At 62.4% G+C, this 56,951-nt stretch carries 51 protein-coding genes (2 of these 51 running past the window's edge); 27 read left to right on the plus strand and 24 right to left on the minus strand.

Going from position 1 to position 56,951, the window contains the following annotated elements; translation table 11 throughout:
• A protein-coding gene (locus tag LNV07_RS18990) for a type II toxin-antitoxin system Phd/YefM family antitoxin (protein WP_263572741.1) crosses the window boundary here: on the plus strand, window positions 1–98 show its 3' portion. 154 nt of this gene lie to the left of the window's left edge; only the last 98 of its 252 coding nucleotides appear in the window; its start codon lies off the left edge, out of view; the stop codon is at window positions 96–98.
• Window positions 95–349, plus strand: a complete 255-nt coding sequence (locus tag LNV07_RS18995) for a Txe/YoeB family addiction module toxin (RefSeq protein ID WP_263572742.1) — start codon at window positions 95–97, stop codon at window positions 347–349. The genes LNV07_RS18990 and LNV07_RS18995 overlap by 4 nt, the downstream gene beginning before the upstream one ends.
• A gap of 108 nt (window positions 350–457) precedes the next feature.
• Here the strand turns inward: LNV07_RS18995 and wecB are convergent, their stop codons facing one another.
• Window positions 458–1,564: a non-hydrolyzing UDP-N-acetylglucosamine 2-epimerase gene (wecB, locus tag LNV07_RS19000; protein ID WP_263572743.1), complete on the minus strand. Its 1,107-nt coding sequence runs from the start codon at window positions 1,562–1,564 to the stop codon at window positions 458–460.
• A gap of 154 nt (window positions 1,565–1,718) precedes the next feature.
• Between wecB and LNV07_RS19005 the strand changes: the two genes are divergently transcribed.
• The 5 genes from LNV07_RS19005 to LNV07_RS19025 all read left to right on the plus strand — a co-directional run bounded on the left by LNV07_RS19005 (window position 1,719) and on the right by LNV07_RS19025 (window position 4,208).
• Window positions 1,719–1,970, plus strand: coding sequence for a type II toxin-antitoxin system Phd/YefM family antitoxin (locus LNV07_RS19005; RefSeq protein WP_263572744.1), 252 nt, complete (start codon window positions 1,719–1,721; stop codon window positions 1,968–1,970).
• Window positions 1,967–2,353, plus strand: coding sequence for a type II toxin-antitoxin system VapC family toxin (locus LNV07_RS19010; RefSeq protein ID WP_263572745.1), 387 nt, complete (start codon window positions 1,967–1,969; stop codon window positions 2,351–2,353). The genes LNV07_RS19005 and LNV07_RS19010 overlap by 4 nt, the downstream gene beginning before the upstream one ends.
• Window positions 2,354–2,425: 72 nt before the next feature.
• Window positions 2,426–2,716, plus strand: coding sequence for a nucleotidyltransferase family protein (locus tag LNV07_RS19015; protein WP_263572746.1), 291 nt, complete (start codon window positions 2,426–2,428; stop codon window positions 2,714–2,716).
• Window positions 2,713–3,066, plus strand: a complete 354-nt coding sequence (locus LNV07_RS19020) for a HepT-like ribonuclease domain-containing protein (RefSeq protein ID WP_263572747.1) — start codon at window positions 2,713–2,715, stop codon at window positions 3,064–3,066. Before LNV07_RS19015 ends, LNV07_RS19020 begins: the two co-directional genes overlap by 4 nt.
• A 134-nt stretch (window positions 3,067–3,200) precedes the next feature.
• Window positions 3,201–4,208: an NAD-dependent epimerase gene (locus LNV07_RS19025; protein WP_263572748.1), complete on the plus strand. Its 1,008-nt coding sequence runs from the start codon at window positions 3,201–3,203 to the stop codon at window positions 4,206–4,208.
• 7 nt (window positions 4,209–4,215) lie between these two features.
• Here LNV07_RS19025 and LNV07_RS19030 read toward each other — a convergent pair whose 3' ends face one another.
• The 3 genes from LNV07_RS19030 to LNV07_RS19040 all read right to left on the minus strand — a co-directional run bounded on the left by LNV07_RS19030 (window position 4,216) and on the right by LNV07_RS19040 (window position 5,854).
• Entirely contained in the window at window positions 4,216–4,545 is a 330-nt protein-coding gene (locus LNV07_RS19030) for a type II toxin-antitoxin system RelE/ParE family toxin (protein WP_263572749.1), read from the minus strand.
• A gap of 10 nt (window positions 4,546–4,555) precedes the next feature.
• A complete protein-coding gene (locus tag LNV07_RS19035) occupies window positions 4,556–4,828 on the minus strand; it encodes a type II toxin-antitoxin system Phd/YefM family antitoxin (protein ID WP_263572750.1) in 273 nt (90 codons plus the stop codon).
• Between the two features lie 63 nt (window positions 4,829–4,891).
• Window positions 4,892–5,854, minus strand: coding sequence for an MBL fold metallo-hydrolase (locus LNV07_RS19040; RefSeq protein WP_263572751.1), 963 nt, complete (start codon window positions 5,852–5,854; stop codon window positions 4,892–4,894).
• 63 nt (window positions 5,855–5,917) lie between these two features.
• On the opposite strand from LNV07_RS19040, the gene def reads away from it, so the two are divergent.
• A complete protein-coding gene (gene def / locus LNV07_RS19045) occupies window positions 5,918–6,454 on the plus strand; it encodes a peptide deformylase (RefSeq protein ID WP_263572752.1) in 537 nt (178 codons plus the stop codon).
• 86 nt (window positions 6,455–6,540) lie between these two features.
• Window positions 6,541–8,448, plus strand: a complete 1,908-nt coding sequence (locus tag LNV07_RS19050; protein WP_263572753.1) for a DUF6600 domain-containing protein — start codon at window positions 6,541–6,543, stop codon at window positions 8,446–8,448.
• A gap of 11 nt (window positions 8,449–8,459) precedes the next feature.
• On the opposite strand, the gene LNV07_RS19055 is transcribed toward LNV07_RS19050, so the two are convergent.
• Window positions 8,460–9,119, minus strand: a complete 660-nt coding sequence (locus LNV07_RS19055; RefSeq protein ID WP_263572754.1) for an arylesterase — start codon at window positions 9,117–9,119, stop codon at window positions 8,460–8,462.
• A gap of 18 nt (window positions 9,120–9,137) precedes the next feature.
• On the opposite strand from LNV07_RS19055, the gene LNV07_RS19060 reads away from it, so the two are divergent.
• Window positions 9,138–9,806 carry an ABC transporter ATP-binding protein gene (locus LNV07_RS19060; RefSeq protein WP_263572755.1) on the plus strand — a complete coding sequence of 223 codons (669 nt, stop codon included), beginning with the start codon at window positions 9,138–9,140 and terminating at the stop codon, window positions 9,804–9,806.
• Here LNV07_RS19060 and LNV07_RS19065 read toward each other — a convergent pair.
• The 6 genes from LNV07_RS19065 to LNV07_RS19090 all read right to left on the minus strand — a co-directional run bounded on the left by LNV07_RS19065 (window position 9,803) and on the right by LNV07_RS19090 (window position 14,429).
• A complete protein-coding gene (locus LNV07_RS19065; protein ID WP_263572756.1) occupies window positions 9,803–10,363 on the minus strand; it encodes a DUF2062 domain-containing protein in 561 nt (186 codons plus the stop codon). The genes LNV07_RS19060 and LNV07_RS19065 overlap by 4 nt on opposite strands.
• A gap of 136 nt (window positions 10,364–10,499) precedes the next feature.
• The gene (locus LNV07_RS19070) at window positions 10,500–11,309 is read right to left on the minus strand and encodes a peptidylprolyl isomerase (RefSeq protein ID WP_263572757.1); all 810 of its coding nucleotides are present in this window, start codon (window positions 11,307–11,309) and stop codon (window positions 10,500–10,502) included.
• Between the two features lie 197 nt (window positions 11,310–11,506).
• Window positions 11,507–11,785: a BolA family protein gene (locus LNV07_RS19075; protein WP_263572758.1), complete on the minus strand. Its 279-nt coding sequence runs from the start codon at window positions 11,783–11,785 to the stop codon at window positions 11,507–11,509.
• Entirely contained in the window at window positions 11,782–12,435 is a 654-nt protein-coding gene (locus tag LNV07_RS19080; RefSeq protein ID WP_263572759.1) for a septation protein A, read from the minus strand. The genes LNV07_RS19075 and LNV07_RS19080 overlap by 4 nt, the downstream gene beginning before the upstream one ends.
• Window positions 12,436–12,480: 45 nt before the next feature.
• Window positions 12,481–12,903 carry a peptide-methionine (R)-S-oxide reductase MsrB gene (msrB, locus tag LNV07_RS19085; RefSeq protein WP_263572760.1) on the minus strand — a complete coding sequence of 141 codons (423 nt, stop codon included), beginning with the start codon at window positions 12,901–12,903 and terminating at the stop codon, window positions 12,481–12,483.
• Entirely contained in the window at window positions 12,900–14,429 is a 1,530-nt protein-coding gene (locus tag LNV07_RS19090) for a protein adenylyltransferase SelO (protein WP_263572761.1), read from the minus strand. The genes msrB and LNV07_RS19090 overlap by 4 nt, the downstream gene beginning before the upstream one ends.
• A 192-nt stretch (window positions 14,430–14,621) precedes the next feature.
• Between LNV07_RS19090 and LNV07_RS19095 the strand changes: the two genes are divergently transcribed.
• Together LNV07_RS19095 and prsT are read left to right on the plus strand one after the other, a co-directional pair.
• Complete coding sequence (locus tag LNV07_RS19095) at window positions 14,622–16,268, plus strand: 3-(methylthio)propionyl-CoA ligase (protein WP_318013757.1); 1,647 nt, start codon at window positions 14,622–14,624, stop codon at window positions 16,266–16,268.
• A 201-nt stretch (window positions 16,269–16,469) separates the two neighbouring features.
• On the plus strand, window positions 16,470–19,286 hold the full coding sequence (prsT, locus tag LNV07_RS19100) for an XrtA/PEP-CTERM system TPR-repeat protein PrsT (protein WP_263572762.1): 2,817 nt from the start codon (window positions 16,470–16,472) through the stop codon (window positions 19,284–19,286).
• A 3-nt stretch (window positions 19,287–19,289) separates the two neighbouring features.
• Here the strand turns inward: prsT and LNV07_RS19105 are convergent, their stop codons facing one another.
• Both LNV07_RS19105 and LNV07_RS19110 read right to left on the minus strand, forming a co-directional pair.
• Window positions 19,290–20,561 (minus strand): esterase/lipase family protein, encoded by a 1,272-nt coding sequence (locus LNV07_RS19105; RefSeq protein ID WP_263572763.1) that lies wholly within the window; start codon window positions 20,559–20,561, stop codon window positions 19,290–19,292.
• Between the two features lie 74 nt (window positions 20,562–20,635).
• Window positions 20,636–21,562, minus strand: a complete 927-nt coding sequence (locus tag LNV07_RS19110; protein WP_263572764.1) for a DUF3667 domain-containing protein — start codon at window positions 21,560–21,562, stop codon at window positions 20,636–20,638.
• 147 nt (window positions 21,563–21,709) lie between these two features.
• Between LNV07_RS19110 and LNV07_RS19115 the strand changes: the two genes are divergently transcribed.
• Window positions 21,710–23,050 carry a UDP-glucose dehydrogenase family protein gene (locus tag LNV07_RS19115; RefSeq protein WP_263572765.1) on the plus strand — a complete coding sequence of 447 codons (1,341 nt, stop codon included), beginning with the start codon at window positions 21,710–21,712 and terminating at the stop codon, window positions 23,048–23,050.
• Here LNV07_RS19115 and rfbC read toward each other — a convergent pair.
• From rfbC to LNV07_RS19160, 9 genes are read right to left on the minus strand one after another with little or no spacing between them, the layout of a single operon-like run.
• Complete coding sequence (gene rfbC / locus LNV07_RS19120; RefSeq protein WP_263572766.1) at window positions 23,047–23,598, minus strand: dTDP-4-dehydrorhamnose 3,5-epimerase; 552 nt, start codon at window positions 23,596–23,598, stop codon at window positions 23,047–23,049. The two genes, LNV07_RS19115 and rfbC, sit on opposite strands and share 4 nt — an antisense overlap.
• On the minus strand, window positions 23,598–24,485 hold the full coding sequence (rfbA, locus tag LNV07_RS19125) for a glucose-1-phosphate thymidylyltransferase RfbA (protein WP_263572767.1): 888 nt from the start codon (window positions 24,483–24,485) through the stop codon (window positions 23,598–23,600). The genes rfbC and rfbA overlap by 1 nt, the downstream gene beginning before the upstream one ends.
• Window positions 24,486–24,495: 10 nt before the next feature.
• On the minus strand, window positions 24,496–25,377 hold the full coding sequence (rfbD, locus tag LNV07_RS19130) for a dTDP-4-dehydrorhamnose reductase (RefSeq protein WP_263572768.1): 882 nt from the start codon (window positions 25,375–25,377) through the stop codon (window positions 24,496–24,498).
• Window positions 25,374–26,432, minus strand: a complete 1,059-nt coding sequence (gene rfbB / locus LNV07_RS19135) for a dTDP-glucose 4,6-dehydratase (protein WP_263572769.1) — start codon at window positions 26,430–26,432, stop codon at window positions 25,374–25,376. Before rfbB ends, rfbD begins: the two co-directional genes overlap by 4 nt.
• A 12-nt stretch (window positions 26,433–26,444) precedes the next feature.
• Entirely contained in the window at window positions 26,445–27,722 is a 1,278-nt protein-coding gene (locus LNV07_RS19140; RefSeq protein ID WP_263572770.1) for a nucleotide sugar dehydrogenase, read from the minus strand.
• 40 nt (window positions 27,723–27,762) lie between these two features.
• Window positions 27,763–29,202 carry a mannose-1-phosphate guanylyltransferase/mannose-6-phosphate isomerase gene (locus tag LNV07_RS19145; RefSeq protein WP_263572771.1) on the minus strand — a complete coding sequence of 480 codons (1,440 nt, stop codon included), beginning with the start codon at window positions 29,200–29,202 and terminating at the stop codon, window positions 27,763–27,765.
• Between the two features lie 31 nt (window positions 29,203–29,233).
• Window positions 29,234–30,250 carry a UDP-glucose 4-epimerase GalE gene (gene galE, locus LNV07_RS19150; RefSeq protein WP_263572772.1) on the minus strand — a complete coding sequence of 339 codons (1,017 nt, stop codon included), beginning with the start codon at window positions 30,248–30,250 and terminating at the stop codon, window positions 29,234–29,236.
• A 12-nt stretch (window positions 30,251–30,262) separates the two neighbouring features.
• Window positions 30,263–31,498: a porin family protein gene (locus LNV07_RS19155; RefSeq protein ID WP_263572773.1), complete on the minus strand. Its 1,236-nt coding sequence runs from the start codon at window positions 31,496–31,498 to the stop codon at window positions 30,263–30,265.
• A 60-nt stretch (window positions 31,499–31,558) separates the two neighbouring features.
• On the minus strand, window positions 31,559–32,950 hold the full coding sequence (locus LNV07_RS19160; RefSeq protein ID WP_263572774.1) for an undecaprenyl-phosphate glucose phosphotransferase: 1,392 nt from the start codon (window positions 32,948–32,950) through the stop codon (window positions 31,559–31,561).
• 200 nt (window positions 32,951–33,150) lie between these two features.
• Between LNV07_RS19160 and LNV07_RS19165 the strand changes: the two genes are divergently transcribed.
• The 7 genes from LNV07_RS19165 (at window position 33,151) to aspS (ending at window position 43,737) form a co-directional block, all read left to right on the plus strand.
• Complete coding sequence (locus LNV07_RS19165) at window positions 33,151–33,675, plus strand: hypothetical protein (protein ID WP_263572775.1); 525 nt, start codon at window positions 33,151–33,153, stop codon at window positions 33,673–33,675.
• On the plus strand, window positions 33,672–35,228 hold the full coding sequence (ubiB, locus tag LNV07_RS19170; protein ID WP_263572776.1) for a ubiquinone biosynthesis regulatory protein kinase UbiB: 1,557 nt from the start codon (window positions 33,672–33,674) through the stop codon (window positions 35,226–35,228). Before LNV07_RS19165 ends, ubiB begins: the two co-directional genes overlap by 4 nt.
• 67 nt (window positions 35,229–35,295) lie before the next feature.
• A complete protein-coding gene (locus LNV07_RS19175) occupies window positions 35,296–39,198 on the plus strand; it encodes a two-component regulator propeller domain-containing protein (protein WP_263572777.1) in 3,903 nt (1,300 codons plus the stop codon).
• Window positions 39,199–39,257: 59 nt separating this feature from the next.
• On the plus strand, window positions 39,258–40,709 hold the full coding sequence (locus LNV07_RS19180; RefSeq protein WP_263572778.1) for a high affinity choline transporter 1: 1,452 nt from the start codon (window positions 39,258–39,260) through the stop codon (window positions 40,707–40,709).
• A gap of 67 nt (window positions 40,710–40,776) precedes the next feature.
• Window positions 40,777–41,115 carry an FmdB family zinc ribbon protein gene (locus LNV07_RS19185; protein ID WP_263572779.1) on the plus strand — a complete coding sequence of 113 codons (339 nt, stop codon included), beginning with the start codon at window positions 40,777–40,779 and terminating at the stop codon, window positions 41,113–41,115.
• 7 nt (window positions 41,116–41,122) lie between these two features.
• Window positions 41,123–41,818, plus strand: a complete 696-nt coding sequence (locus tag LNV07_RS19190) for a DUF502 domain-containing protein (RefSeq protein ID WP_263572780.1) — start codon at window positions 41,123–41,125, stop codon at window positions 41,816–41,818.
• A 122-nt stretch (window positions 41,819–41,940) separates the two neighbouring features.
• On the plus strand, window positions 41,941–43,737 hold the full coding sequence (gene aspS, locus LNV07_RS19195) for an aspartate--tRNA ligase (protein ID WP_263572781.1): 1,797 nt from the start codon (window positions 41,941–41,943) through the stop codon (window positions 43,735–43,737).
• 55 nt (window positions 43,738–43,792) lie between these two features.
• Here the strand turns inward: aspS and LNV07_RS19200 are convergent, their stop codons facing one another.
• Window positions 43,793–46,483, minus strand: coding sequence for a PAS domain S-box protein (locus tag LNV07_RS19200; protein WP_263572782.1), 2,691 nt, complete (start codon window positions 46,481–46,483; stop codon window positions 43,793–43,795).
• Window positions 46,484–46,627: 144 nt separating this feature from the next.
• Here LNV07_RS19200 and nudB point away from each other — a divergent pair, with 144 nt between their 5' ends.
• The 7 genes from nudB to LNV07_RS19235 all read left to right on the plus strand — a co-directional run bounded on the left by nudB (window position 46,628) and on the right by LNV07_RS19235 (window position 55,532).
• The gene (nudB, locus tag LNV07_RS19205) at window positions 46,628–47,086 is read left to right on the plus strand and encodes a dihydroneopterin triphosphate diphosphatase (protein ID WP_263572783.1); all 459 of its coding nucleotides are present in this window, start codon (window positions 46,628–46,630) and stop codon (window positions 47,084–47,086) included.
• Window positions 47,083–47,901, plus strand: coding sequence for an endonuclease/exonuclease/phosphatase family protein (locus LNV07_RS19210; RefSeq protein ID WP_397545584.1), 819 nt, complete (start codon window positions 47,083–47,085; stop codon window positions 47,899–47,901). Before nudB ends, LNV07_RS19210 begins: the two co-directional genes overlap by 4 nt.
• Window positions 47,901–49,211: a cardiolipin synthase ClsB gene (gene clsB / locus LNV07_RS19215; protein WP_263572784.1), complete on the plus strand. Its 1,311-nt coding sequence runs from the start codon at window positions 47,901–47,903 to the stop codon at window positions 49,209–49,211. Before LNV07_RS19210 ends, clsB begins: the two co-directional genes overlap by 1 nt.
• A 193-nt stretch (window positions 49,212–49,404) precedes the next feature.
• Window positions 49,405–51,747: a response regulator gene (locus LNV07_RS19220; protein WP_263572785.1), complete on the plus strand. Its 2,343-nt coding sequence runs from the start codon at window positions 49,405–49,407 to the stop codon at window positions 51,745–51,747.
• Between the two features lies 1 nt (window position 51,748).
• The gene (locus LNV07_RS19225; RefSeq protein ID WP_263572786.1) at window positions 51,749–54,112 is read left to right on the plus strand and encodes a response regulator; all 2,364 of its coding nucleotides are present in this window, start codon (window positions 51,749–51,751) and stop codon (window positions 54,110–54,112) included.
• Window positions 54,113–54,127: 15 nt separating this feature from the next.
• Window positions 54,128–54,502, plus strand: a complete 375-nt coding sequence (locus LNV07_RS19230; protein ID WP_263572787.1) for an Hpt domain-containing protein — start codon at window positions 54,128–54,130, stop codon at window positions 54,500–54,502.
• Window positions 54,492–55,532: an adenylate/guanylate cyclase domain-containing protein gene (locus LNV07_RS19235; protein WP_263572788.1), complete on the plus strand. Its 1,041-nt coding sequence runs from the start codon at window positions 54,492–54,494 to the stop codon at window positions 55,530–55,532. Before LNV07_RS19230 ends, LNV07_RS19235 begins: the two co-directional genes overlap by 11 nt.
• Here the strand turns inward: LNV07_RS19235 and hutH are convergent, their stop codons facing one another.
• Window positions 55,533–56,951 carry the 3' portion of a histidine ammonia-lyase gene (gene hutH, locus LNV07_RS19240; RefSeq protein ID WP_263572789.1) on the minus strand. The gene runs 132 nt beyond the window's last position, so 1,419 of the gene's 1,551 nt are visible here — the last part of the coding sequence; its start codon lies off the right edge, out of view; it ends in the stop codon at window positions 55,533–55,535.

Genomic DNA, 56,951 nt, shown 5'->3' on the forward strand with positions numbered 1-56,951 from the left:
CCTACCTGCTGCGCAACCCGGCAAATGCGAAACGTTTGATGTCGGCGGTGGCCCAGTTGGGTGCCGGCAAGGGGGTTGAGCGAGAACTGGCCAAGTGAGCTTGATCTTTGCCGAGGAGGCCTGGGAAGACTATCTCTATTGGCAAAAGCAAGATCGGAAAATGGTCGAGCGCATCAATAAGTTGATTCAAGAGATACAGCGTGACCCATTTGCTGGCATTGGCAAGCCCGAGCCGCTGAAGCATGCGCTTGCGGGATTTTGGTCGCGCCGCATCACGGATGAGCACCGGGTGGTCTACAAGGTCGACGGCGATGCGCTTCTGATTGCGCAGCTCCGCTATCACTATTGAGCCGCCCGGCGTGTTGTTTCTCATGTGCGGCGGCGGGCCACTTTTTTTGACTTCGCCCCCGCTCCGAGTGTGCTCTTGCAGCCTTAGGCCGCGCTCCAGTCAGACGACTTAAGCGCCCAGCTTCTCCGCCAGGATCGCCACAATCCGCTCGGCCGATTTGCCGTCCCACAGGGCCGGGCGGCGGCCGCGCTTGCCGCCGTTTTTGATCGCGTCCAGCGCCAGCGGGATGATCACAGCCGGGTCGGTGCCGGCCAGCACGTTGCTGCCTTCGTCGACGGTGATTGGCCGCTCGGTGTTCTCGCGCATGGTGATGCAGGCGACTCCCAGCGCGGTGGTTTCTTCTTGCAGGCCGCCGCTGTCTGTCAGCACGACGACGGCGTCTTTCCACAGATGCAGGAAGGACATGTACGCCTGCGGGCCCATCAGCGTGACGTTGGCGCCGAGGTTGACACCGAATTTCTCGATATTGGCGCGGGTGCGCGGGTGCACCGGGAAGACCAGCGGCAGCTCGGGCGAGACGGCGCGCAGCACGGTGGCGATGCGCTCCAGCGCCTCGGCGCTGTCCACATTGCTGGGGCGATGCAGGGTGACGACGCCGTATTTGGGGTGCTGGCGCTTGAAAGCATCGGTCTCGAAGTCGGAGGTGTCGGTGGTTTCCAACTTATGGGCCTGGAACAGCACGTTGTCGGCCATCACATGGCCGACGTCATAGACGACGCTCATGTCGCGGCCTTCGCGCTTGAGGTGTTCGGTGGCGCTGGGCTCGGTGACGAAGAACCAGTCGGTGATGGCGTCGGTGACGAGGCGGTTGATTTCCTCGGGCATGGACATGTCGCCGCTGCGCAGGCCGGCTTCAACGTGGGCCACGGGCACGCAGGCTTTTTTGGCGACGATGGAGCAGGCGGCGGTGGAGTTGACGTCGCCGACCACCAGGCAGGCGGCCGGTTTGTCGGCGGCGATCAGCGCTTCATAGGCGACCATGATCTTGCCGGTTTGCTCGGCATGGCTGCCGCCGCCGCAGCCCAGACGCACATCGGGCGCGGGGATGCCGAGCTCCTCGAAGAAGACCTCGTTCATGTCGCGGTCGTAATGCTGGCCGGTGTGAATGATCTTCCAGGCCAGACGGCCGTCGGCCTGCAGCGCCCGCACGATGGGGGCGATCTTCATGAAGTTGGGGCGTGCGCCGGCGATCAGGTGAATGCAAGGCTTGGTCATGGTCTGGTCTGCGTTGGAGGTGGGGCATTCTAAGAGGCGAATATGTCGCTTCTTGGGCCTGATGCCACGCGGCGGCGGGGCTTGTGACGCGTGTCACGGCGACAGAGTCAGTTTGTTTTGTTAAACTAGACGGACTTAGTCTATTGGATCTTCCATGCAAACCGTCAATATTCATGAGGCGAAAACGCATCTGTCCAAGCTGATTGAGCAGGCGGTGCAAGGCGAGCCTTTCGTCATCGCCAAGGCCGGTAAACCGCTGGTGAAAGTGGTGGCCTTGAATTCGCTTGAGCGCAGCCCGCCCAAACGCTTGGGCTTTCTGGCCGGGCAAATCGAGGTGCCGGCCGACTTTGACAGCCTGGGTGCTGCTGAGATCGAGCAGTTGTTTGGTGGGGGGGATCTGCCGTGAAGCTCTTGTTGGATACCCATGTGCTGTTGTGGGCGGCGGGGCAGCCCGAGCGCTTGCCAGAATTGGCGCGGTCGCTGCTGGAGGCTCCAGAGAATGAGTTGTTTTTCAGCGCGGCAAGCCTGTGGGAAATCGCGATCAAACGCGGCTTGGGGCGCAGCGACTTTCGCGTCGACGCGCGTGTACTGCGCCGGGGTTTGCTGGACGCGGGCTATAGCGAGTTGCCCATAAGCAGCGAACATGCGGTGGCTATCGACAGCCTGCCGCCGATTCACAAAGATCCCTTCGACCGCATGCTGGTGGCTCAAGCGACCGCAGAGGGCATCACCTTGCTGACGGCGGATGCCAGCGTCAGCCAGTATCCGGGGCCGATTTGTAAAATCTGACGGTGACCCGTCGTTCTGCAGGGCGATATCATGAAGGCCGGGCCGGGCATAGAGAGAAAGAACGGGGGATTTGTGAAACCATCCATCGCATTGAGTACCAAACGCCTGGCTGTCCGCGAGTTGGCGCGTCGATTCCCGGTTGAAAACCCGCGCGTGTTCGGATCTGCAGCGATGGGCACGGATGTCGATGGCAGTGACCTTGATTTGTTGGTCGACGCCTTGCCCGGAGCGACGCTATTTGATTTGGGCGGTTTGCAGGTGGAGTTGGAGGCTCTGCTTGGTGTGCGCGTGGATTTGCTGACGCCGACCGACCTGCCTTTGAAGTTTCGCGCGCAGGTATTGGCCCAAGCGCAGCCGATATGAAGCCGGAGCGACTGGCCGACTATTTGGCGCTTATCGAGCAGGCGGCTGCCGATGCCTGTGGTTTTGTCGCCGGCATGAGCAGGCAAGAGTTTCTGGCCGACAAGCGGACTCAGCAGGCTGTGGTCTTGAGTTTGATGGTAATCGGCGAGGCCGCGACAAAACTTCTGGCGCAACACGCAGAGTTTCTGGCTCAGCATCCCGGGCTGCCTTGGGCCAGCATGAAAGGCATGCGCAACCGCATTGCACACGGCTACTTTGATATCAATCTGGAGGTGGTTTGGGATACCGTCCAGAAAGCGTTGCCTGGCTTGCTGTTGCAACTGCCCGCCATTCGGGCTGCTGCCGAATAAGTAGCCCGCGCCAAACGTGAACAATGCCGGTTCGCTTCGCTGCTGTCACGGCGGGCTGGCGAGCATGAGCGAGAATGCCGGGCGCTGTGGGCTTCAAGCCCTTGAATTCCAAGCAACACCAGGAGATTGCATTCGTGAAAGTACTCGTCACCGGCGCGGCCGGATTTATCGGCATGCATGTCAGCCAACTGCTGTTGGCGCGCGGCGACCAAGTGGTCGGCCTGGACAACCTCAATGACTATTACGACCCGCAGCTCAAGCATGACCGCTTGGCTAGGCTGACGCCGCTGAAGGGTTTCAGCTTCGTCAAGATGGATGTGGCCGACAAGGACGGCATCGCTCAGTTGTTTGCGACCGAGAAGTTTGACCGCGTGGTGCACCTGGCCGCGCAAGCCGGCGTGCGTTATTCGATCGAGAACCCGCACGCTTATATCGAAAGCAATATCGTCGGCTTCACCAATATTCTGGAAGGCTGCCGGCACAACAAGGTGGAGCACCTTGCCTATGCGTCGAGCTCGAGCGTTTACGGCGGCAACACGCTGATGCCGTTCTCCGAGCATCACAGCGTCGACCATCCGGTCAGCCTGTACGCGGCGACCAAGAAAGCCAATGAGCTGATGGCGCACACCTATAGCCATTTGTTCCGCCTGCCGACCACCGGCCTGCGCTTCTTTACCGTCTACGGGCCTTGGGGCCGGCCGGATATGGCGCTGTTCTTGTTCACCAAGGCCATCATCGACGGCAAGCCGATCAATGTGTTCAACCACGGCAATATGGTGCGCGACTTCACCTATGTGGACGACATCGCCGAGGGCGTGGTGCGGGTGCTGGACCGGGTGGCCACGCCGGAGCCGGGCTATGACGCCATGAAGAGCGACCCGGCGCATTCGAACGCGCCTTACCGCGTCTTCAATATCGGCAACCATGCGCCGATCAAGCTGATGGAGTTCATCGAGGCGATTGAAACCGCCGTCGGCAAAGTGGCCGAGAAGAACTACATGCCGCTGCAAGACGGCGATGTGCCGGCCACGCATGCCGATGTGGAAGAGCTCGCCGCCTGGACCAACTTCCGCCCGGCCATGCCGGTGCCGGACGGGGTGGCCAAGTTTGTGGCTTGGTACCGGGATTACTACAAGGCTTGAGGCGAAATTAGGCTTCCAACAGCCGCCGCATCAGCAGTCGGCTCATCTCGCGGCGGCCGTCGGCAATCAGGTAGATGTAGACCTGCAAGCCCAACACGCGATAGATGATGCGGTAGGGCTTGTAGTTGCTTTGACGAAAGTCGCGGATGCCCAGGCTCAGCAGTTCCTTGGGGTAGCTGCCGCGCTCAGGCTCGGTCTGCAGTCGCTGGGCGGCGTCCAGCAGTTTGTCTTGTAGGCTGGCGGCCTTCGCAGCGCTATCGAACTCGGCAACGTAGTCGTGAATGTCTTGCAGGTCGCGCTCGGCGCCCGCCGTGAACAAAACTTCGTAGGTATGCACGGTGCGCAGCTTACTTTTCGCGTCTGGCGCGCAAGCGTTCGGCTACCTCCACAATCGGGCTTACCTGCCCCGACTCTAGCTCGCGGCTGCCCAGCGCCAGGATCTTTAGCAGCGCCAGTGTGTTCTGCGTTTCCTCATAGCTGGCTAGGTCTTGAATCACCGCTTTGGCTTCGCCGTTCTGAGTAATGATCATCGGCTCGCGCTCGGCTGCGAGCAAGGTGAGTACTTCGGCCGCATTGGCTTTCAGGTAACTGATCGGTTTGACTTGGGTGGAGTAGCGCATAGGGCGATCCGGCAATTTATTCGAAAGACTGAATATAGACTCTTTTTGGTCCGATTGCTCGACTTAGGCCTTCGGCTTGTCCAGCCACACCGCCAAGCCCTGCGCGTTCAACTCAATGTCCATGCTCAAGAGCGCGGTCAGCTGCTGCTCCGGCAACTGGCAGCCATGCTCCTGCAGGCTGCGCAAGTAGATCGCCCGCAGCCCGTCCATCAATTGCCGATGCCGTTCGGCTGCGTCACGCAGCTTGAGCCCCAAGGCAACCATCTCGTCCACCTGCGCCAGCAGCAGCGCGGCCAGGCGCGGCAGGTCTTGCTTGTTGAAGCCGATGCGGCCGAAATGCGTCAGATACATCGCCTGCGGATCAAAACTCATCAGCCGCTCCACCGAGGCGCGCAGCGATTGCGGGTCAAACTGCACCGGCGTGCTGGTGGGCAGCAACCATTCGCCGGCTGAAGTGTCGAACTCGCGGTAGCTCAGCCCAAAGGTGTCGCCGGTGAACCAGCCGCGGCTGCGTGCGTCCCAGATGCAATGGTGGTGGCGGGCATGACCAGGGGTGTCGATCAGCAGCAAAGGCCTTCCGGCCAGCTCAATCGTCTGCTCATCAACGCTGGCTTGCGCGCGCTCGGCCGGCACCGGCTGCAACTCGCCGTAGGAGCGCTGCATTTCCTCCTGCCCATAGACGGCCAACGCGCCTTGATACAAGGCCGAGGGGTCGATCATGTGGCGCAGGCCGCGCGGGTGCACCAGCAACTTGGCCTGCGGCAGTGACTGCATCAAGAGCCCCGCGCCGCCGGCATGGTCCAGATGCACATGGGTGGGGATGACCCAATCGACGGCAGAGGGCGCCAAGCCCAGTGCGTCGAGGGCCGCCAGCAGGCGCGGTACGGCATGGTTGGTGCCGGTGTCGATGAAAGCGGCGCGGCCGTTTTCCACCATCAAATAGGCGGCGTCAAAACGCGGGCGCTGGAAGCCGGTGTCGATGGCGTAAATACCCTGGCCCAGGGATTCGATGAAGTCAGGCTGCACAGGTGTCTCCTTAGAATGGCGCCAACGATAACGCAGAGATTTTTAGCAGCGAGGAAAACGCCCATGGCCGTGTATGAGATTTTGAAGATGGGTGACCCGCGTTTGCTGCGCGTGGCCCAGCCGGTGACCGAGTTCGGCACGCCGGAACTGAAGGCGCTGATCGCCGATATGTTCGAGACCATGAAGGCCGCCAACGGCGCCGGGCTGGCCGCGCCGCAAATCGGCGTGGATTTGCAGTTGGTGATCTTTGGCTTTCAGAGCAACGAGCGCTACCCGGAGGCGCCGCCGGTGCCGCCGACGGTGCTGATCAACCCGGTCATCACGCCCCTGTCCGACGCCTTGGTGGAAGGTTGGGAGGGCTGCTTGTCGGTGCCGGGCCTGCGCGGTGTGGTCGAGCGCTTTGAGCGCCTGCGCTACAGCGGTTTTGATGCCGACGGGCAGGCGATTGAGCGCGAGGCCGAGGGCTTTCATGCCCGGGTCGTTCAACATGAATGCGATCACCTGATCGGCGTGTTGTACCCGTCGCGGATCAAGGACTTCAGCCGTTTCGGTTTCACCTCGGTGCTGTTCCCTGAAATGGATCCGGCGGCGGATGACTGAAGGTTTGCAATAGTTTGTAAAGCCGCGAGTTCATGGTCGGCGCGAATGCGGTCTCAAACGTTGTGCGCCGACAGAAGGAGTTCCTCATGCTTGCCGCTACATTGAAAAAATTCTCTTTCCCCTCGCTGATCTTGGCATGCCTGCTGAGCGTCGGCGCTGGGCAGGTCATGGCCAATGAGGGTGATCCGCCGGCGCGTGCCGGGCGCGTTTCCGAGGTGATCGGGGATGCATGGCTGTTTGATGTCGACAGCAAGGAATGGGTCAGGGTCACGCGCAACCAGACCGTTGCCGAGGGCGACCGGCTGCGTACCGATGAGCGGGCCCGCGTCAGCCTGAGCGTCGGCTCCACCAGCTTGTGGCTGGATGAGCGCAGTGACCTTGAGTTCACTCAGCTTGATGAGGGTCGGGTCTTGCTCCTGCTGGCGAAAGGCGACCTGGGCCTGCGCCTGCGTTCGCAGGAGGCCGTCAGCGAGTACAAGGTGCGGACCCGCGAGGGCCAGTTCTTCGCGGAGCAGCAAGGGCTTTACCGGGTCGAGCAACTCGACCGCGGCAGCCGCGCCTATGCTTTTCAGGGACGCTATCGTTTTGAATTCGCGCGTGGTGAGGCCAGTCAGCCGGTTTGGTTGCAAGACGGTGATCAGGCCGAGTTTTGGTGGGCCGGTGGGCCGCGCACCGAGCGCCAGCGTTTGCACAATGATGGGTTTGCCGATTGGCTGCTGGCGCAAAGCCGAGCCGAGGGTGACCGCTTTGCTTCCGGCGTCAGTCAGCGTTATGTGTCGCCCGAGATGACCGGTGCCGATGAGCTCGATAGGCATGGCCGCTGGGAGTCGGCACCCGAGTACGGCAATGTCTGGATCCCAACGGCGGTGGCGGTGGACTGGGCGCCTTATCGGCATGGCCGCTGGGCATGGTCGCGCCATTGGGGCTGGACCTGGGTGGACGACGCGCCCTGGGGCTATGCGCCGTTTCACTATGGCCGCTGGGTCTCTTGGGGTGGGCGCTGGTGCTGGGCGCCGGGCAGTTATGTGGCGCGGCCGGTCTATGCGCCGGCCCTGGTGGCCTGGGTGGGTGGGCCATCGGTCAGCATAGGCATCAATATCGGCGGCCATTCGCCACGCCCGCATTACGGTTGGTATCCGCTGGGCCCGCGCGAAGTCTATGTGCCGCCCTATCGGCACAGCCCATCGCACAATCAGCGCATCAATGTCGACCCCGATCCGGTCACGGTGAAACGGCCGCATAGCAACCGCGATGTGGTCGGCGCGGTCAGCTATTTGCCGGGCCAGGGTGCTGCGGTTCGGCCCATGCCGGCCAGCGAAGTGAGGCCCGTGCGGCCCTTGCCGACGGCTCCGGCTCGCAATGAGCTGACGCCGGTGTTGCCCGCGCGCCCTGCGCTTGATGGCCAGGTCAAGCAAGCGCCGGCGGACATGCCTTGGCGCAGCGAAAATCTGGGGCGACGTGAACGTGAACGTGACCGCGAACGCGAGCGGGATCAGGTGCAGGTGCCGGAGCGCGAGCGGGCCCGGCCACCGTCGCCGGATGTGAGTGGCCCGCCGGCGCTTGCCAGGCCGGTGCCGGCGCCAGAGGTTCGCAGGGAAGTTCAAGTCCCGGCGCAGCGGGCGGAACGTTCAGAGCAAGCCGAACGCGCGGAGCGCATCGAGTGGCCGCAACGGCAACAGCGGCAACGCAGCGAAGCGGAGCAGGAGCCCTCACAGGTTCGCCAGGCGGCCGATCGCGCGATGGAACAAATGAGGGCGCGTCAAGCTGAGCGTCAACCGGAGCGCCAGCCAGAACGCCAAGTCGAGCGTCCGGTTGAACGGCAGCGTGCCATGGAGCCCCCGATGCAGCAGCAGGCACAAGCTCCGCGGCCTCAGCCCGAAGCGCAGCGGCCGGCGCAGCCGCAACGCCAGGATGATGCCGGCCCCAAGCGTAATCGCGCCGAAGATGGGCAAAAAGCTAACGGTGAGCGCCGTCGGGGTGAGGTCGAACGCTGATCAAAGCTGGCTTAAAGCAAGGGCTGCAAGCTAGGCCAGACCAGATCCAGCATGACCGGGTGTGCCTTGGCCAAGGGGTGAATGCGGTCGGGCTGAAACCAGTCCATCGCATCGGGCCGATCCGCCACGCCTTTCAGCAAGAACGGCGTCAAGGCGACCTTCTCTTCTTTGGCGATTCGCTCAAAGATGCCGGCGAATTCACGCCCATAGCTAGCACCGTAATTTGGCGGGACCTGCATGCCCAGCAGCAGTACGCGGGCACCGGCTGCTTTGGCCGCGCGAGTCATGGCCAGTAAATTCTCGTGGCTCGAAGCCAGCGGCAACCCGCGCAGGGCGTCGTTGCCGCCCAACTCGATGATCACAACGCTGGGCTTGTGCTGCTGCAAGAGCGCGCCAAAACGGGCTCGCCCGCCGGCCGTGGTGTCGCCGCTGATGCTGGCATTCAATACCTGCAGAGGCAGCTTCTTCTCTTTCAGTCGCTGCTCCAGCAAGGCGACCCAGCCTTGGCCGCGCGCCAATCCATATTCGGCGGAGAGGCTGTCGCCGACCACCAGCACCAGCGGCGCCGTCTTGCTTTGTGCGGCAGGGGCGGCTCCGGCAAGACCCGGCGCAGCCCAAGCCAAGGCTAAGGCGCTAAAGTACGCGCAGCAATCACGCCGTCTCGATGTCATCACTAGGGTTTCCGTTCAATGTCCGTCAATATTGTTGAAGTCGACCGGGTCAGCAAACGCGTGCAAGACGCCTCCGGCGAGCTGACTATTCTGCATGACATCTCGTTCACGCTCGCGGCACAGGAGTCGGTCGCCATCGTCGGCGCCTCCGGTTCGGGCAAGAGCACTTTGTTGGCGATTCTGGCCGGGCTGGATACACCCAGCAGCGGCACCGTGCGCCTGCGCGGGCAAGATCTGTTCGTGCTGAATGAGGATCAAAGAGCGGCGGTGCGTGGCGCCGAGCTGGGTTTTGTGTTCCAGAGTTTTCAGCTCTTGCCCAATTTGAATGCGCTCGAAAACGTGATGCTGCCGCTGGAATTGCGCGGCGACCGTGAGGCCAGAGCGATGGCGACGCATATGCTGGGGCGGGTCGGTTTGTCCCAGCGGCTAAGTCATTACCCGCGCGTGTTGTCGGGCGGCGAGCAGCAGCGGGTGGCGCTGGCGCGTGCCTTTGTGATGCGGCCGGCCTTGCTCTTGGCCGATGAGCCCACCGGCAGCCTTGACTTCGCCACCGGCGCGGCCGTGATGGAACTGATGTTCGAGTTGAACCGCGAGGCCGGCACGACCTTGGTGCTGGTCACGCATGACCCCGCGATCGCGCAGCGCTGTGAGCGCCAGTTGCGGATTGAGGCCGGTGCGCTGGTTTAACTTCTGCGGGCGCGCTGGCGCAGGCGCCGCCAGCGTTCGCCCTTGATGACCGCCCACCAGCCAAAGTAGACAACCAGATAGGCCAAGGCACCCAAGACCAGGCCGGCCAATGGCAGGCCAATCAACAAGGGCTCGCCCAAGGCCTGTACCCAGGTCCATAGCGATGCAGCCCAAGTTCCCGGCTGCTGCCATTCGATGGCCAGCATCTCCGGTGTCGCGATCGGGCCGTGGTGGCCCGATGCAAAACGGCCCAGTGCAATCGCCAAGCTCCAGATTGGCACCAAGGTGAGCGGATTGGTCAGCCAGGTGGCCGCGATGGCCGCAGCAACGTTCGCCCGGCAGGCAATCGCCAGGACGGCCGCCAGCACCATCTGGGTCGGCAGCGGGATCACACCGACCGCCAAGCCCACGGCCACGCCCAAGGCCACCCGTCGCCTATGTGCGACCCAAAGCCAAGGCCTGGGAGCCAGGTAATGGCCCAGCCATTTCAGGCCCTTGGTCTGAGCCAGGGTGTCGGGGTGGGGCAAGATTCGGCGGGCGAGGCGGGAAGCGGACACGCTGTTCCTTCGATCGGAAATAAAAAACCCGCGCCGCCCGAAAGGGCCTGCACGGGTCAGGGCAGTTCAAGTCAGGTGGGCGCTGAACCGGCAAATGCAAGCCGGTTTGTCATGCGCCGAGCCCCCGATCAATCAATCAGTTAGGTGCAGTACCTGCGAACTTGTAATCGGTCTTCGCCTTGCTCTTCAGCTCTTGCTGATAGGAGCCCAGCTTTTGCTGCTCCAGGCGTTTGACGATTTGTGGCTTGACGTCATCGAAGGCGGGGAACTGGGCTTCGCGGCTGTCTTCCAGCTTGATGATGTGGAAACCGAATTGCGATTTGACCGGCGTTTGCGTCATCTCGCCCTTTTGCAGCAGAGCCAAAGCCTCGGTGAATTCCTTCACATAGCTGTTGCCATTGGCCCAGTCCAGATCGCCACCGTTGGCGGCCGAGCCGGGGTCTTTGGAGTTCTTGGTGGCCAGCTCTTCAAACTTGGCGCCGGCCTTGATCTGGGCGATCAAGGCTTTTGCATCATCTTCCTTTTCAACCAGGATATGGCGAGCGCGGAATTCCTTGCCGCTGTTCTGGGCCTTGAACTTGTCGTACTCGGCTTGCGCTTCGGCGTCCGAGACCGGGTTCTTCTTGGCGTAGTCGGCAAACAGCTCGCGGATCAGAATGCTCTGGCGGGCCAATTCCATTTGGGCCTTGTAGTCGGCGCTGGCGGGCACGCCGCGCTTTTCGGCTTCCTGGATGAAGATCTCGCGCAGCACGACTTCGTCCTTGACCTGTGTCTCCAACTCGGGTGTGCGTTGCTGCTGGCCGGTCTTGGTGACTTGGGCGAGCAGCAGTTCGGCACGGGCCTTGGGCACCGGCTTGCCGTTGACGACGGCGAGGTTCTGTGCGCTGGCGGCCAGCGGCAACAAGGCAGCGGACAGGGCCACAGCGGCCAACAAATTTTTCTTCATGAGTCGATGATCACTTAGGCTAAAAAAATTGCGCCGGTAGGGCGCATCACGGTTAACACTGGCAGTTTGACTTAACTTTTGTAGCGAGCGGCTGTCAGGCTAGGCGGGCGGAGCGCAGAAACCGCAACGTACTTGCGGTACGCGAGGATTTTGAGCATCCGGCCAACGACGCATGGCAGTCGCGCAGTAAACAGTTCTCAAGCTTCATCCGGTGCGCGGGCATCAATCACCAGCGCGTGGATGCCTTGCTGCATCAACTCTGCCAGGCAATGATATACGAGCCGATGACGGGCCACCCGGCCCAGGCCTTCGAAGCGGCTGCTGACGATGCTCAGGCTGTAATGGCCGCCTTCCTTGGCGCCGGCATGGCCAGCATGCTGGTGGCTATCGTCTTGCAGAGTCAGAACGCTGGGAGCCAGCCCGGCGCGCAGCCGGGCTTCCATTTCCACCATGCTCGCCTTGGGTGTCGTGCTCATGGCTTCTTGCCTCCTTTTTCTTCTTCCTCGGCTTGTGGTTCGGGCAGGTGCCGGCTCAGGTAAATGCCTTGTGCCAAGGTGAATACCAGGATCAGCCCGGTGGTGCCGAAGGCCTTGAAATTGGCCCAGGCCGAGGTGGAAAAGTTATAGGCGACATAGATATTGAGCACCCCGAGTGCAGCAAAGAACAGCACCCAGGCCCGGTTCAAGGTCTTCCAGACCGGGTCGGGCAGCTCCAACTCGGCACCCAACATCGCCTTGATCAGGTTCTTGTCCCAAAACGCCTGCGAAGCCCAGAACACGGTGGCCATCGCCCAGTACAGGCCGGTGGGTTTCCATTTGATGAAGGTCGCGTTGTGGAACCAGATCGTGGCGCCGCCCAAGGTGACAACCAGCCCCAGGCTGATCCACAGCATCAGATCGATCTTTTTGCCGCGCAGCTTGATGATCAAGGCCTGCGTCAAGGTGGCCAGCATCACCACCACGGTGGCCAGCAGCACGGCCGCTTCGTCTGGGCCGACCTTGCCGCCGGAGACTAAAAAGCCAAAGTTGTCGGTCGCGAACTGGGCCGCCCAGTCCTTGTGAGTGTCCGCGTATTTAAAGCTGCCGAAGAATAGCAACAGGGGCAAAAAATCGAGCAAAAGCTTCATGGGGGAACCGGGGCAGGGCAGGAGCGTGCGGTAAGTCGGCGCCGATCAAGGCGGCAGGGGCGTGAAGTCTATCGCAGCCGAGTTGATGCAGAAGCGCTCGCCGGTCGGCTCTGGGCCGTCGGGGAAGACATGGCCCAGATGCGATCCGCAGTTGTTGCAGCGCACCTCCACCCGCACCATGCCGTGGGCATGGTCGACCACGCGCTCGATCACCTCGGCGTTGACGGGGGCGAAATAGCTGGGCCAACCGCAGCCGGCGTCGAACTTGGTGTCGGCCTCAAACAGCGGCGTGCCGCAACCGATGCATTGGTAGGCGCCGGCCTCGAAGTGATCCCAGTATTTGCCCGTGAAGGCGCGTTCGGTGGCGGCGTGGCGGGCCACCGCATATTGTTCGGAGCCGAGTTGGGCGCGCCACTCGGCGTCGGTCTTTTGGACCGGGTAGGTTTTGTCGTCTATGGCTTTGCTCATGATGAACAGCTGACTTCCAAGGTTTGCGCCCAATCGGGCGGGAGGGCGGCGTCTGAAGCGCGCTCGGGTTCGTCGTAGGGGCGCTGCAAAACTTTCAGCAGCCGCTCGGTTTCGCTGAAGTCACCGGCCTGTGCCGCCCGAATCGCGCCCTCGGCCAGATGATTGCGCAGCACCACCGCTGGGTTGACGGCGCGCATGCGTCGCGCGCGATCTTGATCGTCATTGCGGCCTTCTGCTGACAAACGGTCGCGGTAGCGCTGCAGCCATTGCGCCAGAGCGGCTTGGTCGATGAACAGATCGCGCAACTTGGCCGGGTCTTCCGCCTGGGTGAGCGAGCTCAAGCGCCTGAAGCTCTGGGTGAAGTCGGCGCGGGCGGCGGCCATCAGCTTGAGCCAGTCGTCGACCAAGGCGCGGTCATCGGCCTGCTCGGTCAGCAAGCCCAGCTTGGCGCGCATGCGTTGCATCAAGGCGGCGGGGAAGGCGGTTTTGTAAACATCCAGCGCGGCCAGCAAGGGCGCACCTTCTCTTTCGGCATCGTCGTCGGCGTTCATCAGCGGCAACAAGGCTTGCGCCAGCGCGTGCAGATTCCAGAGGCCGATATTGGGTTGACGGGCGTAGGCGTAACGCCCTTGATGGTCGGAGTGGTTGCAGACATGGCCGGGGTCGAAACCGTCCATGAAACCAAACGGGCCGTAGTCCAGCGTCAGCCCGAGCATAGACATATTGTCGGTATTCATCACCCCATGGCAAAAGCCGACCGCCTGCCAGTCGGCCATCAGCGTGGCGGTCTGGCGCACCACCCGTTCCAGCATCGCGACGTAAGGATTGGCGGCTGCCAGGCATTCGGGCGCGTGGTGGCGGATGAAGAAGTCGGCCAGTTGGCGCAGCTCCGCATGCTGATTGGTGTGGGCGAAATGCTCGAAATGGCCGAAGCGGATAAAGCTTGGCGCGACACGGGTGACGACGGCCGCGGTTTCCAGCGTCTCGCGTCGCACCGGCAAGGCCGACGCCGTAATGGCCAGCGCCCGCGTGCTCGGGATGCCCAGGCCGGCAAATGCCTCCGAACACAAGAACTCACGGATCGACGAGCGCAGCACCGCGCGGCCATCGCCCATGCGGGAGTAGGGCGTGGCGCCCGCGCCTTTGAGTTGCAGCTCCATGGCGCCTGCTTGCGTCTGGACTTCTCCCAGCAGCAGCGCCCGGCCGTCGCCGAGTTGACCGGCCCAGGAACCGAATTGATGGCCGCTATAGACCGTGGCCAGCGTGCACATGCCGGGCCAGACGGCGTTGCCGCTGAGCACGTCCAACGCTTGCCAGCCTTCGCGCTGCCACCAGTCGGCGGGCCAACCGAGCTCGGCGGCCAGGCCGTCGCTGCGCGCGACCCAGACGGGCTTGGCCATGCCCTGCGCCGGCAGCTCGGTGTGAAAAGCGCTGCCAAGCGCGGCATAACGGTTCAACCAGGCGGCGGCTGGCGGTGGACCGTCCAAATGGCCGCCGCTGGCATGGGTCAAGTCTGCAGAAATCATCCGGTCAGTGTAGCCAGCGAGCTTGGGCGCTGTGGGCGAAGGGGCAATCTTGAAGCCCGGCAGGTGAATACCCCTAGAGCTGTTGCCAAGCCTGTGCAAGGCGGGTGACTATCGGGGTTTTATGGGCTGAAACTAGACTGGTTTCAAGCAAAAGGCTGGGTAGAACCGGCGCCAACAATCGGAGACAAGCACATGGCTTTGATGGGTCAGATGATGACGATGCCGCTGTTGATCTCGTCGCTGCTCAAGCATGCGGCGCGGCATGCGGGCGATACCGAAATTGTCAGCAAGCGGGTCGAAGGTGACCTGCATCGCTACAACTGGCGCGAGGCGGAGCTGCGAGCGCGCAAGCTCGCGCAAGCGCTCGCCCGGCTGGGTTGCGGCCCGGGGGATCGCATCGCGACGCTGGCCTGGAACGGCTACCGACACCTGGAGATCTATTACGGCGTGTCGGGCTCGGAGCTGGTCTGTCACACCATCAACCCGCGCCTGTTCCCCGAGCAGATTGCCTGGATCGCCAATGACGCGCAGGACAGCGCGCTCTGCTTTGATCTGAACTTTTTGCCCTTGGTGGAAAAACTGGCTTCGGCCATGCCCAGCATCAAGCACTATGTATTGATGACGGGCCGCAGTCACATGCCGGCGCAGACTTCTTTGGCCGGCCTGCTCTGCTACGAAGACTTGGTCGAGGCCGAAGACGGCCAATATCAATGGCCCGAATTTGACGAGCAAACCGCATCCAGCATCTGCTACACCTCGGGCACCACCGGCAACCCCAAGGGTGCCGTCTACAGCCATCGCTCCAGTGTGCTGCACGCGATGGGTGCGGCGCTGCCGGACGCGCTGGACTGCTCGGCCCGCGATGTGGTGATGCCGGTGGTGCCGATGTTTCACGTCAATGCCTGGGGCCTGCCTTACTCATGCGCCATCGTCGGCTGCAAGATGGTGATGCCGGGGCCCCATATGGACGGCAAGTCGCTGTATGAATTGTTCGAGGGCGAGGGCGTCACCTTCAGTGCCGGCGTGCCGACCATCTGGCTGGGGCTGCTCAGTTATGTGAAGACCAATGGCCTGAAATTCAGCAGCTTCAAGCGCACGGTGATCGGTGGCTCGGCCTGCCCGCCGGCCATGATGGCGACGCTGATCGACGAATATGGGGTCGATGTGATCCACGCCTGGGGCATGACCGAGATGTCGCCGCTGGGTACCGCGTCCAAGCTCAATGCAGCGCAGCTGAAGCTGCCCAAGGATGAGCAGCGCCGCCTGCTTTCCAAGCAAGGCCGTGCGGTCTACGGCGTCGACATGGCGGTCATTGATGATGAGGGTCAGACCTTGCCTTGGGACGGCCTCAGCGCCGGCAACCTGGTGGTGCGCGGGCCTTGGGTGATCAGCCAGTATTTCGGCCATGCCGAGTCACCGCTGATCACGGTCGACGGTGAGCCGGGCTGGTTTCCGACCGGCGATGTGGCCACCATTGACGCCTATGGCTTCATGCAGATCACCGACCGCAGCAAGGACGTGATCAAGTCCGGCGGCGAGTGGATCAGCTCAATCGATCTTGAAAACATCGCAATGGCCCACCCGGCCGTGTTTGAAGCGGCAGTGATCGCCTGCGCGCACCCGAAGTGGGACGAACGGCCATTGTTGGTGGTGGTCAAAAAACCTAACGCTGAATTGACACGCGAGCAGTTGCTGGAATTCTTTGAAGGCCGGATCGCCAAATGGCAGATCCCGGACGATGTGGTCTTTGTGGCCGAGTTGCCGCACACCGCCACCGGCAAACTGCAAAAACTGAAGCTGCGCGAGCAGTTCAAGGCCCACCGTTTGGCCGGGGTTTGACTATGTCGGCATGGGGCGATTGGCGGCTAAACGGGCGAAGCCATCGGCGGCACAAAATTCGGCCTGCCCGGCTTGCGTGCAATCTTGCCGCTAGCATTTGATTTGATGGGCTGTGCTGGAGCCCGCGCCCCTATACTTTTCGCTGCCTTGCTTGGCCGCTTCGCGTGACCATGCTTTTGATCAGACCACTTGCCCCATGCCATGACATCCTCCTTGCTCAAGAACATCGCCCCCGCTGTTTTGTCGGCCTTCCTGTTGGCGGCTTGCGGCGGGGAGGGCTACGACAGTTTGATGAACTCGGCCCGCACGGCCTTGTCCAAGGGCGAAAGCAAGGCGGCGATCATTCAGCTGAAAAATGCTTTGCAAAAGAACCCCGAGGCGGGCGAGGCCCGTTTTCTCTTGGGCAAGGCATTTTTGGATAGCGGCGACGCTCGCTCCGCAGAGGTGGAATTGCGCAAGGCGATCGCGGCCAAGTTTGAGCCCGCCCGCATTGCGCCGGTGATGGCGCGGGCGCAGTTGGCGCTGCAGGCTTACAAGCCGATGATCGAGTTGTACGGCGAATTCAAGCTGGAAGATGCAGCGGCCAGAGCCGATTTGAAGACATCGCTGGCCACTGCCTTTGCGGCGACCGGTGTGCGCGACAAGAGCGAAGCGGCCTTGCAGGAAGCCTTGCAGGCCGCGCCCGGTTTTGCTCCGGCCGTTCTGCTGCAGGTGCGTCTGAAGCTGCGAGATGGCGATGCCCAGGGTGCCCTGCAGGTTCTCAATGGCTTGCTGAAGAGCGACGCGACGCAAGCGGAAGGCTGGCGACTCAAGGGCGATGTGGTCTTGGGCAGCATCAAATCAGGCGCCGAGGGGAGCAAGGATATGGACGCCGCCGAGGGCATCGCGGCCTACCGTCAGGCCTTGGTTCTGGCGCCCAAGGACTTGGGTGCGCATGCCGGGCTGATCAACCATTGGATCGAAGCCGGGGAGTTCGACAAGGCCGCGGCCGATTTGGAGAATTTGAAGAAGGCTTTGCCCAAGGATCCGCAATCTTTCTACTTTGATGCGCTTTTGGCCTACTCACGCAAAGACTTTGCGGCCGCGCGTGGGCCGGTCCAGGAATTACTGACGCTGGCGCCCGAAAGCCCTTTGGCTTTGCAGTTGGGCGGGGCGATCGAATATGAACTGAAGGCTTTTGCGCCGGCCGAGGAGATGCTGTCCAAGGCCTTGAAGCTGGCGCCGAATTTGTCGGCACCGCGGCGCATGTTGACGCAGATTTACCTGCTGACCTCCAGCCCCGCCAAGGCGGTGGCGGCGATCCAGCCGCTGCTGCTGAACGGCACGCCGGATGCACAAATCTATTCGCTGGCGGGTGAGGCCTATCTGCAAAATGGCGACCCGAAAAAGGCCGAGACCTACTTCGCCCAAGCCGCCAAGTTGAATCCCAAGGACAGCCGCAGCCGTACGCAGCTGATCTTGGGCAAGGCGTCGAGCGCCAAGCCGGAGGACGTGCTGGCCGACCTGAAATCAATCTCGGACAGCGATCCGAGTTCGGTCGCCGACATCGCCATCATCCGCGCGCATTTGCAGCGCCGCGATCTCGACAAGGCCATGGCGGCGATCGATGTGCTGGAGCGCAAACAGCCGAAACGCCCGATCGCGGCGAATTTGCGTGGCTTGGTGCTGCTGGCGCGCAAGGATGTGGCCGGTGCCAAGGTCAATTTCGAAAAGGCACTGAGTCTCGATCCGACCTTCTACCCGGCCGCCGCCTTGCTGGCCTCGCTGGACATGGCCGACAAGCAGCCCGATGCCGCCAAGCAGCGCTTCGAGACCTTGTTGAAGGCGGCGCCCGATAACGTCAAGGCTCATCTGGCTCTGGCCGAGTTGAAAGAAATTGGCGGAGCGACGAAAGAAGAGGTCGGCGCCTTGATAGAGAAGGCTGTGCTGATCAAGCCCACGGATGCTGCGCCGCGTGTGGCGCTGGTTGACCACCATCTGAAACATCGCGATTTGAAGGCAGCTCAAATTGCCGCGCAAAAAGGTATTGCCGCCTTGCCCGAAGCACCCGAGTTGCTTGAGGTGCAGGGGCGCGTGCGCATGCTGGCCGGCGAGTACAACCAGGCCACCGAGTCCTTCAACGCCTTGGCCCGCGTGATGCCACGCTCGCCGATGCCGCATATGCGCTTGGCCGAGGCCTATGTGGCCTTGAAGAATTTTCCGAACGCGACTGCAAGTCTGAAGCGGGCCCTGGATTTGGCGCCCGACTATCTGGTCGCCCGCAAGCGCTTGGCTGAGGTGTATTTGGCGGCCGGCGATCACAAGAATGCGCTGGCGAGTGCGACCCTGATGCAAAAACAAGAGGCCGGTAAGGCCGCCGGCCTGGGCCTGCAGGGTGATGTGTTGGCGGCGCAGAAAGATTGGGTTGGCGCGGCTGCGGCCTATCGCCAAAGCTTGGCGGCCGGCGGCGACGCCAATGTCGATGTGGCTGCCGGTTTGGCCAGCAAACTGCATCATGCCTTGGCGCTCGGGCCTAACAAGGCCGAAGCCGAGAAGTTTGCCGCCGGATGGATCAAAGATCATCCGAAGGACGCGGTATTCCAGTTTTATCTAGGCGGCGAGGAGTTGCTGCAGGGCAAGTTGGCGCCGGCCGAAACCCGTTTCGCTGCGGTCTTGAAGCTGCAGCCCGAGAACGCTCCCGCCTTGAATAATATGGCCTGGTTGCTGCTCAAACAGGGCAAGCCCGGTGCTTTGCCCTTGATCGAAAAAGCCAATCAATTGGCGCCAAAACAGGCCGAATTTTTGGATACCTTCTCGATGATTCTGGAGGCCGAGAAACAGTTGCCCAAGGCAATCGAGGTGCAGAGCCAAGCGCTTGATTTACAACCCGAGAATCATGAGATGCGTATGCGTTTGGCCAAACTCTATTTGGCCTCCGGTGACAAGACCAAGGCCGGTGCCGAATTGCAGCGTTTGGCCAAGGCGGGCAAGCAGTACGGCGGTCAGGCCGAGGTCCAGCAGTTGCTGCGTGCGCTCTGAAAATCAGCTCTTGACGGCCTTGCTTGGCTTGGCGGGCTTCAGCCAGTCCTGCATCTGCTGAGTCAGCATGGGGCTGCTGAGCAACTCCATATGGTTCATGCGGTAACAGATCAGTTGCTCTGACTTGGCGAAGCCGAGGTCGCGCCTGGGGTCACTGTGCTCGCCCAAGGCGCTGTGCAAGGGCACCAAACCGTCACCGATCAAACGGTTGGCGAGCGCGCCACGTTTGGCGGCCATGGTCGCCGCCACCGCGAAGCAATTGACGCCGGCGGGCAGCGGCGTGATCAGGCGTTGATCGGGCAGGCGATGAAAGCGGTTATCGCCCATCCAGTCTTCATCGCGCACATGGCCATGGCGCAGGTCGGTGATGCCGGCGCTGCGCAACTGTCCGAGCTTGGCCAGCGGGGCGGTGTAGGGCGTGCTGCCCAGCAAGACATCGATCCAGTTGCCGGCCCGCTCCAAGGGCGCGCCGTGATGCGGTGTGCCGAGGAAAACGATGTTTTTCAGCAGCGGCAGCCAGTGGGATGTTTGTTCGGTGGCGAAATGGCAGGCGCTGCGCGTCAAGAGCCCGCCCATGCTGTGGGCCACGATGCTGATTTCTTCGACCGGTACCGGCCAATGCCGGACCAGCAACTCCAACTGAGCTGCCAACTCGCGGCCATTCTGCGAGGTATGCAGGCCCGAGTTGTAGCGCAGATAGATGGGGCAATAGCCGAGGGCCGCCGCCAGCGATTGGCCATGGTCGACCGGCTGACCCTTGTGCGATGCCTGCCACTGCAGATCGTTCATGCACAGACCGTGGATCAGCAGCAGCACCTTGCCCGATGGCGCGAAGTCCGGGGGCAGATCTTGCCAGTCCAGGGTGTGGTCCTGCCAGCGCATGCTCATCGGTATGGCCAGCGGGTTGTTGGAGGCCAGCAGGTGATCGCCCATCACCCCGTTCAGCGCCGCCAGCAAGGCCGCGCGTTGAGGGCTCGCCTGCTGGGTTTGCGCGTCGGCTGCCAGCAAGGGCTCAAGCCGCTTCAACAGCGCTTGCAAGCCGTCGCCGACGAGTCGGTTGACCCCATGCACGCTTCTGTAGGCCAGGCCGGTGATGCCGCGTGTTTGCCCCGGTGCATGGCCGCCCGGCACGCCCAGGCGATCCCAAATCGATTGATGCACGCCTTCGACGATGCGGGCGATGCCGGCCGTAGCCTGGCTACCCAATTGGGCGATACCGCGCAAGTCGGAGGCCAGCAAATGTTTGGCGGTGCGTTTCGGAGGGCTTGAATTCATGCTCGCTGCGCCGGCGATAAAAAGTCGCGAGGCAGGCCGATTGTGCGGCCAGCCCGCTAGAGGCGCGCCTCTATTCAACTCACCAAGGTCATCAAGGCGAAAGTCGCGAACACAAGGCTGACGCTGCTGAGGTTCAGCACAAAGAGCGCAAAGGCGCGCGGCAAGGTGCTCCACCAGCGGCAGCGATAGACCCGGTGCAAGGCGATCACCGGATAGATGACGGTGGCTATGCCTGCGAGCGCCGACAAGGGCTCCCATTGAATCAACAGCAGCATCACCATCGCAAACCAGAAGGCGTGCAGATGCAGCGCGAAAGTCAGGTGCTCGGTATAGCGCATGCGCTTGTCCCAAAAAATCAGCTTCAACCAGAGCGCGAAGCAGGGCAGCAGCACAAACATGGTGGTGCCCACATTGTTGAGTGCGCGCTCGGACAGCTGCACCATCTCTTTGGCCATACCGGCGTGGTCCAGCGTTAGCCGGCGCTCCAGCCGCTTGCACATGGATGCAGGAAACTTCGTGCAATAAAACACGCCGTCCTTGAGGCCGGCCTTGAAACCCCACAGGCCGCCGATCTGGATGTTCTTGGTGTCACCGTCCTCCAACTGGATCGCCTTTGAGGAGCTTGAACTGTTGATCTCCGGCACATTGGCCTCAATTTTTCCGCTGGTGACCAGGCGCAGCGACAACAAGGCCAAGACGCTGATGGTCAGGTACAGGCGCAGCGGCAGCACGTAACGCCGGCGTCGACCGGCCAAGTACTCCAGCGTCAGTTGCCCCGGCAGCAGGAGCAGCCGCCACAAGGTGCGCCAGAGCGCTCCTTCGGTGGAAATATAGGCGCCGCCAAATTGCTGCAAGAACTCCAGCAGGGTTGGCGCTCGCAGGTTCGACTCCTGGCCGCAGGCGCCGCAGAACTTGGGTCTAGGGTCTGCAAATGCTGCCCCGCAATTGGGGCATGGCTGGCTGGTGGCCTCGGGATTCAGGGCGGTGGCGGGAAGGATCATCGGCAGATTGTCCGGGCAAATGCCGCGCGTGAACGGAGGGCGATCGTTTTGAACGTTTCACAGTGTCTACACAGTCGCCGCGTAGTCTAGCCGGAGCATAGAGGCTGCGAGTTTGGTCCTTGCATCAAACCATCAAGGAGAAGAGACATGAAAGTTACAGCAATTGGCACCGGCTACGTTGGCCTGGTGACGGGCGCTTGCCTGGCGGAGATGGGTAATCATGTGCTGTGCCTGGACGTCAATGCGGAAAAGATCCGGGTTCTGAACGCCGGTGAAATTCCGATCCATGAGCCCGGTCTGCTTGAAATCGTGCAGCGAAACGTCGCCGCCGGGCGTTTGCAGTTCACCACCGATGTGGACCGCGCGGTCAACCACGGCACCATCATGTTCATCGGCGTCGGCACGCCGCCCGATGAAGATGGCTCGGCCGATCTGCAATATGTGCTGGCGGCGGCGCGCTCGATCGGAGCCCGCATGACCGATTACAAGGTGATCGTCGACAAGAGCACGGTGCCGGTCGGAACGGCCGACAAGGTGCGGGCCGCCGTGGCCGAAGAGTTGGCCAAACGCGGCTCGACGCTGGCCTTCTCGGTCGTCTCCAACCCAGAGTTCCTGAAGGAGGGCGCTGCGGTCGAAGACTTCATGAAGCCCGACCGCATCATCATCGGCTCCGACGATGAGCAGGCAACGCTGTTCATGCGGGCGCTTTATTCACCGTTCACGCGCAACAACGACCGCATGATCGTGATGGATCTGCGCAGCGCCGAATTCACCAAATACGCGGCCAACGCGATGTTGGCCACGCGCATCAGCTTCATGAACGAGATGGCGCTGCTGGCCGAAACGGTCGGCGCAGATATCGAGTTAGTTCGTCGGGGCATAGGCTCCGATCCGCGCATTGGCTACAGTTTCTTGTATGCCGGCGCCGGCTATGGTGGCTCCTGCTTCCCAAAGGACGTCAAGGCCTTGGTGCAGTCGGCGCAGCTCCAAGGCATCTCTTTGCGGGTGCTGACGGCGGTGGAGCAGGCGAACGAACGTCAAAAAATGGTGCTGGTGGACAAGGTGGTGGCGCGTTTTGGCCCCGACCTGAGCGGCCGCCATTTCGCCATCTGGGGTCTGGCCTTCAAGCCCAATACCGACGATATGCGCGAAGCCCCGGCCTTGGTGATCGTGCACGAATTGATTCGACGGGGCGCGACTGTCACGGCCTACGATCCGGTGGCGATGGTCGAAGCGAAGCGCTTGCTGGCCGATCTGCGGGGCCTGAGCTTTTGCGAGCGCGCCGAGCAGGCGCTGGAAGGCGCCGATGCTTTGCTGCTGGTGACCGAGTGGAAGGAGTTCAAGAGCCCGGACTTCGAGGCCATCAAAGCGACATTGAAGCAACCCGTGGTGTTCGATGGCCGCAATCAATACGAGCCGGCCCTGATGAAGGCCTTGGGGATCGAGCATCACGGCATCGGCCGTGGCTCGGCCCTTAACTTGAGCTAATCGAACAGCCTGGCCTCGGCCAGCAATGCCGCGCGGGCGTCCTTGTCCGCCAGCAGTGCGGGCACGCCGGTGTCAGGCCATTCGATGCCGATCGCGGGGTCGTCCCAGCGCACCGCGCCCTCGCATTGCGGCGCGTAGTAGTCGGTCGTCTTGTAGAGGAAGTCGGCCGTTTCGCTCAGCACCAGAAAGCCATGGGCAAAACCCGGCGGCACCCAGAGCTGGCGCTGGTTCTCGGCGCTCAGTTCGACCCCTTCCCAGCGGCCGAAGTTGGGGCTTGAGCGGCGGATATCGACCGCCACATCGAACACCGCACCGCTGACCACCCGCACCAGCTTGCCTTGCGTGTGGGGCGGCAGTTGAAAGTGCAGACCGCGCAGCACACCGCGGGCCGAGCGGGAATGGTTGTCCTGCACAAAGCGGACCTCGGAGCCGACCGCCTTGTTGAAGCTGGCCTCGTTCCAGCTTTCGGTGAAAAATCCGCGCGCATCGCCGAACACCTTGGGCTCGATGATCAAGACCTCGGGCAGGCTGGTAGTGGTGATCTTCATCAGAAGGCTTTATCGTTCAGCAGCTTTTGCAGGTATTGACCGTAGCCATTCTTGGCCAAGGGCTTGGCCAAGGCGGCCAATTGATCAGCGGTGATCCAGCCCGAACGGAAGGCGATTTCCTCCGGGCAGGCGACCTTCAGACCCTGGCGTTTTTCCAGCGTGGCGATGAACTGCCCGGCTTCCAGCAGGCTGTCATGGGTGCCGGTGTCCAGCCAGGCGTAGCCGCGGCCCATGATCTCAACCTGCAGTTGCTGCTGGCTGAGGTACTGGGCATTGACGTCGGTGATCTCCAACTCGCCGCGCGGGCTGGGCTTGATGGCGGCGGCGATATCGCAGACCTGCTCGTCGTAGAAGTAGAGGCCGGTGACGGCGTAATTGCTCTTCGGCTGCGTCGGCTTTTCGGCGACCGAGATAGCTTTTTTCTGCGCATCAAACTCGACCACACCGTAACGCTCGGGGTCGGTCACATGGTAGGCAAAAACGGTCGCACCGGTCTGATTGGCGTTGGCGTTAGCGAGCAGGCCTTGGAAGTCATGGCCATAGAAAATATTGTCACCCAGCACCAAGGCGCTAGGGGCTCCGCCAATGAAGTCGCGGCCCAGGATAAATGCTTGGGCCAAGCCGTCCGGGCTGGGTTGCACGCAGTAGCTGATATTCAGGCCCCAGCGTTTGCCGTCGCCGAGCAAGGCCTCAAAGCGCGGAATGTCTTGCGGCGTGCTGATCAAGAGGATGTCGCGGATGCCGGCCAGCATCAAGGTGGCCAGCGGGTAATACACCATCGGCTTGTCATAGACCGGCAGCAACTGCTTGCTCATCGCCAGCGTGGCGGGGTGCAGGCGCGTGCCGGAGCCGCCGGCGAGGATGATGCCTTTGCGATTCTTTGTCATGAATACCCCTTTAAAGAATTTCGTACAGCATGCGCTCGACACCGACTTGCCAATGCGGCAAGCAGAGCCCGAAAGCATGTTGCAATTTTTCGGTGGACAGCCGCGAGTTCAGCGGCCGCCGGGCCGGCGTCGGGTAATCACTGCTTGGTATAGCCAGCACTTGGTCTGCAGCAACCTTGATGGGCTTGCCATGTAGCCGAGCAAATTCGATCACATGCTTGGCGTAGGCATGCCAGCTGGTCTCACCGGCGGCCACCGCGTGGTAGGTGCCACTCAGCGAGGGTTGAGTCAAGGTGGCTCTGAGCATATGAGCTGTCAGGTCGGCGAGCAGGTCGGCACCGGTCGGTGCGCCGATCTGGTCGGCAATCACCTTCAAATGCTCGCGTTCAGTCGCGAGTCGCAACATGGTCTTGGCGAAATTGCCGCCGCGTGCCGCATAAACCCAGCTGGTGCGCAGGATCAGATGTTCACAGCCAGTGGCGCGAATCGCATCCTCACCGGCCAATTTGCTGGCGCCGTAAACGCTCAAGGGCGCGGTGGCCGCATTTTCATCGCGGGCCTGGTCGCCGCTGCCGTCGAAGACGTAGTCCGTGCTGTAGTGAATCAGCAAGGCGCCCAAGGCCTTGGCTTCGGCGGCCAATAGGCTAGGTGCGGTCGCGTTGATTTGCCGCGCCAGATCTTGATCGGTTTCGGCCTTGTCGACCGTCGTGTAGGCGGCGGCGTTGACGATCACTTGTGGCGCAGCTGCACGTACTGCCGCGATCAATCCGGCGCTGTCTGCCAAGTCGCCACCTTGATGACGATCCAGTGCGATCAACTCACCCAGCGGCGCCAACGCACGCTGCAACTCCCAGCCGACTTGGCCGTTCTTGCCGAGAAGCAGAATTTTCATGCGGTGTATTGCTGAGCGACCCAATCTCGATAAGCGCCGCTCTGCACCCGTGCCACCCATTCGGGGTGATCCAGATACCACTGCACCGTTTTGCGGATGCCGGTCGCAAAGGTCTCGGCCGGTCGCCAGCCGAGCTCGCGCTCAATCTTGCGGGCGTCGATCGCATAGCGCCTGTCATGGCCGGGGCGGTCCTTGACGTAGGTGATCAAGCGCTTGTAGCTGCCGCCGGCATCGGGGCGCAGCTCATCCAGCAGCGCGCAGACGGTGTGCACGATGTCCAGATTGGTCATCTCGTTCCAACCGCCGATGTTGTAGGTTTCGCCCAAACGCCCGCCCGCCAGCACGGCACGGATCGCCGAGGCATGGTCGGTGACATACAACCAGTCCCGTACATTCTTGCCGTCACCATAGATGGGCAGCGCCTTGCCGGCCAGCGCGTTGACGATCATCAGCGGGATCAGCTTCTCGGGGAAATGCAGCGGGCCGTAATTGTTCGAACAGTTGGTCGTCAAGACCGGCAGGCCATAGGTGTGATGCCAGGCGCGCACCAAATGATCGCTGGCGGCCTTGCTGGCCGAATAGGGACTGTTGGGTTCGTAGGTCTTGGTCTCGGCAAACGGCGCGTCATCCGCGCCGAGCGAGCCATAGACCTCATCGGTCGACACATGGTGGAAGCGGAACGCCGCCTTGTCCGCCTCGCCCAGCTCGCTCCAATAGGCTCGCGCCGCTTCAAGCAGCGTGTAAGTGCCTTCGATATTGGTGCGCATAAAGGCGCCGGGCCCGCTGATGGACCGGTCTACATGGCTCTCGGCGGCGAAGTGCAGCAGAGCGCGCGGCTGGTGCTCGGCCAATAGCTTGGCGACCAACGCGCCATCGCAGATATCGCCCTTGACGAAAATATGGCGCGCGTCGCCGGCGAGCGAGGCCAGATTTTCCAGATTGCCCGCATAGGTCAGCGCGTCCAGCGTCACCACCGGCTCGTCCGAAGAGCTCAGCCAATCCAGTACGAAATTGCTGCCGATAAAGCCGGCGCCGCCGGTGACGAGTATGGTCATATCAATCCCAAATTACAGACGCCAGACACGCAGTCCGGCGGCTTGCAAGGCTTGTTGGTCAAAGGCAGCCTTGACGTCAATGAAGGCGCCGCCGGTCACCAACTTGTCGGCGATCTCTGCGGTGCTCAATTGCTTGTAGCTCTTGTGAGCGACGGCCGCGACGATTGCGTCGGCCTTGGGCAACTCTCCCCAAGTGACCGGCCGCACGCCGTACTCATGCACCGCTTCATCCGCGTCGGTGACGCTCACCTCGACGCCATAGGTCTTCAGCTCGGTGATGATGTCGATGACCTTGGAGTTGCGCAGATCAGCGCAGTCTTCCTTGAAGGTCAGGCCCAGGACGTTGACCTTGGCACCCTTGATTGCGCTGCCTGCCGCAATCATCTGCTTGATGGTCTGCTCGGCGATGAACTTGCCCATGCCGTCATTGATGCGCCGGCCGGCCAGAATCACCTGCGGGTGATAGCCCAGCATATCGGCCTTGTGCGTCAGGTAATAAGGGTCGACGCCGATGCAATGGCCGCCGACCAGGCCCGGCTTGAACTTCAGAAAGTTCCATTTGGTGCCGGCCGCTTCGAGCACCTCGGAGGTGTCGATGCCGATCTTGTCGAAGATGATGGACAGCTCGTTCATCAAGGCGATATTGAGGTCGCGCTGGGTGTTCTCGATCACCTTGGCGGCCTCGGCCACCTTGATGCTGGCGGCACGGTGGACGCCGGGAATGATGATCTTTTCGTAGACCTTGGCGACGGTGTCCAGCGTCGCGGGCGTATCGCCGGAAACGATCTTGAGAATCTTGGTCAGCGTGTGCTCTTTGTCGCCCGGGTTGATGCGCTCGGGGCTGTAGCCGATGAAGAAGTCCTGCTTCCACTTCAGGCCCGACTCGCGCTCCAGCACCGGGATGCAGACCTCTTCGGTGGCGCCGGGGTAGACGGTCGACTCGTAGACGACGATCGCGCCCTTTTTGAGGTTGCGGCCGACGCTGGTGCTGGCGCCGACGAGTGGGCGGAAGTCGGGGATATGGGCGTCGTCGACCGGTGTGGGCACGGCGACGATGATGACATCGGCTTCGCGCAAGCAGGCCGGATCAAAGCTGTACTCGGCATGCGGCGACTGGCTCATTTCCTCGTCGCTCAACTCGCGCGAGGGGTCCACGCCGGCCTGGCACTTGGCGACCTTGTCCTTGGCGATATCAAAACCGATGGTGCGGCCATGTTTGCCGAACTCGATCACCAGGGGCAAGCCCACATAACCCAAACCCACGACAGCAATGACGTTCTTCTCGCTCATCTTCTATTCCCCAAAATCGAATTAATAGTCAACCTCGGTCTCAGTTTCGACCGTAGGTATCTTCAAAACGCACGATGTCGTCCTCGCCCAAATAGGAGCCGGACTGTACCTCGATAATTTCCAGCGGCACCTTACCCGGATTGGCCAGCCTATGCGTTTGGCCCAGGGGGATATATGTGCTTTGGTTCTCGCTTAACAGGAATACTTTGTCCCCATTGGTGATCTCGGCGGTGCCGGAAACAACAATCCAATGCTCGGCGCGGTGGTGGTGCATCTGCAGGCTCAGCGTTGCGCCGGGCTTGACCATGATGCGTTTGACCTGGAAGCGCTCGCCCGAGTCTATGCTGTCGTACCAACCCCAGGGACGGTGGACCTTGCGGTGCAGCGTTTGCTCGCCGCGCTTTTCGGCGTCCAGGCGCGCGACGATTTTCTTCACTTCCTGGCTGCGCGCGCGGTCGCTGACCAGAATCGCATCGGGCGTCTCCACTACGACCACATCGCTCAGGCCGACCACGCTGACCAAGCGGCTGGTCGCATGTACCAAGGTGTTGTGGCTGTCGCTGAAGATCGCGTCGCCGATCGCGGCATTGCCGTCGGCATCCTTGTCCGCCACCTGCCAGACGGCGTCCCAGGCGCCGAGGTCGTTCCAGCCGGCGTCCAGCGCCAACATGCGCAGCGCAATATCGCTGCCGGGGCATCGTTCCATCACCGCATAGTCGACCGACTCGGACGGTACGGCCGCGAATTCGACCTTGCCGGGCCGAATGAATTTGGCGTCGACGCTGCGGGCCGCCCAGGCCAGTCGAGTGGCGGCGGCGATGTCGGGGCGGAAACGCTCCAGCGCCTTCATCCAGACCGAGGCACGCAGCACAAACATGCCGCTGTTCCAGAAGTAACTGCCTTCGGCCACATAACGCTCGGCGGTGGCGGCGTCAGGTTTTTCCACAAATTGGGCCACGCCCAATCCGGACGCGTCCGCTTCGGTACGGATATAGCCAAAGCCGGTCTCGGCGCGATCGGGCGTGATGCCCAGAATCACGATGGCCCCATCGGCCGCCTGACGGATCGCCTGCTGCAGCGCCGCCGTGAAGGCCGGGCCGTCTGCCACGGTCTGATCGGCGGGCGTCACCACCAGCACCGGATCGGCGCCGGCTTCCAAGGCATGCAGCGCCGCCAGCGTCAGCGCGGGTGCGGTGTTGCGGCCCATTGGCTCGAGCAGAACGCCGCTGGTGTCTTGGCCGGTTTCGCGCAGTTGATCGAGCACCAAAAAGCGGTGTTCCTCGTTACCGATGATGGCCGGCCCGGCCAAGGCGATGTCGACCGCGCTCAGCGCCGCCAGGCGTTCCGCGGCCTGTTGAAACAAGCTGGTATTGCCGGACAGCACGAGGAACTGCTTGGGGAAGCCGGCGCGCGACAGTGGCCAGAGGCGTGTGCCGCTGCCGCCGGCCATGATGACGGGTTGAACTTGAATCAAAGACATTTCAGGGATCCAGAATTTTGGTGAGAATCAATCAAACAAAGCCTTGCGGATTCATGCTCTGCCAGCGCCAACTGTCCTCGCACATTTGCTTGATGTCATGGCGAGCTTGCCAACCCAGGCGCTCACGGGCGAGTTGGGGGTCGGCATAGCAGGCCGCCACATCGCCGGCACGACGGGGGACGATGTCGTAAGGCACGCTGCGCCCACTGGCCGCCTCATAGGCTTTGACCAGGTCGAGCACGCTATAGCCCCGGCCGGTGCCGATATTGGCGGTGATCGATTCTTTGCCGTCCAAGAGAAAGCGCAGAGCGGCTACATGCCCTTCGGCGAGGTCGACGACGTGGATGTAGTCGCGCACACCGGTGCCATCGGGCGTGTCATAGTCATCGCCGAAAACCTGCAGGCGCTCGCGCCGACCGACGGCGACCTGCGCCACATAAGGCATCAGATTGTTCGGTGTGCCGCGCGGGTCTTCGCCAATCAGGCCGCTGGCATGCGCACCGACCGGATTGAAGTAGCGCAATGCGGCGGTTTGCCAAGCCGGGTCGGCGGCACCCAGATCGCGCAGAATGGTCTCGCCCATCAGCTTGGTCGCACCATAAGGGTTGACGGCTGAGAGCGCCGCGTCTTCGCGCAAGGGAAGCTTTTCGGGGACGCCGTAGACCGTGGCGCTGGAGCTGAAGACCATGCGCTTGCAATCAAAGCGGGTCATGGTCTCGCAGATATTGACCAGACCGCCGAGGTTGTTGCGGTAATAGCTGAGCGGCTGGGAGGTCGATTCACCGACCGCCTTGAAGGCCGCGAAATGAACGACGGCATCGGGGCGATGGCGCTCGAACACGGCGTTCATCGCGACGGCGTCGCAGACATCGGCACGCTCGAACATTGGTGTTTGCCCGCTGAGCCGCGCCAAACGGTTCAGCACCTCGGGCGAGCTGTTGGAGAAATTGTCGACCCCGACCACATCGAAGCCGGCCGCTTGCAGGGCCAACCAGGTGTGTGAGGCGATATAGCCGGCGCCGCCGGTCAGCAAGATGCGTGTAGACATGGGCTGTGAGCTTCAGTACAGCAGAATTTGACCGTAACAGCCGTAGCTGTTGGCGTCGTAGGCGTAGATTTCTTGCGAGCTGCTGCGTGAGGACTTGTTGAATTGGCAACCCATGGTGATGCCGCGCGAGTACTGCCAGCGAGCGCCCAGGTTGAATGCATTGTCGCGATCGTAATCTTCGGAATGATTGCCGGCGGTGTCATAGACACGGCGGCTCTTGGCGGTGCTGAGGCCACCGGTCAGGAACACCTTGCCGGTCAGCTCGTAAGTCGCATTGACTTGCAAGCCATTGGTAATCCGGTCTTGCTCGGAGCTGGTATTGGCATTGCTGAACGAAGATTCCAGGCCGGTATCGCGGCTGAGGCTGCTGGAAATGTTCCATTTTGCGGTGGGTTGCCAGCCCCAGGTGATCTGGCCGGTCAGGCCGGAGAAGTCGTTGGCAACGCCTTGCTTGACCTTGGATCGACCGGTACTGATGCGGCCTTCAATGGTGCTAGCACCGCTGGCGACCCAGCGGCTGGTGAAGTCAAGGTCCTTGCGCTCGAACTCGCGTGCGGCGACGGGAATTGAAATCGGCTGCGGCAAGCCAGGGATGGTGAAAGTCCGCACATAGGCCGGGTATTTGTCATTGGTGGCGCGGCCGGCAACGCCGAAGCGCAAATCGGTGCTCGGTTGATAGACGACGCCGAGCGAATAGCGATTCTGATCAAACTCGAACTGAGTATATTCATCGGCACTGAAGCGCCTGGTCCGGTGGCCGGCGCCGACCTCGAGCGAGTATTTCGTGACCAAACCAAGCCGAACCACACCATTCAAATTGTTGTTGTTCTCGGTGTTTTTCTTGCGCAGCGCGAGCTCGGTGCGCTCCGTATAGGTGCTCAGCGCTTGACTATTGTCGACACTGATGGTGCCGGACAGGCGCTCCAGGGTCGACCAATCCAGGCCACCCTTGGCCGTGTAGCCGACGTTATTGAGATCGGTGTTCTTGCTATAGCGATTGGTGTTGACGTTGATGTCGGCATAGACCCGCTGGCGGCCTATCGGTTGGTTGATGCCGGCCAACAAACTGGCGGTGGCGACGGTGTCGTCGTTCGGGCTGAAGACCGAGCGGTAGATATTGGAAACCCGGTTGAAGCCCAGCGAGCCGCCATAGTAGTAGGGGTTGGACTCGGCCCAGACCGGCGTGGCGCTGGCCCATGCGAGCAGGCAGACCGAGGTCAGTAACAATCGTCGTTGCGCGTGCGGCATGAATGTCCTAGAGAAAATTGGGTTCGGCAAAATTAGATAGATCCACTGGCGCGATGGCGTTCAATATGCGTTGCGATCAAACAGCATCAAACGGGCGGTGCGCGCAATGATTTGCAGGTCCAGACCCAGCGACCAGTTGCGCAGATATTCCAGATCATATTCAACCCGAGCTTCCATTTTATCGATGGTGTCGGTTTCGCCGCGCAGACCATTGACCTGGGCCCAACCTGTAATGCCTGGTTTGACTTTGTGCCGGACCATATAGGCCTTGATCAGCTTGCGATACTCCTCGTTATGCGCGACGGCATGCGGGCGCGGGCCAACGATGCTCATGCGGCCCTGCAGCACATTGATGAATTGAGGCAATTCATCCAGCGAGGTGCGTCGAATGAAGGCTCCGAATTTGGTGATGCGCGGGTCTTCTTTGGTCGCCTGCTTGACGACTTGCCCATTGTCTTGCGCACTCATCGAGCGAAATTTGTAAACGATGATTTCTTCGCCGTCCAGGCCGTTTCGGCGCTGTTTGAAGATGATGGGGCCGGGCGAACTTTGCTTCACGCCAATCGCCACCGCCAACAAAATCGGTGAAATCAGCACCAAGATCAAACTGGCCAGCACAATATCGCTGATACGTTTGACCAACTCATTGGTGCCGGTGAACGGGGTCTCGCAAATGCCCACGACCGGCACGCCATTCATGTCTTGCAGGCGACCCTGAATAATGCTGATGCCAAACACATCGGGCACAAAAAACAGCGACGCCGTGGTGCCTTGAACCTGCTCCAGCAATTGCACGATGCGGGGTTGCGAGCCCAGCGGCAGGGTGATATAGACCTCGCGAATGCTGTGCGTGCGCACATACTCACTCAACTCGCTGAGTCGGCCCAGCAATTTGTTGCGCGAGTCCTCGTGCAGGCGGTCATCTTGTCTGTCTTCGAAGTAGCCGAGGAAGTCGATGCCTTGATCGGCTCCCGCGTTCAGCGCCCGTGCCACTTTGGCGCCAAGTGGGCCGGCCCCGACGATGACGGCGCCGCGGCGTGCACCGCGAGTGCGCCTCGCGCGCTCCCAGCGGCCGCCTTGGATGGCAATAACTTGCAGGATAGGCGTCAGACCGGCCCACCAATACAGGACCTCGTTTTCGAAGTAGCCCATGCTGTTGGTGGCGTATCCGCACAGGGCAAGAATTACCAGCAGGGCCAGCCAAGAACTCAGCACATCAACGACGGCGCTGATGCTGCTGCTACCGGAGAAGCGGTTGCGCCCAGGGAAGGTCAGGGCGAATACCAGCAAGCACAGCGTCAGTCCGGACCTGAGAATCGGCTCGCCAAAATAGGCGCTCACAGCCAAAAAACACAGCACGATGATGCTGGGCTCCATGAAGGCGGCAATCAAGGACTCAACCGACTGCGGCGCGCTGTAGAACGTTCTCTTGTAACTTCGGTCCTCGAACATCGATCTCCCTCGCATCCTTGCTGCCGGATTGGCTTCACGCTTATTAGTGCGGCTTGACCAAGGCGCTCTTGGCCGAACCTGCCATCCCGCATTCTCACGGGGCGGTCAATTGGGGTTGGATTCTCGCTCAGATTGAGCACGCTTTCGCCGCGTTGCACCCGTTAGGGCGGCGGCGGCTTGCGACTGCCTACAATCTGCCCATGCTGAAACATTGGATGAGCCTGGCGACGCCAGCCGCGCAGGATCGCATGATCCTGTTACTGAATCATGTCCTGACCCGTGAATCCCACGCAATGGCGCGTTTGCTGCCATTTGCGGGCCGGGCTGTTGTTTTGCATCTGCAGAATTGGCCGACGCTGCTGCCGGCCGCGCCAGACTTGGCTCTGGCCGTGACCCCTGCCGGTCTGTTCGAGCGTCAGGACATGCCCGACCTGGCCGCGTCGCTGCGCATCGAGTTGGACGCCGCCAACCCAGCATTGCTCGCCTTGGGCGCGCTATTGGGTGAGCGACCCAGCGTGTCGGTGCAGGGCGATGCGGCTTTTGCCGGTGAGATCAGTTGGCTGATGGAGAACCTGCGCTGGGACATCGAGGATGACTTGGCGGGGCTGGTTGGCCCGGCTGCCGCCCATCAACTCTCGACCTGGGGGCGGGCCGCCACTACGGCGGTCGCCGCCTTGGCGCGCGGCGCTTCGGCCTTCAAGCCGGCCGGGCGCAGCGGCGCATGAGGTACTTCGCGCGCCTGTTCGTCATTGTCTGGACAATTCTGCGCTTTGGCCTGGATGAGCTGGCGCTGTCGGGTTTTCGGCGCAAACGCTTCCGTTTGCTGCGTCGGACCATCTCGCTGGGTCGCAGCTGGGAGCAGCCGCGCGGCGTTCGCCTGCGCTTGGCACTTGAGCATCTGGGCCCGATTTTTGTCAAGTTCGGCCAGGTCCTGTCGACCCGGCGCGATCTGGTGCCCGAGGACATGGTCGAGGAGTTGTCCAAGCTGCAAGACCGGGTGCCGCCGTTCCCGGCCGCCGAGTCGCGCGCCTTGGTCGAGAAGGCTTTTGGCCGACCGGTTGAAGAGCTGTTCGGCAGCTTCGAGGCCGAGCCGGTCGCCAGCGCCTCGATCGCGCAAGTGCATTTCGCCACACTCAAAGACGGCCGCGAGGTCGCGGTCAAGGTCTTGCGCCCCGGCATGCTGGACACCATCGACGACGATCTGGCCTTGCTGCGCACGATTGCGGTCTGGATCGAGCGCCTGTCGGCCGATGGCCGGCGCCTGAAGCCGCGTGAGGTGGTGGCCGAGTTCAGCACCTATCTGCATGACGAGCTGGATCTGGTGCGCGAGGCCGCCAATGCGGCGCAGCTGCGGCGCAATATGAGCGGGTTGGACCTGGTCATGGTGCCCGAGATGATGTGGGATATGTGCAGCTCCGACGTGATCGTGATGGAGCGCATGCATGGCGTGCCGATCTCGCAGCTGGAGCGGCTCAAGGATGCCGGCATCGACATCCCCAAGCTGGCTCGCGACGGCGTGACGATCTTCTTCACGCAAGTCTTTCGCGACGGTTTTTTTCACGCCGATATGCACCCCGGCAATATCCAGGTCAGCCTGAATCCGGCCACCTTCGGACGCTATATCGCGCTCGACTTCGGCATCATCGGTACGCTGACCGAGGTCGATAAAGAGTATCTGGCGCAGAATTTCATTGCCTTCTTCCAGCGCGACTACAAGCGAGTGGCCGAGTTGCATATTGCTTCGGGCTGGGTACCGGCGGGCACGCGGGTCGATGAGTTGGAGAGCGCGGTGCGGGCGGTTTGTGAGCCGCATTTTGATCGGCCCTTGAAGGATATTTCGCTCGGCCAGGTCTTGATGCGTTTGTTTCAGACCTCGCGCCGTTTCAATGTCGAAATCCAGCCGCAACTGGTCTTGCTGCAAAAGACGCTGCTCAATATCGAAGGCTTGGGCCGTCAACTCGACCCCGAGTTGGACCTGTGGGCCACCGCCAAGCCATTTTTGGAGCGCTGGATGAACGAGCAGGTCGGTTGGCGCGCCTTGCTCAATCAGATCAAGAAGGAAGCACCGCGCTACGCCCAGCTCTTCCCCGAGTTGCCGCGCCTGCTGCACGATGCCTTGAAGCGCCAAGCTTCGCCCCAGGACGCCCGCGCCTTGGAGGCCTTGGTGCTGGAACAGCGGCGCACCAACGGCCTGTTGCGGGCCTTGCTTTACGGCGCGATCGGTTTTTCCATGGGCTTGCTTGCGACCCACATGCTGTTGCGGCTGAATATTTTTTGACGCATTTGTTTTTGGCGGGGCGCAGCTCCGTATAGGCGCGCGACAGGATTTCGCATAGGCTCTGCCCATGCCCTGGATCAAAGATTTCCTGCTTTGCTGCAGCATCGCCTTGTCGCTGCTGCCGCTTGCATGGGCGGGCTCTGGCTTGCAGAGCCTGCGCTTCGAGCATCTCGGACCCGCGCAAATGGGTCAGCATTCGATAATGCTGAGCGCGGTGCAGGATTCGCAGGGCGTGATGTGGTTGGGCACCGATGACGGCCTGCTGCGCTATGACGGCCGACGCGGCCGCCTGTTCAGCCCCAGCCCAACCGATCCGCATTCGCTCAGCCATCCCGATGTGCATAGCCAGCTTCTGCTGGGGGCCGACAAGCTCTTGCTGGGCACCGGCGGAGGCCTGGATGAATTCGATCTATTGACAGAAACGGTGCGCCGCATCGGCTTGCCCGGAGAGCGCCGAGTGCCGATCAGCCGCCGGGTGGCGGGCCTGGCGCCCGCCGGCGCGCATCAGGTTTGGGTGCAAACGCCGCTCGACTTGTTGCGCTATGACACCGAGCGGCGCAGCTTCAGCACGGTCGAAATTCCTGATCTGAGCCCTTGGTCGCCTGGGCGGCCCTTGCGTTTGTCGGGCTTGAGCTCCGACGGGCAGGGCGGCGTCTGGTTGGTGGCCGGGCATGAATTGATCCACCTCGACCGGGAACAAAAGCTGCAGCAGCGCTGGCCGCTGAATACTTCGCAGCACCCCGACCCCTATATCCGGCACATGGTGCTGGATGGGCAGGGCGGCGCTTGGATCGGGGTCCAGGGTGGCTTGCAAGTGATTGACACCTTGAGCGGGCGCCAGCTTGATCTGCCGCAGCGCCTGGGTCTACCCAAGACGCCCTTGCATGCGGTGCTGCGGGATGCGCAGGGCTCGATCTGGCTTGGCTTCGGTGCCCATGGGCTATGGCGCTGGCGCCCCGGCAGCGCGGCAGCCGAGCAACACAGCCATCACCCGGCCGTGCCCGAAAGCCTCAGCAGCCCCAGTGTGTCGGGCTTGTTTCAGGACCGCAGCGGGGTCTTGTGGGTGGGCAGCTTCGACGGCAAGTTGTCCCTGGTGGATCTGAACTCGGGCGGCTTTCGCAATTACTTGTCGGTGGTCGGTGACGCGAGCAGTTTGTCGAATGAAACCGTGATGGCGGTGCAGCCCGCCGGCCCCGAACATGTTTGGGCGGCCACCTATGGCGGTGGGCTCAATCGGCTGCATTTGGCCAGCGGCCGGGCCGAACAATTCCCGCTCGACACCCTGCCCATGCCCTATCAAAAAGCCTTGCTGTTGCAGCCGGGGCGCGGGCTTTGGGTGGGCGGCGACAGCGGCTTGTTTCTGCTTGACCCGGACAGCGGGCAGGTGCGCCGCATCGCCCTCGGTGAAACCCTGGGCGGCGGCATCTCGATCGCGTCAATTGCGCTGGATGCCCAAGGCGATGTTTGGGCTGGCAGTGCGGGCGGCGTCTATCGCATCCGGCCCGATGGCCAGTTGACGCGCTTCAGGCGCAAGACCGGCGATCCCTTGGCGCTCAGCAACGAGGTGGTGGACAGTATTTTGGTCGCGCGCGATGGCCGACTCTGGCTCGGCACCAAGGGCGGCCTGCAACTCTGGGATGCGCAGGCGCAGGGCTTCACGCAGCCGGTCTTGCCCAGTGTTGACTTGGCCAAGCCCGCTGACTTGATCATCAAACACCTGCGCCAAGATGCGCAAGGCCGTATCTGGGTCGGCTCGCAGCTGGGCTTGTTCGAATTGCTGCCGGTGCCGGATCAAAAAGATCGCTGGCAGCTGAAATCATGGCGTGGTTTGGCCGGCATGCCTGCGGGCAGCATTTATGGGCTTGAGAATGCACTGGATGGGGCGCTTTGGTTTGCGTCGGAGCGCGGACTTTGTCGCCTGGACACCGAGCGCAAGACCCTGCGCAACTACCCCTCGGCCAGTGGCCCTTTCAATTGGACCTATTCGCTCGGCGGCAGTGCGGTGAGTGCCGACGGTCGAATGTTCTATGGTGGGGCGGGCCTGCTGCAATTCAGCCCCGAGGGTTTGCGGGACAACCTGGTCGCGCCGCCCTTGGTGCTGGCCGACATTCGCGTCTTCAACCGCTCTTTGGTGGACCCCCTCGCGCAGCTTGATCCGACTCGGACTCGGTCAAGCAGCCCCAGTGAGGCCGCCAGCAGTTTGGGTGCGCTGGGCGTGCAGGGGCCCTTGGCGCTGGCCCGGGCGATTCGGTTGACGCAGCACGAGGCGATGGTCAGCTTCGATTTGCGGGCGATGCACTATTACAGCCCGAGCTTGAGTCACTACGCCTGGCGGCTGGAGGGTTTTGATGCCGACTGGATCGCCGGGCCGCCGGGGGAGGGCTTGGCAACCTATACCAACCTGGACCCCGGCCGCTACCGGCTGCTGGCCAAGGCCGCCAACCCGGACGGTGCCTGGGGCGAACCCCGGCAGATGCTGGAGATCGAGGTCTTGCCGCCTTGGTGGCGCAGCCTGTGGTTTCGGGTTGCACTGGCGGTGAGTTTGGCGCTGAGCGTGGCTGCGGCCTGGCATTGGCGCCTGCGCGCGTTGAAGCTTGAGCAAGAACGTTTGGAGGCCAAAGTGGCTCGGCGTACCGCGCAGGTGCAGTCGCAGCGTCAGCAAATTGCCACGCTGAGCGAGATTGGCCGCGAGTTGACTGCCTCCTTGGACGCCGCCGCCATTCAGGCCACGCTTCACCGCCATGTCGAGGCCTTGATGCCGGCCAATGTCTTCGGACTCGGGATCTTGAACCGGGCCGAGGGCTTCATCGCCTTTGACTTTGTCATCGACCACGGCCAAGCCCTGAAGCCCTACCGGCGCAGCTTGGATGCGGCGGAGCAACCGGCGGCGCTGTGCGTCATGACGGGTGAGCCCCAGTTGATCCGGGAGTTCATGCACGACAACCGAGCGGTCGATGCGGGCCAACGCACGCCCGGTGCCAGCTCGCAAATGTTGACGCTGCAGAGCGGGGCCGAGCCGACGCGTTCGCGCTCCGGGCTCTATGTGGCGCTGAGTATCAAGGGTGTGGTGGAGGGGGTCATCAGCGTGCTCAGTGATCAGCCCGACGCCTACAGCCAGACCCACCTGGACATCTTGCAGACACTGGCCGCTTCGACGGCCGTGGCCTTGGACAATGCCGACGCTTACCGCCAATTGAAGCGCACGCAGGCCAAGCTGGTTGAGCAGGAGAAAATGGCGTCGTTGGGCGCGCTGGTGGCCGGCGTCGCGCATGAGTTGAACACGCCGCTGGGCAATGGGCTGATGGCCGCCAGTACGTTGCAAGATGGCGCGCGCCAGTTCGCCGCCCAAGTCCAGTCCGGCGGCGTCAAGCGCTCCGAGTTGCAGGCTTTTTGCGAAAAGGCCGAGCTCAGCACCGAGTTGCTGATGCGCAGCCTGAGCAGCTCGGCTCAGTTGGTCAGCAGCTTCAAGCAATTGGCGGTGGACCGCAAAAGCGAGCCGCGCCGCCCTTTCGAATTGAACGAGTTGGCCTTGGAACTGCGGCTGGCCCTGGCCTCGGCGCTGCGCGAGGGCGGCCACGACTTGCAGCTAGTCTTACAGGGCGATCTGGTCTTGGACAGCTACCCAGGCTCGCTCGGCTTGGTGCTGAAGCATTTGGGCTCGAATGCCTTGATCCATGGCTTTGCCGAACGCCGAGGCGGCCTGATACGACTGAGCGCCGAGCGCTTGCCCGGCGACCGTGCGCGCTTGGTTTTTAGCGACGACGGCCAAGGCATTGCGCCCGAGCATCTGGCGCACATCTTCGACCCCTTCTTCACCACCCGCATGGGGCATGGCAGCAATGGCCTGGGCCTGCACCTCTGCTATAGCTTGGTGCATTCGATGTTGGGCGGCGAAATCAGCGTCAGCAGCACGCCGGGCCAAGGCACGGTGTTTGAAATGCTGTTGCCGCTGAGCGCGCCACGGGATTGAAAACGAGGCATTGCGTAGATAATCCGCCACGTTTTGTTGCCACCTATTGAACCGCCGCCATGCTTTTGACCCTGGTTTTTGCCTATCTCCTCGTCACCATCGCGATCGGTCTGTGGGCCGCAAGGCGGGTCAAGAACACCGCCGATTTCGCGATTGCCGGGCGCCATTTGCCGCTGGTGATGATCATCACTACGACCTTCGCGACCTGGTTCGGCTCCGAAACCGTGCTGGGCATCCCCGCCAAGTTCGTGCAAAGCGGCTTGAATGGGGTGGTGGAAGACCCATTCGGCGCCGGCACCTGCCTGATCCTGGTCGGCATCTTCTTCGCGGCCAAGCTCTACAAGATGAGTCTGCTGACCATCAGCGACTACTACCGCGAGCGCTACGGCCGGGTGGTCGAGGTGGCCTGCTCCTTCATCATCATCCTGTCCTATCTGGGCTGGGTGTCGGCGCAGGTGACCGCGCTGGGCCTGGTATTCAATTTGCTGTCCGGTGGGGCGATCAGCATTCCTGTCGGCATGCTGATAGGCACGGCCTCGATCCTGGCCTATACGCTGTTCGGCGGCATGTGGTCGGTGGCGGTGACCGACTTCATCCAGATGATCATCCTGGTGGTCGGCCTGAGCATCATTGCGTTTTTTGCCGCCGATATGGCGGGCGGCGCCGACAAGGTGATTGCCTTGGCCAACAGCAAAGAGCTCTTCAAGTTTCTGCCCGAGCCGAGTTTTCACGACATCGTGTTCTTCTTTGCCGCGGCCATCACGATGATGCTGGGTTCCATCCCTCAGCAAGATGTGTTTCAGCGCGTGATGTCGGCCAAGAATGAATATGCGGCCACGCGCGGCCCGGTGATCGGCGGCATCTGCTACATCCTGTTCGCCTTCGTGCCGATGTTCTTGGTCACCAGTGCGCTGATCATCATGCCCGAGCAGGCGACACAGTTGATCGCCGAGGACCCGCAAAAAGTCATCCCCACCCTGGTGATGGAGCGCATGCCCTTCGTGATGCAGGTGATCTTCTTCGGCGCGCTCTTGTCGGCCTTGAAGTCCACCGCCTCGGCCACCTTGCTGGCGCCGTCGGTGACCTTTGTCGAGAATATCTGGCGGCAGTTTTTCCCGCGTATCAGCGACAAGCAAGAGCTGCGCACCATGCGCATCGCCGTGCTGGTATTCAGCGCTTGCGTCTGCGCCTATGCGATCGCGCTGGAGGGGACGCCGATTTACGAAATGGTCTCGGCCGCCTATCAGGTCACCCTGGTCGGCGCTTTTGTGCCGCTGGTGTTCGGCCTCTACTGGAAGCGCGCCAGCACGCAGGGCGCGATCTTTTCGATGGTGCTCGGCCTGCTGGCTTGGGGCTTGTTCAAGCTGACGCCGGCCGGCGATGTTTTTCCGGCCCAGTTGGCCGGTTTCTTGGCCGGTGTTGTCGGTATGCTGATCGGTTCGTTGGGCCCGCAGGCGATCAAGAATGTGCATGCTTCGCACCATAAATTGGCGCATGGCAACGCCGTTTGACGCCCGGCGCGACGCTTGGTCTTGCCGGGGCTTTATAATTTGCGGTTTTGAATCAACGGTTTAGACCATGCCTATCTACGCTTACCGCTGCGCCGAATGCGGTCACGCCAAAGACGCCTTGCAAAGGCTTTCCGACGCACCGTTGACGACCTGCCCGGCCTGTGGTGCCGAGGCCTTCCAAAAGCAAGTCACCGCCGCCGGCTTCCAGCTCAAAGGTTCGGGCTGGTATGTCACCGACTTCAAGGACGGCGGCGCCAAACCGGCCACCGCCGTAGCCCCTGCTGCGCCGGCCGACGCAGCCGCGCCCGCTGCTGCACCAGCGCCGGCAGCCGCAGCAAGCCCGGCCGCCGCACCTGCAGCGGCCACAGCGCCTGCGCCTGCTGCAAGCCCGACCGCCTCGTCCTAGGACTGCCTTGAAAAAATACATCATCACCGGCCTTTTGGTCTGGCTGCCTTTGGCGATCACCATCTGGGTCTTGCTCTGGGTGCTGGGCGTCATCAATGGCGTCTTCACCTCGCTGCTGGCGGCGTCGCAAGCGCTGTTGCCGGCCTCGATGGCCCAAAATATCGATGATCTGCGTCATGTGCCGGGCCTGGGTCTGCTGATTCTGGTCGGCGGCATGGCCCTCACCGGTATGTTCGTCGCCAATATTTTCGGCCAGTGGTGGTTGAAGCAATGGGACCGGCTGCTCTCCAACATCCCCATCGTCAAAAGCATCTACAGCTCGGTCAAGCAGGTTTCGGACACGCTGTTTTCCAGCAGCGGCAATGCTTTTCGCGAGGCGGTGCTGGTGCAATACCCGCATCAAGGCAGTTGGACGATTGCTTTCGTCACCGGCAAACCCAGCGGTGAAGTCGCACATGCTTTGGGTGAAGAAGAGCATGTCAGCTTATATGTGCCGACGACGCCGAACCCGACCTCGGGCTTCTTCTTGATGATGCCGCGCAGCTCGGTGCGGCCGCTGAAGATGAGCGTCGATGCGGCGCTCAAGCACATCATCTCGATGGGCGTGGTGGCGCCAGAAGGCGATCATCATGTGCAGCCCTTTGAAACACGAAACCCGCAGGGTTCGGCCGACCCGAAGGGGCGGTCAAATCTACCGGGCTGAGCATTCCGGCAGGTGCTCAGTCCTGATGGCTGCCATAAGCCACCAGCGCCACACTCAACAAAAATTTCGCCAAGCGCTGATGCGAGTCGTCAGCGACAGCCTAGAAGAACTGGAGTATTCCCATGAGAACTTGTTATGCCGGCCAAGTCAGCGAAAAGCTGCAGGACCAAACCGTTACCTTGATGGGCTGGGCCCATCGCCGCCGCGACCATGGCGGGGTGATCTTCATCGACCTGCGCGACCGTGAAGGTCTGGTGCAAATCGTCTGCGATCCGGACCGCGCCGAGATGTTTGCGATCGCTTCGGGCGTGCGCAACGAGTTCTGCCTGAAGGTCGTCGGCAAGGTGCGCCTGCGCCCGGCGGGCACCGAGAACGCCAACCTCACCAGCGGCAAGATCGAGGTCTTGTGCCTTGAGTTGGAAGTGCTGAACGCCAGCGTCACGCCGCCGTTCCAGATGGACGACGAGAACCTGTCCGAGACCACACGCCTGACGCACCGCGTGCTGGACCTGCGCCGCCCTTATATGCAGAACAACCTGATGCTGCGTTACCGCGTGGCGATGGAAGTGCGCAAATTCCTGGACGAGCGCGGCTTTGTCGACATCGAAACGCCAATGCTGACCAAGAGTACGCCGGAAGGCGCACGCGACTATCTGGTGCCTTCGCGCGTGCACGACGGCATGTTCTTTGCACTCCCGCAAAGCCCGCAGTTGTTCAAGCAATTGCTGATGGTGGCCGGTTTCGATCGCTACTACCAGATCACCAAATGCTTCCGCGACGAAGACCTGCGCGCCGACCGCCAGCCCGAATTCACGCAGATCGATATCGAAACCTCTTTCCTCGGCGAAGAAGAGATTCGGGCGATGTTCGAGGGCATGATCCGTCACGTCTTCAGCAAGAACTTGAATGTTGACTTGGGTGACTATCCGGTCATGACCTACGCCGATGCGATGCACCGTTATGGATCGGACAAGCCCGACCTGCGCGTCAAGCTCGAGTTCACCGAGTTGACCGATGTGATGGGCACGGTCGACTTCAAGGTCTTCTCGACGCCGGCCACCACCAAGGGCGGCCGCGTGGTCGCTTTGCGCGTGCCCGGCGGTGCGGCGATCAGCCGTGGCGAGATCGACAGCTACACCGAGTTCGTCAAGATCTATGGCGCCAAGGGCCTGGCCTGGATCAAGGTCAATGATGTGGCCAAGGGCCGCGAAGGCCTGCAGTCACCGATCGTCAAGAACCTGCATGACCAAGCGGTGGCCGACATCCTGGCCCGCACCGGCGCGCAAGACGGCGACCTGATCTTCTTCGGCGCCGACCGCGCCAAGGTCGTCAATGACGCGATCGGCGCGCTGCGCCTGAAGGTCGGTCACAGCGAGTTCGGCAAGACGAACGGCCTGTTCAACGACATCTGGGCGCCGCTGTGGGTGGTTGACTTCCCGATGTTCGAGCAAGACGAAGAGGGCGGCCGCTGGAACGCCGTGCACCACCCGTTCACGGCGCCCAAGGATGGCCATGAGGACTTGATGGTGACGGACCCCGGCGCCTGCATTTCCAAGGCCTACGACATGGTCTTGAACGGCTGGGAGCTGGGCGGTGGCTCGGTGCGTATCCACAAGGCCGACGTGCAGAGCAAGGTCTTCAGCGCGCTCAATATCGGCCCCGAAGAAGCGCAGGACAAGTTTGGCTTCCTGCTCGACGCGCTGCAATACGGCGCGCCACCGCACGGTGGCCTGGCCTTCGGCCTGGACCGTATCGTCACCATGATGACCAAGGCCGAGTCGATCCGCGACGTGATCGCCTTCCCGAAGACGCAGCGCGCGCAATGCCTGCTGACCGGCGCGCCGAGCAATGTCGACGACAAGCAACTCAAAGAGCTGCATATCCGTCTGCGCAATGCGGTGGCCGCCACCAATGCCTGAGTCAACTCAGCCATAAAAAAGGGCAGCCTTGGCTGCCCTTTTTTTGTCCGTTGCATCAACTCGGCTCTTGGGGCGCCCGCAGCGGCAGCTCGATGCTGAGCCTTGTGCCCTGGCCTGAATCACTGCTGAGCCGGACTTGCCCACCCAGCAAGCCGGTCACCAGGTTGTAGACGATGTGCAGGCCCAGGCCGGAGCCGCCCTGGCCGAGCTTGGTGGTGAAGAAGGGGTCGAACGCGCGCTGCAAATGTTCGCTCGGCATGCCGCGACCATCGTCGCTGAGTTCGATCAAGACCCGCTCCTCGCCAAGAGCGCGAGCCTTGATCCTGACGCAGCCTGCTTGACCCGGCTCGAACGCATGCAGCACGGCGTTGTTGACGATATTCATGAAGACCTGAATCAGCGGCCCTGGATAGCTATGCATTAGCAGGCCGGCCGGCACATCTTCGACCAGGCTTGTGCCACTGAGCTTGAGGCTGGGCCCGAGGCTCAGAGCGGTTTCGTGCAGCACTTCTTGCAGGTCGAAGTCTCGCAGTTGGTAGCTGGACTGGTCCACCGCGACCTGCTTGAAGCTGCTGATCAGCTCGGCCGCCCGGCCCAGACTCGCCTCCAGCATGGTGCAGGCCTCGCGCAAACCCCTCAGAAACTCCTGCAACACCGAGCGCCGCAGGCCCTCGGCGACGGCCGTCTCGAACTCGGTTTGACGCGCCGCCAAGGTCGTGGCCATCAGCATCGCGTTGCCTATCGGCGTGTTCAACTCGTGCGCGATGCCGGCCACCAGGCTGCCCAAGGAGGAGAGTTTTTCGGTTCGCACCAGCTCGGCCTGCGTATGCTTGAGTACGCTCAAGGCCTCGTCCAGTTCTTGATTTCGGCGGGCCAACTCGGAGGTACGTTCGGCCACACGAGCCTCCAAACGGGTGTTGAGTTGATTCAACTCGGCGGTGATGCGGATCTTTTCGGTGACGTCCAGGTAACTGGCTAACACCGTGCGCTCGCCGCCCACATCAATATAGCGCCCCGAGACCTCGCATTGCCGCACCGATCCGTCCGCATGGCGCAGCTGCGCTTGGCGGTTGAGCGCGAATTCGTTGCGGACCATCTCGTCGACAAAGCGGCTTCGCTCGGCGGGGTCGACCCAGAAGTCAAAGCGAGTGCTCGGCATGCCGTCGCAGCTGCCCGGGGCGTAGCCGAAAGCGCGGTACCAAGCCTGGTTCCAGAACGTTGGCGAATCGCTGCCGGCAGTCAGGCGGGTGCGCGCCATCGGCAGCGGCGCGAATTCGAACAAGGCGGTCAGGCTTTGCTCGCTTTGGCGTAGCTGCGCCTCGGCCGTCTTCAGCTCGGTGATGTCGGTGGCCACGGCCAACACCAGCTTGTCTTGGCCCGAACCGATCAAGCGGGTGGAGTAGGTCAACCACAGCGCTTCACCCTGGGCATTTTGGGTCTGCAGCAGCTCGGGCGCCAAGCTGCCGGTCTGTGCCAGCTCCTGCCCTTTGACCAGCAGGTCTTCCATCGATGCCACCAGACCAAAGTCGATCGGGCTACGGCCAATCGCCTCTTGCTGAGCAATTCCCAGTGCCGCTGCGAACGCCGGGTTGACGTCGACATAGTTTCCGTCCTGAAAACTGGCCAGCGTTATCGGATGCGGGAAGGCCTCAAAAATCATCCTAAAGCGTTGTTCTGTGGCGTCCAGGGTTTCGGCCATCAGATTGAAGGAGCGCGCCAGTTCGCTGATCTCATCGTCGCCGGACACCGACGCACGCGCATGGCTGTCGCCGGCCTGCAAGCGTTGTTGCGCCAGTTGCAACTGCATCAAAGGACGCAGTACGACATGGCGCATCAGCGCGGCACCCGCCAAGGCCAGCAGCGCGCAGATGCCCAGGCCGAGCAGGCCGCGCTGCTGGAACTTGGCAGCCCGCTCGAACAGGCTTTGTTCGGGCATGGCGTAGATGACTTGCCAGTCGAGTTCGGGTACCCGTTTGGTCAAGGCCTGCCAGATGACTTGCGTGCCGGCGTGCGAGACGGCAATGCGGCTCAGCTCCGCTGCATGCTCTTTCGACGCCAGCGAGGCCATCACCGCGAAGGCTTGCGGTTGGCTGGCGGCATCGACTGGGGACAGCGCTTGACCCTCCTCGCCCAAGCCACCTGCAAGCAAGCGGGACTGGGCATCCAGCACCATCAGGCGTGCGTCGCGCTGGGCGGCATTGCCGATGGGAATACTCAGCAATTGCTCCAGTTTCAAGTTCGCCAGCAGGGCGCCAACTTGGCGCCCGCGCTGATCAAATACCGGCGTCGCAATGCCCATAATCAATTCGCCCGACGCAGCGTTGATCGAAGGCGCCGACACTGCTTGCTGGCCGGCGCGCAGGGCGGCCAGCAACTCGGCGGGAAGCTCGGCTGGAAGCTTTGGCAGGGCGGTTTCTGTGGAGGCCGCAAGTTCATGCAGAGCCAGGAAGCGAAAAGACTCGAAGCGCTCGCTGGCCCCCTGCCAGCGCCGCAAGGCTGGCTCAATTTGCGCCAAATCTGCGCCTGCCAAGGGATCGGAGTGCGCCATCAGCCGCACCGCGTCGCGGGCCTCGCCCAGGCTCAGTTGCAGTCGGCCGACACTTTGCGCCAAGGTCGCCTGCGCGCGCTCTTGCTGCTCCTCCAAGAGCGAACTTTGCATCAACAGGCTGCCGCCATACAGGGCCACGCCAGCCAGAGCCAACATGGGCAAAATCACGCTGACAACAATTCGGGGCAGCAGTTTCATGGTCGCTCGGCTTGCCACAAGTCCTGGGCTTGCGATCAAACCCTTTGCCTGACTATAGATGCGGATCGGCGGGCGCGCTGGCCACAACTCTCCGCTATGCTTTGCCTATAAATCGATCCGATCCGAAGCGCCGCACAGCCAACGATGAGCCAAATCCACAAAATTCCTGAATCCGTGTTGGTGGTCATTCATACACCCGATCTGCAGGTGCTAATGCTGGAGCGGGCCGACCAGCCGGGATTCTGGCAAAGCGTGACCGGCTCCAAAGACACGCCGAATGAGCCGCTGTCGGAGACCGCCCGCCGCGAGGTGCTGGAGGAAACCGGCATCGTCGCTGCGCCCGAGCAACTGCGTGACTGGGCCTTGGTCAATCGCTACGAAATTTACCCCGTCTGGCGCCATCGTTATGCGCCGGGCGTCACTCACAATAGCGAGCATGTGTTCGGCCTCCGAGTACCGGCCGGCAGCTTGGTCAGGCTGGCGCCGCGCGAGCATCTGCAATACCGCTGGCTACCCTGGCGTGAGGCGGCCGATCTGTGCTTCTCGCCGTCCAATGCCGAGGCGATCCTGCATCTTCCTAAGCAACTGGAGGCCTCGGTATGACGCATGGCAATGCCTTCAGCCACTCGGTGCAGCCCTCGCATAGCCAGTTCACTCGCCCGCATCTGCGCGTCGCAACCTACAACATTCACAAGGGCGTGCGCGGCATGGGGCCGCAAAAACGGCTGGAGATTCACAATCTGGGCATGGGTGTCGAAGCGCTGAATGCCGACCTGGTGTTCTTGCAGGAAGTGCGGCATTTCCATCACATGGAAGCCAAAGAATTCCAGCGCACCTGGTTCGGCTGGCCCGAGCAGGGGCAGGCCGAGTTCCTGGCGCCGGACGGCTACGAGGTCGCCTACCGCACCAATGCGGTGACCAAGCATGGCGAGCATGGCAATGCGCTGCTGTCGCGCTTTCCGCTCGGAGACATCGGCCATCATGATGTTTCGGACCACCGCTTCGAGCAACGCGGGCTGCTGCATGTGCCGGTGCGCTGGCAGGGCCATGAGATTCACACCGTGGTTGCGCATCTGGGCCTGTTTCATAGCGGACGGGTGCGCCAGATCGAGCGGCTGGCCGAGTTCATTGGCAAGCATGTGCCGCCCGATGCTTTGTTGCTGATCGCCGGCGACTTCAATGACTGGGGTGAGCGGCTTGACGCACCGATGCATGAATTCGGCCTCCATCGTGCGAGGTCACCGCTGGGCCATTCGCGCCATGCAACCTTTCCCTCGCGCCTGCCATTTTTCTCGCTCGACCGCATCTATATGCGCGGCCTGCGCTGCGTGTCGATGCAGGTGCCCAAGGGCCCGGCCTGGGCGCGCATGTCCGATCATTTGCCTTTGCTGGCCGAGCTGGAGTTGCTCGAGGGCTGATGAGCAAGTCGCCGGATCTCGACTCACTGCGCGCTTGGGCCGGCGTGCCGCAGCCCGAGTTTTTCGGTGGCAATGAGTTGCGTCTGCTGCGCGGAGGTGACGAGTTATTTCCCGCTCAGGCGGCGGCCATAGCGAGTGGTCGGCATGAGATCTGGCTGGCCACTTACATCTTCCATTTCGATGCGGCCGGCGCGGCGTTGGCGGCGCAGTTGGTGGCGGCGGCCCGGCGCGGCTTGCGGGTGCGAGTGGTCGTCGACGGCTTTGGTTCGCGCGCCAGCCTGCCTTGGTTGAATCAGCAATTTGAAGGCTCGGGCGTGGCGCTGGCGGTGTTCCGCCCGATCGATCGCTGGTACAGCTGGCTGCAGCCGGGGCAGTTGCGCCGCCTGCATCAAAAGCTCTGCGTGGTCGACGGCGATCATGCCTTTGTCGGCGGCATCAATATCATCGGCGACTGTGTCGACCTCAATCACGGCGCCACCGAGCAGCCTCGGCTGGATTTCGCTGTCGGTGTGAGCGGCCCGCTGGTGATGGCGGTGGCGCAGGCGGCGCGCGCGGTGTGGACGCGCGCTTACCTGGGCGGCGATTTTGGCCAGGAGTTGCTGGCTCTGGCGCGCAGCAGCGAGCCCAGGGCGCGGCTGAAGCGGCTTTGGCGTGGTGTGCGCATGCCCAGGTCTGCGGGCAAGCCTCGGCGGCGCGGCGCTCAATCGCAGCAGGAATTGAGTCCGGGCCTGAATCCCGTCTACGCCGCCTTTGTCTTGCGTGACAACCTGCGTCGGCGCCGCACCATCGAGCGAGCCTATGTGGACGCGATCCGCTCGGCTCAAAAGCGGGTCGATCTGATGACCCCCTATTTCTACCCCGGCCATGCCTTCCGCAAGGCCTTGCGTGATGCGGCGCGGCGCGGTGTGCAGGTGCGCCTGCTCCTGCAGGGCAAGCTCGACTACCGCATCGCCGGCATGGCGGCGCAGGCGCTTTATGCCGAGCTGCTTGGCCATGGCGTGCTCATTTATGAGTACACCCCGGCCTATCTGCACGCCAAGGTCTGTGTCGTGGATGAAAAGTGGGCGACGGTCGGCAGCTCCAACATCGACCCACTCTCGCTGCTGCTCAATCTGGAGGCCAATGTGATCGTGCGTGACGCCGAATTCGCACGGGCCGTGGCCAAGCAGTTCGATGCCGCCGCGCTGCTGTCGCGCCAAGTGGATAGGCAATATTTGGGTGGTGGCTTGCGCGCCGTGTTGCGCCGGGCCTTGGTGGCCTGGGCCGCCTATGTGTACCTGCGCGTGGCGGGGGCAACCGGGCGGTATTAATACCGCCGTGGCCCCTGGTTTGCCGGGATGGCTCAGTCGGGCCGCTTGTTGTAGATTGCCACTCTGAAGCGAAGGCCGCAGAACGCTTTCGCAGGGCGGCGGGCCGACTTCGGCTGATCGGGGAGATCTATGGGCCATGGGTTTCAAGTCAAGGACCGAATCAGCGTCGTGCAAGCTCAGCTATCCCGGCTCGATGGACGGCGTTGACGCCACCGGCCCCGAGGGGGCTTGTGCCGAGCCTGCGCGGCTCGGCCTAGCGCAGAGGATAGACGGCGTGCGCTACGCCCTGATCGCCGAGAATATGCGCTTTGGCATTCCCGCCGGCCTACCGTCCTTGTTCTTGCTTTGCTTCGCCCTGACCCGGCAGGGCGAGCTGCGGGGGCTGCTGCCTTGGGCTTTGCTGGTCTTGCTGACGCTGGCCTTGTATGCGCTCTTTGCACCGCAGCGGCTGCGTTTGCAGGCGAGTGGCCGTCAGCGCGATTGGGGGCGGCTGCTCTGTGTCTACAACGGTCTGCTCGGTTGTGCCTGGGGCCTTGCGGGCTGGCTCTTCTTTGATGCCGATCCGACCCGCTTGCTGATACTCAATGTGCTCTTGCTGGGCATGTTGATCAGCGCGGCCATGGCCACCGCCGGGCATGCGGCTGTGTACGCATTCGGGCTGCCACTGTTGCTGCCTTTTGTGTTGCGCGCCGGGCTGCAAGACGACCGGCTTGCCCAGCTCAATCTGCTGGCCGTGCTGCTGCTGGCTGCTTGCGTGTTGGCCTATGCGCATAGATTTGGCGCGGCAATTCGGGAATCGATTGCGATGCGCTTCGAGAACGAACGCTTGAACGAGGCGCTGACCGAGCAGCGCGTGCAAGAGCGCACCCGCGTGCTGGAGGAATCGAACCGGCAGAAGTCCGCGTTCCTGGCGGTGATGAGCCATGAGATCCGCACGCCGATGAACGCGGTCATCGGCATGAGCGGTCTGATGCTGGACACCGAGCTGACGGCCGAGCAGCGCGACTATGCCGAGACCATCCGGGATTCGGGCGATGCGCTGCTGACCATCATCAACGACATCCTCGACTTCTCCAAGATCGAGGCCGGCCGCATCGATTTGGAGAACGCACCGTTTGACCTGCGCGATTGCATCGAGTCGGCGCTTGATTTGGTCGGCCAGCGTGCGCTCGAGAAGCAGCTCAATATCGCCTATGTGTTCGAGGCCAATGGCGCGAATGAGGTGCCGGCGGCCATCAGAGGGGATGTGACGCGCTTGCGGCAGATTCTGTTGAATCTGCTCAGCAATGCGATCAAGTTCACCGACAAGGGTGAGGTGTCGCTGACCGTCGCCAGCCAGCGCCTGCGTGCCGATGGCAGCATCGAAGACCGAGTATTTCAAAGCAAGGGCCAGTCACCGAATGCCCCGCCCGGCCCGAGCGTCGAGCCGGGCTATCGGGGCCGACGTTTTGTGCAGCTGCATTTCACCGTGCGCGACACCGGCATCGGCCTGACCGAACAAGGCATGAGCCGCTTGTTCCAGCAGTTCAGCCAGGCCGACAGCTCGACCACGCGTAAATATGGCGGCACCGGCCTGGGGCTGGCGATCAGCAAGCGCTTGTGCGAGTTGATGGGCGGGCGCATCTGGGTCGAGAGCCCGGGTGCCGGCCTGGGCAGCAGCTTTCATTTCACGCTGCGGGTCTTCGAGGCCGACCTGTCCTCCAGTTCTAGTCGGCATGCGCTGATCGGCTCGCAGTTGGCGCTCAAGGGCAAGCGCATGCTGGTGGTGGACGACAGCGCCACCAACCGCCGCCTGCTGGCGCTGCAGACGGCCAAATGGGGCATGGTGCCCAAGGACAGCGCCTCGCCCACCCAAGCGCTGCAATGGTTGCGCAGCGATGCAGAGCCCTTCGATCTGGCGGTGCTGGATATGCAAATGCCCGAAATGGACGGGCTTGAATTGGCAAAACAGATTCGCGTGCTCAGGCCGGGCTTGCCGCTGATTCTGTTCACCTCCTTGGGCCGCCAGGAAGTGGGGGAGATCTGCGGCCTGTTCGCCGCTTGCATGCACAAGCCGCTGCGCCAGAGCCAGTTGTTCGACACCTTGATGAACGTTTTTGGCCGACCCACCGAGCCGCACCATCCATTGCCCAGCAAACCCCGGCTTGATGCGGCCATGGCCGCGCGCCACCCGCTGCGCATCCTGCTGGCCGAAGACAACGCGGTCAACCAGAAGCTGGCGCTGCGCCTGCTGAGCCAGATGGGCTACCGCGCCGATGTCGCCAGCAATGGCATCGAGGTGATCGAAAGCCTTGAGCGCCAGCCCTACGACCTGGTGCTGATGGATGTGCAAATGCCCGAGATGGACGGGCTGGAGGCGAGCCGCGAGATCAATCGGCGTTGGCCCACAGCCCGGCCCCACATCGCCGCCATGACCGCCAACGCGATGCAAGGCGATAGGGAGTTATGCATCGCGGCCGGCATGGATGACTATTTGAGCAAACCGATCCGCGTCGAAGCCTTGGTGCAGGCCTTGATGCAGGTGAAGGAACGTTGAGATGCAGACCGAAATTACCAACGGCCACTTGCCCGGCCTGCTGACCCGGCTCAGTCGTCGGGTCGCGCTGAGTGAGCTTGACCCGAGCAGCCGAGACGGTCTGCGGCTGACCCAGTTGCAGATCATGTCCGCCAACACGCGCACCGGTGTTGTGGTCTCGCTGGGGGGCGTTGCGATCTTCGCGCAGGCGCTGAGCAACGCTGGAGTCGGGGGCGGCGTTTGGGTTTGGGCGGCCGCGATGCTGCTGCTGACGGCCGCCTATTTCTTGGCCGTCGCCCCGCGGCAGCGGGCCTTGACGCAAGCCGGCCGCTTGGCAACGGCGCTCAAGTTGCAGCTCGCTTTCGACGCCTGCTATGGCCTCTTGTGGGGCGTTTCGGCGCTGCTGTTTTTTGCGCCGGACACGGCACGTTTGATGTTGCTGATCATCGCGCTGGCGCTCAATTTGATGGCGGTGGCGATGGCCACGGCCATTTATCTGCCGAGCATGTTCGCCTTGACTTCGATGCTATCGCTGCCCTTCTTGCTGGCCGCCTTGTGGGCGGGCGACAGGGAACCCTTGTTGTCCGCTGCGGGGCTGCTGGCCGTGCTGGTGCCGGTGCTGTTGGCGGGGCTGCGCTATCACCATGCGCTGATTGATTCGATCTTGATGCGTTTTGAGAACAAGCGTTTGTTCGAGGAGGCCAACCGCGCTCGCGCTTCCGCTGAGGCCGCCAATCAAGCCAAGAGTGCCTTTCTCGCGACCATGAGCCATGAGATCCGCACGCCGATGAACGCGGTGATCGGCATGAGCGGCCTGATGCTGGACACCGCCTTGACACCTGAGCAGCGCGACTATGCCGAGACCATTCGAGACTCCGGCGATGCCTTGCTGACCATCATCAACGACATCCTCGACTTCTCCAAGATCGAGGCCGGTCGCATCGAGCTCGAGAATGCGCCCTTTGATCTCAGAGACTGCATCGAGTCGGCGTTCGATCTGCTCGGCCAGCGCGCGCTCGAGAAGCAGATCAATATCGCCTATGTGTTCGAGGCCCATGCCGGCAACGAGGTGCCGGCGGCCATCACCGGCGATGCAACTCGTTTGCGGCAAATTCTGTTGAACCTGCTCGGCAACGCGATCAAGTTCACCGACAAGGGCGAGGTCTCGCTGACGGTTGCGAGCCAGCGCCTGCGGGCCGATGGCAGCATTGAAGACAGGGTTTTTGCAAAGCTCGCAGACAAGCCCGAGGGCGGGGGGCCGGGCGAACAAGGCTATCGGGGCCGACGCTTTGTGCAGCTGCATTTCACCGTCCACGACACCGGCATCGGCCTGAGCGAGCAGACCATGGGCCGCCTGTTTCAGCAGTTCAGCCAAGCCGACAGTTCGACCACGCGCCGATATGGCGGCACCGGCTTGGGGCTGGTGATCAGCAAGCGTCTGAGCGAGTTGATGGGTGGGCGCATGTGGGTGGAAAGCCCGGGCGCCGGCCTGGGCAGCAGCTTTCATTTCACGCTGCAGGTCTTCGAGGCCGATCTGTCCACGGGTTCGGGTCGCCATGCCTTGATCGGTACGCAAGCGGCGCTGAAAGGCAAGCGCATGCTGGTGATCGACGATAACGCGACCAACCGGCGTCTGCTGGCGCTGCAGTCGGCCAAATGGGGCATGGTGCCCAAGGACAGCGCCTCGCCCGCGCAAGCGCTGCAATGGCTGCGCAGTGATGCCGAGCCCTTCGATCTGGCGGTGCTGGATATGCAAATGCCCGAGATGGACGGGCTTGAGTTGGCAAAACAGATTCGCTCCATCAGGCCGAGCTTGCCGCTGATTCTGTTCACCTCGCTGGGCCGCCAGGAAGTTGGGGAGTTTGACGGCCTGTTCGCCGCTTGCATGCACAAGCCGCTGCGCCAGAGCCAGTTGTTCGACACCTTGATGAACGTTTTTGGCCACGCCGCCACAGAGCACCATCCCATGCCCAGCAAACCCAGGCTTGATGCGGCCATGGCCGAGCGCCACCCGCTGCGCATCCTGCTGGCCGAGGACAACGCGGTCAACCAGAAGCTGGCGCTGCGCCTGCTCAGTCAGATGGGCTACCGAGCCGATGTGGCCAGCAACGGCATCGAGGCGATTGAGTGCGTGGAGCGCCAGACCTATGACCTGCTGCTGATGGATGTGCAAATGCCCGAAATGGACGGGCTGGCCGCCAGCCGCGAGATCGGCCGGCGCTGGCCCGACAGTCGGCCGCGCATCGTCGCCATGACGGCCAACGCCATGCAGGGCGACCGTGAGGACTGCATGGCCGCTGGCATGGACGATTATGTGAGCAAGCCGATCCGCGTCGAGGCGCTGGTTGCAGCCCTGCTTGCCAGTCGAACTCGAAAACAAACCTGAAGCAAAGGCCATGAAATGACAAGCAGCAGCAACAGCGTCAGCAACAGCAATGCCATAGATCTGCCCACCTTTACCGACTTGCAAGGAGCGGCCGGTGTCGAGTTCGTGGTGGAGCTTACCGAGACCTTTTTGGAGGAAGCACCACAGCAAATTCAGGCGCTGCATCAGGCCCTTCGCTGCGGCGATCAGGCCGCGTTCAGGCGCGCCGCACACACGCTCAAGTCGAACGGCAGTACCTTCGGAGCCCTGGCTTTCAGCGCGCTGGCGCGGGAGCTGGAGTTGAGCAAGCTGAGCGACTTGGGTGCCGAGGGCGCGCTGATGTTGCAGCGCCTCGAGGACGAGTACAGACTAGCCGCGCAGGCCCTGAAGGAGTTGTGCCATGCGACGTGAAGAACACAGGACAGGCAGGCTCTTGTTGGTCGATGACAACCGGGTCAATCGCCTGCTCCTGACCCGCCATGTCAGCCAGCTCGGCCACCAGGTGGACACGGCCGAGAACGGCTTGTTGGCCTTGCAGATGCTGCGCCAGAAGAGCTACGACCTCTTGCTGCTGGACATCGAAATGCCGGAGATGGACGGCTTCGAGGTACTGAGCGAGATGTTCTCGGACCCCAAGTTGCATGACCTGCCGGTGATCGTCACGTCCTCGCTGGAGGGGCTGGAGAACGTGGTGCGCTGCATCGAGTTGGGCGCCGAAGACTACCTGAGCAAGCCGGTTAATGCGGTGCTGCTGAAGGCGCGCATCAATGCCAGCCTGGAGAAGAAACGTCTGCGTGACGCGCAGCGCGATATGGTCAGCCGCTTTGCCACGCTGGAGGTCGCGCAAGACATGGCCAGTTCGGGCTTTGCCTTGGGCGGGCGGCGCGTGCAGGCGACGGTGATGTTCTGCGATATCCGTGGCTTTACCGGCATGGTGGAGCAGCAAACGCCGGAGGAGGTGATCGAACTGCTCAATACCTATTACACCTTGATGTTCGATGCCATCAACGGCCTGGGCGGCGTGGTCAATCAGATGATTGGCGACGGGTTGATGGCGATCTTTGGCGCGCCGCAGCCCTTGCCCGAACATGCCGCTTGCGCGGTGGCGGCGGGGCTGGAAATGATCGCGATGATGGCCCAATTCAGCGCCGAGCAGGTGGCAGCTGGCCGGGCCCCGTTGAAGATAGGCGTTGGCATCGCCACCGGCGAGATGATCGCCGGCTACACCGGCACCGATGCACGCGCCACCTACACCTGCATCGGCGACACCGTCAACCTGGCGGCCCGCCTGGAAGCGCATACCAAGGCGGCGCAACGCGCCATCCTGATCGACGCCGCCACACACGATGCCTTGCGTGGCGAGGTGTCCACCGAGTCGCTAGGCCCGGTGCTGCTCAAGGGCAAGGCCGAGTCGGTGCAGGTGTATGCGGTGTTAGCTTAGTTAGTTAAGCACCACCAAGCCGCCGACGTTTTGCACCAAGGGCGTCAGCGCGCCGCTGCCGACGAGTTCGAACGCATGGGCAATGTCCGGCGCCATATAGTGGTCAGTGGGCATGGCCGGGCAGGTCTTGCGCACCAGGGCGTGCACCTGCTCAAGGGCCGCCGAGCTTTGCAGCGGACGCAGGAACTCGAAGCCTTGGGCGGCGGCCAGCAGCTCGATGCCGATGATGTGGGCGGTGTTGTCCAGCATCTGGCCCAGGCGGCGCGCGCCAAAAGTGGCCATGGACACATGGTCTTCCTGGTTGGCACTGGTCGGCAGGCTGTCGACGCTGGCCGGGTGGGCGAGCGACTTGTTCTCGCTCGCCAACGCTGCAGCGGTCACATGCGCAATCATGAAGCCGGAATTCAAGCCTGCGTTGGCGGTCAGGAAGGCCGGCAGGCGCGACACGCTGGTGTCGATCAGCATCGCGATGCGGCGCTCGGCAATCGCGCCGACTTCGGCAATCGCGCAGGCCAAGGCGTCGGCCGCCAGCGCCACCGGCTCGGCGTGGAAATTGCCGCCGCTGACCATCGCACTCGTGCCGTCGGCATTGGCAAACACCAGCGGGTTGTCGGTGACGGCATTCGCTTCGCGCAAAAGCACATCGCGCACATAACGGCTTTGGTCCAGGCATGCACCCATCACCTGCGGCTGGCAGCGCAGGCAATAAGGGTCTTGCACGCGCTCGTCACCCTCCTGGTGCGAGGCGCGGATCGCGCTGCCGGCGAGCAACTGGCGATAGGCGGCTGCAGTCTCGATCTGGCCGGGCTGGCCGCGCACTGCATGGATGCGGGCGTCAAACGGGCCGTCGCTGCCGCGCGCGGCGTCCAAGCTCAGGGCGCCGCTGACGATAGCCGCCGCAAAGACGATCTCGTAGCGCAGCAGGCCTTCGAGTGCCAGCGCGGTGCTGGTCTGCGTGCCGTTGATCAAGGCCAGGCCTTCCTTGGCCTGCAAGACCAGCGGCGCGATGCCGTGCTTTTGCAGCTCGGCCAGCGCCGGTTTGCGTTGGCCGTCGACCAGCATTTCACCTTCGCCCAACAGGGCCAAGGTCATATGCGCGAGCGGCGCCAGGTCGCCCGAGGCGCCGACTGAACCTTGTGCCGGCACATAGGGGATCAGGCCTGCGTTGAAGACCGCCAGCAGGCTTTGCACGACTTCCTCGCGCACGCCGGAATGGCCGCGTGCCAAGGACGCTGCCTTGGTGGCCAGCATCATGCGCACGACGCCGGGTTGCAGCGGCGCGCCGACGCCGACGCAATGCGAGCGGATCAGGTTGAACTGCAGCGTGGCCAGGTCTTCCTTGCTGATGCGGGTGGAGGCCAGCTTGCCGAAGCCGGTGTTGACGCCGTAGACCGGCGCATCGCCGGCAGCGGCGGCTTG

This window comes from Roseateles oligotrophus, from assembly GCF_025717515.1.
Lineage (GTDB): Bacteria > Pseudomonadota > Gammaproteobacteria > Burkholderiales > Burkholderiaceae_C > Paucibacter_A > Paucibacter_A oligotrophus.

Bases quoted from the DNA above. Each gene is read 5' to 3' on its own strand.
- LNV07_RS19055 (WP_263572754.1), bottom strand. From the start codon at position 9,119: ATGACATCGAGACGGCGTGATTGCTGCGCGTACTTTAGCGCCTTAGCC.
- rfbC (WP_263572766.1), bottom strand. From the start codon at position 23,598: ATGAAGATCACCACTACCAGCCTGCCCGAGGTCTTGATCATCGAGCCC.
- ubiB (WP_263572776.1), top strand. From the start codon at position 33,672: ATGAGGTACTTCGCGCGCCTGTTCGTCATTGTCTGGACAATTCTGCGC.
- nudB (WP_263572783.1), top strand. From the start codon at position 46,628: ATGAGCCAAATCCACAAAATTCCTGAATCCGTGTTGGTGGTCATTCAT.
- LNV07_RS19090 (WP_263572761.1), bottom strand. From the start codon at position 14,429: ATGATTTCTGCAGACTTGACCCATGCCAGCGGCGGCCATTTGGACGGT.
- msrB (WP_263572760.1), bottom strand. From the start codon at position 12,903: ATGAGCAAAGCCATAGACGACAAAACCTACCCGGTCCAAAAGACCGAC.
- clsB (WP_263572784.1), top strand. From the start codon at position 47,901: ATGAGCAAGTCGCCGGATCTCGACTCACTGCGCGCTTGGGCCGGCGTG.
- LNV07_RS19110 (WP_263572764.1), bottom strand. From the start codon at position 21,562: ATGATCCTTCCCGCCACCGCCCTGAATCCCGAGGCCACCAGCCAGCCA.
- LNV07_RS19180 (WP_263572778.1), top strand. From the start codon at position 39,258: ATGCTTTTGACCCTGGTTTTTGCCTATCTCCTCGTCACCATCGCGATC.
- LNV07_RS19160 (WP_263572774.1), bottom strand. From the start codon at position 32,950: ATGTTCGAGGACCGAAGTTACAAGAGAACGTTCTACAGCGCGCCGCAG.
- LNV07_RS19020 (WP_263572747.1), top strand. From the start codon at position 2,713: ATGAAGCCGGAGCGACTGGCCGACTATTTGGCGCTTATCGAGCAGGCG.
- rfbA (WP_263572767.1), bottom strand. From the start codon at position 24,485: ATGACAAAGAATCGCAAAGGCATCATCCTCGCCGGCGGCTCCGGCACG.
- LNV07_RS19165 (WP_263572775.1), top strand. From the start codon at position 33,151: ATGCTGAAACATTGGATGAGCCTGGCGACGCCAGCCGCGCAGGATCGC.
- aspS (WP_263572781.1), top strand. From the start codon at position 41,941: ATGAGAACTTGTTATGCCGGCCAAGTCAGCGAAAAGCTGCAGGACCAA.
- LNV07_RS19035 (WP_263572750.1), bottom strand. From the start codon at position 4,828: ATGCGCTACTCCACCCAAGTCAAACCGATCAGTTACCTGAAAGCCAAT.
- def (WP_263572752.1), top strand. From the start codon at position 5,918: ATGGCCGTGTATGAGATTTTGAAGATGGGTGACCCGCGTTTGCTGCGC.
- LNV07_RS19175 (WP_263572777.1), top strand. From the start codon at position 35,296: ATGCCCTGGATCAAAGATTTCCTGCTTTGCTGCAGCATCGCCTTGTCG.
- LNV07_RS19005 (WP_263572744.1), top strand. From the start codon at position 1,719: ATGCAAACCGTCAATATTCATGAGGCGAAAACGCATCTGTCCAAGCTG.
- LNV07_RS19185 (WP_263572779.1), top strand. From the start codon at position 40,777: ATGCCTATCTACGCTTACCGCTGCGCCGAATGCGGTCACGCCAAAGAC.
- LNV07_RS19060 (WP_263572755.1), top strand. From the start codon at position 9,138: ATGTCCGTCAATATTGTTGAAGTCGACCGGGTCAGCAAACGCGTGCAA.
- LNV07_RS19220 (WP_263572785.1), top strand. From the start codon at position 49,405: ATGGACGGCGTTGACGCCACCGGCCCCGAGGGGGCTTGTGCCGAGCCT.
- prsT (WP_263572762.1), top strand. From the start codon at position 16,470: ATGACATCCTCCTTGCTCAAGAACATCGCCCCCGCTGTTTTGTCGGCC.
- LNV07_RS19105 (WP_263572763.1), bottom strand. From the start codon at position 20,561: ATGAATTCAAGCCCTCCGAAACGCACCGCCAAACATTTGCTGGCCTCC.
- LNV07_RS19230 (WP_263572787.1), top strand. From the start codon at position 54,128: ATGACAAGCAGCAGCAACAGCGTCAGCAACAGCAATGCCATAGATCTG.
- wecB (WP_263572743.1), bottom strand. From the start codon at position 1,564: ATGACCAAGCCTTGCATTCACCTGATCGCCGGCGCACGCCCCAACTTC.
- LNV07_RS19235 (WP_263572788.1), top strand. From the start codon at position 54,492: ATGCGACGTGAAGAACACAGGACAGGCAGGCTCTTGTTGGTCGATGAC.
- LNV07_RS19140 (WP_263572770.1), bottom strand. From the start codon at position 27,722: ATGAGCGAGAAGAACGTCATTGCTGTCGTGGGTTTGGGTTATGTGGGC.
- rfbB (WP_263572769.1), bottom strand. From the start codon at position 26,432: ATGACCATACTCGTCACCGGCGGCGCCGGCTTTATCGGCAGCAATTTC.
- LNV07_RS19115 (WP_263572765.1), top strand. From the start codon at position 21,710: ATGAAAGTTACAGCAATTGGCACCGGCTACGTTGGCCTGGTGACGGGC.
- LNV07_RS19145 (WP_263572771.1), bottom strand. From the start codon at position 29,202: ATGTCTTTGATTCAAGTTCAACCCGTCATCATGGCCGGCGGCAGCGGC.
- LNV07_RS19155 (WP_263572773.1), bottom strand. From the start codon at position 31,498: ATGCCGCACGCGCAACGACGATTGTTACTGACCTCGGTCTGCCTGCTC.
- galE (WP_263572772.1), bottom strand. From the start codon at position 30,250: ATGTCTACACGCATCTTGCTGACCGGCGGCGCCGGCTATATCGCCTCA.
- LNV07_RS19070 (WP_263572757.1), bottom strand. From the start codon at position 11,309: ATGAAGAAAAATTTGTTGGCCGCTGTGGCCCTGTCCGCTGCCTTGTTG.
- rfbD (WP_263572768.1), bottom strand. From the start codon at position 25,377: ATGAAAATTCTGCTTCTCGGCAAGAACGGCCAAGTCGGCTGGGAGTTG.
- LNV07_RS19080 (WP_263572759.1), bottom strand. From the start codon at position 12,435: ATGAAGCTTTTGCTCGATTTTTTGCCCCTGTTGCTATTCTTCGGCAGC.
- LNV07_RS19075 (WP_263572758.1), bottom strand. From the start codon at position 11,785: ATGAGCACGACACCCAAGGCGAGCATGGTGGAAATGGAAGCCCGGCTG.
- LNV07_RS19050 (WP_263572753.1), top strand. From the start codon at position 6,541: ATGCTTGCCGCTACATTGAAAAAATTCTCTTTCCCCTCGCTGATCTTG.
- LNV07_RS19210 (WP_397545584.1), top strand. From the start codon at position 47,083: ATGACGCATGGCAATGCCTTCAGCCACTCGGTGCAGCCCTCGCATAGC.
- LNV07_RS19200 (WP_263572782.1), bottom strand. From the start codon at position 46,483: ATGAAACTGCTGCCCCGAATTGTTGTCAGCGTGATTTTGCCCATGTTG.
- LNV07_RS19225 (WP_263572786.1), top strand. From the start codon at position 51,749: ATGCAGACCGAAATTACCAACGGCCACTTGCCCGGCCTGCTGACCCGG.
- LNV07_RS19095 (WP_318013757.1), top strand. From the start codon at position 14,622: ATGGCTTTGATGGGTCAGATGATGACGATGCCGCTGTTGATCTCGTCG.